Genomic DNA, 56,500 nt, shown 5'->3' on the forward strand with positions numbered 1-56,500 from the left:
GCACAGTAATTTTTTTGTCCTTTGACTAGAGCGATTTCGTCAATTCCTAGTCTTTTTAATTTCGATAGGTCTGTCTCTGTAATTTCTTCAGCTATGTCCTCTATCATTCTTTGAATCTCTTCTTCCGTTACGTCATTTCTTCGGCTAACATTTAAAATATCTCCTTCTTTTAATTGTTCGAGTATATTCTCGGCTAGTCTTTTCGTATAGGTTCGTTTCTTGGCGACAAAATCTAACTCTTCGCTAAAGGGTTTCTGACAATTATCGCACTTAAATTGACGACGATTAACTTGTAGGTACACTGGTTGACCTGAGATTGGTAAATCTTTGACTAAATGTCGATGATTTTGGTGGAGTTTATCGCTCTCTAACCCACAACGAGGACAGATTGCTTTTTGACTTTTCGATTCGATTCGGCAAACTATACCGATATTTTCTAGGTGTAGATAGCCTTGAATAGACGTTCCTTTTAGGTTCAAAAATTTGTCAAGTATCATAAGTAAAATAATCTCGTTTTTGGCTATTATATCAAATCTTAACTCGATTGTCTATCTTTTGGTATTAACCTATTTGTGCCTTAAGTCTTTTCCTGTATGAATTTCAGCTACTTTTGAGCGTAGTTGCTCTCATCGAATTTTATTTTAAGTTAATTATTTGCATAACAATTCCCGAAGAGCCTGAAAGTTTTTTGGAAGAACATGAATGGCAATCTTTGTGTGCCACTATTCATAAAAAGAGTCCGCCACCTGAAAAGCCGCCCTCCTTTCGAGAAGCGGTCAGAATGATTGCTTCTCTTGGGGGGTTTTTAGGTAGAAAAGGTGACGGTGAACCAGGTGTTAAAACTATTTGGTTGGGACTGCGAAGGTTACATGATATCAGCCAGACTTGGAAACTATCTCATCAAATTAGTCCCCCCATAGAACCCCCTTGAGCCATCTTGCACACTTTTCTCTTTTTGTCAAATTTTATGTTAAGAAAGATGTGACTAATGGATAGCCTTATCAAGGGGGGACTAAGGGGGGATCAAAGGGGGATCGAACCTAAAATGGCTCTTCTAGGTTCTGTGTGATAAGTTTAATTGACATAGGATCGATCGATCTTTGTGTCCTTTGTGTCTTTGTGGTTCGTTCCACCCCCTCGCTAGGAGAAATGTATCTTAGAATACATTTTACCCACCAAAGCTGGGAGAGCCCTAAAATCCATTTTTAATTTAATCATAACCAGCTAAGTACCTAAGCAAAATTAATTACACACATCTAACCACCTCTTGCCTTTTGCCTTTTGCCTTTTGCCTTTTGCCTTTCTTCACTAGGAAATTTATTTTGCACGACTACTTACTTATGCTAGGCGCAAAAACATCTCTCAATCTATCCTTACTTAAAACTCTGGGTTTAGTCGCCGTTATCGGTGGACTAATCATGGCTATGGTGGAAATGCAACAGGAAAAGGTGAAAACCTTGACCAAAGAAAAATTATTAGAGAGAAATTATAGTCAAGAATCTCGCCTAGAAAATGCTCAGGTTGAGTTATTGAAAAATATGCCAGCTTTTGGCTTTGATAATATGTTAGCCAATTGGGCAATGTTACAGTTTATTCAATATTATGGCGATGGGGATGCTCGTAGGGAAACTGGCTACGGTTTAAGTCCCGATTTTATGGAGATTGTCACCAAAAATGACCCAAAATTTGTCCGCGCCTATTTGATGATGTCCGTGGCTTCTTCTGTCAATGCTGGCAAACCGGAAAGAACCGTTGAGATTATGAATAAAGGTTTATCAAAAATCACTCCTGATGTCACCGATGCCTATTTTCTTTGGTTATATAAAGGAGTGGATGAACTATTATTTTTAGGTGATATTACTGCGGCAAAAAAATCTAATCAAATGGCCGCCGATTGGGCGAAAATTGCTGGTAATGAATTTATCGAAAAATCCGCTAGGGGAACAGTAAAATTTTTAGAAACTAATCCCGATAGTCGCGCCCCTAGAGTCGGTGCTTGGATGTTAGTCTGGATAAGTAGCCAAGACGAAGAAACCCGCAGGTTAGCTAAGGAAAATATCGAAAAATTGGGCGGTAAATTGGTTGTGGTTAATAATAATCAAGTGATGGCAATTCCTCCGAAAGATTAGGAGTTAGCATATTTTTCATCCTGCCAAAACTTATTATTTAATAAGCCATCAATATCCTCAGCAAAGGGACAAACATCGGGAAAATTAGAGTCTGGATAATCCTCTTTCATCGCTTCTAAAGCTTCTCGATAACATTCTTCTAAAATCTCTATCATAAACCTTTTCAAACTAGGAGAATACTTAAATTCCTTCTTCAACTCCTTGCGAAAATTTCTAATTTCAATTTCCCACCCTCGATAACAATCGGGAAGAACCACATAACAACGTTTTAATAAATGTTCTAATAAACGAGTTAAAAAATTATCGACCGCTTTGCGTTGACTTTTCCCCAAAGATTCCACCTCCTCAATCAAATTCTCCAAATCAACCTGAGATAAATCCCCAGATTTTAATTGCTTAACCGTCTTCTCTATCCACAAAGCAAAATCTTGATCATACAGATTTTTTACCTTGGCTAAAGTCATAATTTTTCCCCTGTTAAACTTAAATTCATTTCTTGAAAATCACACTAAATCTGGTTATTAAAGACTGATTATTTATTGCGCTTAACGGATTTAGCATCAGAGTTTAACTTTCTCAAAACCTATGGTTTAATAAACTATCAATATCCTTAGAAAAAGGAGAAATATCGGGAAAAATAGCATCATATTTAATTCGCATATTCTCCACCGCTTCCTGATAACAATAATCACAAATATCGGTTAAAAAACTGCATAAACTAGGGGAATCTTTAAGGATATATTTTAACTTCGATTGACAGCGTTTAATTGTTACTTCCCAACCTCGATAACAGTCAGACAAAGGAAGATAACGCCGTTTTAAACCGTGTTCAAATAATGTAATTAAACGGTTTTTAAGTTCCCTTTTATCTCGTCTTCCCAAAGACTCCACCTCCTCAATCAAATTCTCCAAATCAACCTGAGATAAATCCCCAGATTTTAATTGCTTAACCGTTTTCTCTATCCACAAAGCAAAATCTTGATCATAGAGATTTTTTACCTTGGCTAAAGTCATAATTTTGACCTCCTCTGTTGACTAATTGCCTTCATTTTAGCGAAACTTGGCCAATTCAGACTAAATCCGGTTATTAAAGACTGATTAACTATTGTCCCTATCGCAACAGTGCCTCTCCTCAACCGATTTAGTATTATAGCCCCGAAAACCCAACAACTAACAAGCCACAAACTGCACCGATCGAGGGATAATATAACCTTGATATCTATGCCATCATCTTATGAAAATTTTAATTATGGGTGGAACCCGATTTATCGGCGTTTCCCTGACTAAAGTGTTAGTAGAACAGGGTCATGAGGTAGTATTATTCAATCGTGGCAATAAACCCGCCCCGGTTGCTGGAGTACGACAGATTCATGGCGATCGCACTGACCCAGGGCAACTGAAAGAAAAGCTTAAAAATGAGAGTTTTGAGGCAATTTTCGACAATAATGGCAGAGAATTAAGTGATACTCAGCCCCTCGTCGAGATATTTAGAGACAGAATTGGGCATTTTGTCTATGTTAGCTCGGCGGGGGTTTATCTAAAATCCGACCAAATGCCCCATAAAGAAGGGGATACACTAGATCCCAAAAGTCGCCACAAGGGAAAACACGAGACAGAAAACTATTTAAGCGAGATGGGTTTACCCTGGACTTCCATCCGTCCAGTCTATATCTACGGACCGCGCAACTATAATGACCTAGAAGCTTGGTTTTTTGACCGTTTGGTTCGTAATCGTCCTATTCCTATACCTGGTCATGGGGAACATTTTACCCAATTTGGTCACGTTGCCGATCTGGCCCAAGCCATGGCCGCAGTATTGGGTAATTCTCAGGCTATCGGTCAAGTGTATAATATTTCCGGCGATCGCTATGTAACTTTTAACGGTTTAGCAAAAGCTTGCGCGGCAGCCATGGGGAAAAATGCCGAGGAAATCGAGATTGTTAACTATAACCCCAAAAAATTTGACTTCGGCAAAAAGAAACCTTTCCCCCTGCGGGTTCAACATTTCTACGCTGATATTAATAAGGCTACCCGGGAGTTAAACTGGCAGCCTGAATATGATCTCGTCAGTGGTTTAACAGACTCCTTCCAGAATGATTATCTCGCTTCCGGTCGCGATCGGCAAGAAATAGACTTGGCGATCGATGACCAGATCTTGGCCAACCAATAAGGGACTTGCGTGGGAATAATATCCCAGCCAGAAAATCGCTCTGTAGAAGAATCAGACCAGCCAGATGGCATATTATCAGCAATTCTCATTTTAAGGTTTCATGACATTAAAACCCTTGCACCTAGAGGGGTTAATAATTCTTAACGAATCTCTAGATCGCTGAAACAACGCAAAATCCTTTCAAAATGAGAATTGCTGTTCGAGATGTTAGGGACTTGCGCTAATGTCTTGGAATTCATGACCGACGCAATAGTTGCAGACAGTTTATTTGTGGAATTGGTGCAGTAGATCGCGAAATTCCTGAAAACTAATCTGATTATCGCGACCAGTATCGGCCTGCTGTAACATAGCTTCGATTTCCTTGTCTGTCACCCCCGGTTCGATCGCCTGAAGACAAGCTTTTAACTCCTCAAGGCTAATTTGTCCCGAACCATCACTATCAAATAGACGGAATCTTTCCAATAAAATCCTCTCCTGTTGCTCACGATCGCTGTCACTACTAAAAGATAGACGATCGAAAACCTGAAAAGCGCGGGCGATATTTTGCCATAATTGATCGGCCGGAGGACGATGGAGAATCGTTTCCTCCTCCTGACCAGTAACTCTGTACTGGCGACGCAAAGACTCGACAGTTTCCTTTCCTGCGACTGGCAATTCCGTCAATAAATGCTCGATCACTTCCCTAGAACTCTTACCGGTTAACACTTCCAGCAATTCCGAACCCACCTGGCGATCGGGGTCTTTTTTCCATGTCACCAACAAACTTTCTAACAAAGCATCGCGATAACTCTGCAAACGTAACCAATCCTCGCGACTATACTGCTTTTCTGGATCGAGAAGTTCGGCCGATTCCACACCCAACTCTGTTAAAATCGCCTGATGTTCTGCCTCAGTAATCGTCAACTCTAAGCGCATTTGTTGCAGGATTTCGAGGCTGTGGCCGAAGTCACTATATCCCTCCTCCAAAGCCTCTTTTAACACGGCTTTATAGGCTTTTAAACACTTCTGGTGCGTGAAATCCGGCAGTATCTTGGCCAACACATACACCTCATCTGCGTCCAAAGTTTCCAGCGATCGCCGATCGAGATATTTAGCCGTATCGAGATTCAGTTTACGCAACTGTTTACGCAATTTTCCTGCGAGTCCTTCCCGTTGGTAACGACTCGGATCCCTTATCCAAGTGCGATATAACCATAAACTACTCAAAACAGCCGCTAAAATACTAGCGAAATAATGCCAAAATTTTGGCAAAAGATTAATAAAAGGACGACCACCGAAAATAAAGAAGAAATTGAAAATCAGAAAAGTTCCGAAAGTAAAGACTCGATGACGGATAATTTCGGTCGGTAAGGGCGACTTTTTACGGATTCTATAGACTTTATAGGCATTTTCAACTTTTTTACCGAGAAAATAACCCAAAAAAGTGCAGATTGCCAAAGTTAAGGGAACAGCTACCAGCTTCGGAATCGGAATCTGATTACCCGCAAGATAAAAACCCGGTTTAAAGAGGGATTCTAGCTGATTTTCGTCGTGCGCCCAAGCTCCAGAGAAATAATAGTCCCAATTGCCAGCATAGAGATAATAATAGATAAAATAGCCAAAAACTAAGCCAAAATAACCGTAATAAAGCCATTGGCGATCGCTGTTATTAATCCCATCCCAATAGGATCTTTCCGCATCGATATCGATACAGGGACTTTGACAGGCAACACAGGCACTTTGTTCGCTACCATCTTCTCGGACAATACGACACATAGATTGAGTAATCCCACTGCGACTGTCTTCGTGAGCGGTACTATTCAGCAAACCCCTCGGTTCACCATAAATCCTTTCAACTGGACTCATGGGACAGAAATAGTTACACCAAGATTTGCCCCCATACCAGTAACCCACAAAGATCGCCGCTAGAATAGTAAAGATTAAAAAGCTACCCAAGACTAAGCGATCGGAATTATAAAAAAGAATCCGTCCGCATAAACCCAAAAATAACAGACTTAATTGTAGATAGAGATAATTCCGAGCTAACCAAGAGTTTTTCGGCACTTTATAGATTTCAGAGCGGACTTTTCCCGATTTATCGGTCTGTTTTTTCTGACGCTGTTTACCCAAAGCACGCGGTATTTGAGAAAGAAAGGATAAAGGACAGATACGCCGCCAGAGTTCGTGACCGAATACTAATAAGATAAAAACACCACTAGGAACCACTATTCCCCAAAAAATCGGCGCACCTAACTGATAGGAGGATTGGGGTAGGCAAACCCCCTGGACTTTAATGCACAGATCGGGATCCACTCTCAGGGGACTAGAAAGATTGTTAGGATCGGTTAATTTTGCCGAAATCGGGTCAAAAAATAGAGAAAATATCAGAATTAACCAAGCGATGGTCAGAACCCATCGCAAATAGTGCATCGAGCGTTCGGGAATTTGTGCAAACATATATATACATCTGAGTCAAGTCGTTTTGCTAAATTAATATCCAAGTTTCCAATCGATCATTCGGGAATTTGTGCAAAAATAAATCCACATTCCGCACCCTAAGTGTGACAACGTCTTAAAAGAGGAAGGAGCGTGAGTCAAAATACTTATCTAGAGGAGTGAGTTGGCGGCAAGCTGCCGCCAACTCAGCCAAAAATTTCAGGCTCTTCTAGGTTCTGTGTGATCAGTTTAACTTACATAGGATCTATCAATCTTTGTGTCCTTTGTGGTTCCTTCCACAATTCCTATTTCATCGATAATTCCGGCTACTAATCCCAGATGGTCTAGATTTTTGACTTCAATTTCTGTTGATTGATTCATGGTCGAACAGTTCACTCGCCTAAGTTTTCCAACAATTCCTATTTTTTCATAATTAGGGGTCTCCATACTCCCCCTAGCAGCCACCGAGAAAACCTTCACCAGCTAACTATTTTTACTCAAGTCTCTGGAGGGGGACAGCTTATGGGACAGTTGAGGGTGCGGAATGTGGGCTACAAACAGGAAGATTTTATGCTCACAATAGTGATAATCCAAGCTGCCATATTTCCCATCTCCTAAAACTGCTGAAGCTAGAGTTCAACCCCAGGGAGCAGAAATAAATTTAATCGCATTATTTGACCTAAAAAAAGAGGGTTCGCAGGCAGGCACGGATTCCCATTCTATATATAAGTATCTGTCAAGGGCGGGGATTTGTCAAGGGTTTTTTGAGGAAATCTGCCGGCATTTCAGGGGAAAAAATCGGAATCGAGGATTTGTTCGGGACTATAGGGACAGCTTTCGGCAAAGATAGCGGCCAGTAATTGGCTTTTTTGTCGGACTCGCTTCACTGCTTTGGGGTAAATAACGGCGATTCTGGTTAAAAAATAGTTATAAAGGGTTTTCGACTCCAATAAAAGTTCTAATTCCACCCGAAAGTTACCGATTTCGTCCTGCCATCCCCGCGCACATCTTTCTCGTTCCTCCGGCCAGTATTGGTAGAGAAGCAGATGAATGAGTAATTTTAGGAGATAACTATCTACTTTATGTCTCTGTTCGTTCCCCAATGCTTCGATTTCTTCTCCGAGATGTTCCCAATCTAATACATCTGTCTGTCTTTGTCGCAGTTGTTTGGCCGTTTCTTCTAACCAAGCAGGATAGTCTTGTTCGTATAAGTCTTTAGTTGTCATAACCTATCCTCTTTAGCGCTGGTCAGGTATTAGATTTTTATTTTCTTGACGCTTATCTAACCTGAAAAAAGAGGGTCTGTAGGAAGGCACGGATTCTCATTATATACATAAGTATCTGTCAAGTGCGGGGATTTGTCAAGGGTTTTTTTGAGAAAATCTGCCAGAATTTGGCCGGTAGGATAAGAGATTGTTTCACCTTTGCCTGTGGGCTACAATAAGCAGATGAGCAAGAGGATAGGATTACAGGAGTTTTAACAATGCGGTTACTACGGGTTCAAGTTCCTGACTTTCGAGTGTTAAAGAATATTGATCTTAGTTTCGGGAAAGACTTTTTTCCCAGATATTCCCTATCGGTAGTTTGGTAGGTTGGATTGAGGCACGAAACCCAACGCCAGTTGCGTAAACACCAATCCAATAAATGTTATCCTAACTTGATGCAATACCGTAGGCTCTTCTCGACTTTGTGTGATAAGTTTAACTTATACATTAGCGATCAATCTTTGTGTCCTCTGTGTCTGGAGTGGTTCATTCCACTCCCTCGCCCGCAAGACTGTATCTTAGAATACATTTTACCCACCAAACCGGGGAGAGCCTACCGTAGAGCAAAAACACCTAGAGCCACTTATTTTTTTACAGTTGTGACATACAATCGTCACAGAATTTTGTGTGAACCTGAAAATGTGGATTGACTACGAAATGATTTTAAATATGTTATGCGACAACATCATTTTAAGATTGATGCTATTGTCATTTTACCAGTTCCCATTCATGCTCTTTGGACATTGCCTGAAACGGATGCAGATTTTTCAACTGGTTGGCGATTAATTAAAAGTTATTTTAGCCGTCAATGTCATTTTCAATATCACGGTAAAATTTCAACATCTCGACAACATACATAAAGGAGAAAAGGCTATTTGGCAACGTCCCTTTTGGGAGCATCAAGTTCGAGATGGTCGCCAAGGGCGCGCCTACGGCGATCGAGATTTTGTTAATCATCTCGAATACATCCATTATAATCCTGTGCATCATGGATTAGTAAACGCTCCGAAAGATTGGCAATATTCCAGTTTTCACCGTTAGGTTGAAGAAGGAATTTATGATCAGATGTGGGGAGCTTCAGAAAAGCTGATCTTTGATAGTGATATTGGTATGGAATAAAATGTAGAAGTGAAACCCAAAAAATTAAGGTAAGAAATAAAGGCAATGTTGGGTTTCGTCACTAATATCGATATGGAATAAAATGTAGGTTGGTTTGAACGAAGTGAAACCCAAAAAATTAAGGTAAGAAATAAAGGCAATGTTGGGTTTCGTCACCTCAACCCAACCTACAGATCAGCGATCACACTACAGGATCAGCGATCACCTTTATCGAGAAGAAATAGCTACCTGCACATTCGGAGAAAAATTCTCGATTTTTTGAGAAGCATTAAGAATTTCAATCCCGATTACATTACCTGCTTGATCATAGTCAAGAATAACCCCCGGACTGATTGCCTCACTTTCTTCTACGGGTGTGTCATGCCAGGTAATTGTTAAAACGTCAACTTCAGCATCATATTTAGCTTTCATTTGATAGCTGCCTATATTTTCTAAGTTTACTGGTAACATATAGTGTAACAATTTTTTGAGGCTCAACTAAGTCATTAATGTAAATTCTCAGAAGATAAGTTTTATTGTTAATGGTGACAAACGTACCTTGATAAACTTTGAGTCCATCTTCTTCTAAAATTTGCTCAGGATTATTGAGGATGTCCTGCAATATTTTTAAAGAGATTTGGCGTTGAATAATTTTTTCTTCGGCATGGTGACTTAAAATAAAGTTCACGAGGATTTCGGGTTCTTCGGTTTGTCTTATGCAATGGACGGGGTTATAAGGAATGAAACCTTTATAGAGACAGACATTGCCGCAATTTTTGTCAATTGTTGGCGATCTGGAGCGAACTAATCAATTAAATCTCTTGCCAGATAAGGATTGAGTCGATTTATGCCCCCCTATCGAACGATACCAAGTCCCGAAGAGCCATATTTTATATGGCGAAGAAAAAGAGCATGAACCCTGAGAAATTTCTCGATACAAGTTATGCGATCGCTTTATCTTCATCTACGGACGATTATCATCTATATTGTCAAAGAAACGATAAAAATTGGGGAATTGTTGACTGTATTTCTTTTATTGTAATGGAAGAGCGTAGAATAACGGAAGCATTAACAACGGATATTCATTTTCAGCAAGCTGGTTTTCGAGCTTTGTTGAGAGATTAATCTCAGGGCAGGCGATCGCCATTCCCCCATCACCCAAAAGTGATCGCCATTCCCACATCACCCAAAAACGATCGCCTCTCCTCATCACCCAACAGCGATAGCCATTCCCAAAAAATTGCTCCTCCCAAAAGCGATCGCCCCTTCACCCTTACTCTAAAAAGCGATCACCTCTCCCTGTTTTATAAAAAAGCGATACTAAAACCGAACAAATTCGGTGACAATCAGTAGTGAAAAAATTCAACCAATCGATCAGCCACTACCATTGCTACCCGTTCGTCAAGACTGCCAATTGTGGCAACAATTCGGGTTTTGTCAATCGCCCTAATTTGGTCTAAAGCAATACTGCCGCGCACATTTTCTTGATCAATGGGGATTCTTGTTGGGTAATTTTTGACAGTACTGGTGATTGGTGCAATAACGACTGTTCTTAATCGAGCATTAATTTCACTAGGAGAAACAACAACACAAGGTCGAGTTTTTTGCAGTTCAGACCCCCTAGTTGGATCGAGTGCCACCAACAGGATGCTAAATCTTTCTACCATTGATTTTGCCGCTCAAACTCGTTTTCCACCCCTAACCAATCCTGTAACTCGGCTTCAATAGGAGCATCATCAAATAACTCAGCCCAGCCTTCCCTCACCTTCTTTTTAGCACTCAGAATAATTCTTTTTCCATCAACTATCGCCTCAACTTCGTCCAGAAGTTCACACTGTTCCATGATTGCTTGAGGAATTGTAATTGCTTGAGAATTACCGATTTGTACGATTTTTAGCAACATTTTGACGACCAGATAAACATACGATAATTATATCAACTTATACTGATTAGAGAGCGATCGCCCCTCCTCCTCAAAATCGCCCCTCCTCCTCAAAATCGCCCCTCCTCCTCCCCAAAAATGATCGCCTCTCCTCATCATCAAAAAATGATCGCACTACAAGATCAGCTACAAGCTCGGCGATCGCATTAATAAAAATCCAAAAAATCAGATAATTACGGTGAATAACAATCAATTTAGTGCGTTACTACAAGAGCGATCGCACTTATTGACCTCGCCCTGGCTTACAGTCGGCAAAACTTAATGCCTCTGTGTCTAGAAAACTGGCGATCGCCATCTCAAGGATTGCTTCAACGGGATAATCAATTTCAGTAGCGCGAGCAATCAGGGCATCCTGAATCCAGTCTGGTAAGCACTTTAAAATATTTTCCGCATCCGCAGACGAGATTTGCTCCGAAAGTTTCACTTGCATGGGTTAGGACTCCAGTATGAATTTGAACATTATACGGTGGCTCAGTTGCCCTTAAAATGATCGCCTCTAGTTCTAATAGTAGCGCAGGGTTTTTTGAGTAAGGTATTGTCTGCACCGCAATTCGTACCAGCTATTCTCATTTTGAAACGATTTTGCGTTGTTTCAGCGATCTAGAGATTCGTTAAGAATTATTAACCCCTCTAGGTGCAAGGGTTTTAATGTCATGAAACCTTAAAATGAGAATTGCTATATTTTGAGAAGAGGCCGTTCTCTCAGCAAAAAAATAGATTAAAATGAGTGTGTCAGCCTGATTAACAAGATGAGTTATGCCAACACCGACTATCATCGAAACGGATTTGCGCGAAGTTCTAGCAGAAATGAATCAGAAGCTAGATACAATTTCTAAAGATGTGAATCAAGTACAGATTCGATTGGCTACTGTAGAAACCAAAGTTGATAATGTAGAGAAACGATTGGATTCAATGGATAAGCGATTCGATAAAATGGAATTACAGATAGAAAAGGTAGAAAGCAATCAGGGCAATCAGGTTTGGGCTTTGATTGGGATTTTGTTTACGGCGGTAGTGGCAACGTCTATCCGTTTTGTTTTAACAGCTTTACCCTAGATTTCAAAAGAAAACCTGATCGCGTTTTTAAGATTTAATCAACAAGAAAACAGCGATCACCGTTATCTCAAGTCATCTTCGGTCAGATCAGCATCTTTCAAAATACTCTTAAGAGTACCAATTGGTAAATCTTTATTGCCATGAACAGGAACGGATAAAATAACTTTCATTCCCTGTTTTGTATAAATATGATGACTACTACTAATGCGTTTTAACTGCTAACCATAACGTTCGATAATTTTACAAAGGGCTTGGCCAGAAATAGATTTCATAATGATAATTCGACTAGCTCTTTTTCTGCTTCAATTTCTGTTTCTTGACTTGCAACTTCAAGCCATCCTTGAACTGCATCTTGCAACATTTCTAATAATTGTTCGTAGCTTTCTCCCCAGGTATGACAGCCTGGCAATGCCGGTACGGAACCGCACCAAATACCATCTTCTTGCCAGATTAGAGCTTTAATTTTCATGTTATTTTCAAAATATTTGCCTGATTTTACTATGATAATAGAAAAATACGATATGTGATCGCCCCTCCTCCTCATCAAAAAGCGATCGCCCTTTGCCTTCCTATCCCAAGCGGCAGCTTTAAAGTTTAACCAACAAGATGACAGCGAATAACAATCAATTTGGTGTGTTACATTTATAATATAGATATTTCAAGTAAAAATCATTTCACCAACAGATCATGCTTAATTCTATTAACGCATTATTTGACGGAAAGGTCTTTCATCCAGAGCAACCCGTTACATTGAAGGCTAATACTCGTGTCCGCATTATTGTTGATAACTTATCGGATGAAAATAATGAACTCACTTCTTTTTTAGAGACAGCAGAATCATTACAACTAGACGGACCCTCTGATTGGTCAGAAAATCTAGATAAATATTTATATGGTGAAGAAAAAGAGCATGAACCCTGAGAAATTTCTCGATACAAGTTATGCGATCGCTTTATCTTCATCTACGGACGATTATCATCATAAAGCACTTGCCATTGCCCAACAATTAAAAGCTTCAAAAACACCTTTAGTTACAACCAGAGCCATTATTTTAGAGATTGGCAATGCTTTATCTAAACAAAAATATCGCTCTAAGTCAATTAAATTATTGTCCTCATTAGAAAAGGACAGAACAGTGACAGTTATTCCCTTATCGGAAATTCTTTATCAAAAAGCTTTTCAACTATATTGTCAAAGAAACGATAAAAATTGGGGAATTGTTGACTGTATTTCTTTTATTGTAATGGAAGAGCGTAGAATAACGGAAGCATTAACAACGGATATTCATTTTCAGCAAGCTGGTTTTCGAGCTTTGTTGAGAGATTAATCTCAGGGCAGGCGATCGCCCCTTCTCATCCCAAAAAAACGATCGCCTCTCCTCCTCATCAAAAAGCGATCGCACTCATCATCACAAAAAATGATCGCCCTTTACGTTCCTATCCCAAGCAATGGCAATTTTAAAGTTTAATCCACAAGATGACAGCGCTCGCACTTTCAAACGCCAAATAGACCGCCCCTTACCCTTGAATAAAAAAGATAAACAGTGATCGCACTCAAAAGCCAAAATAATCGCATTTTTAAAGTTTAATCAACAAGATGACAGCGATCACATTAATAAACATCTCAAAAATCAGATAATTACGGTACATAACGTTAAATTACCTGCCAGGACATACAAATACACTTACATACCCAGGAGTATCTTGTAATGTAGTTTGCAAAGTAAAAATATCTTGGCCCAGTGTTGAATCACCTAATTTTTTTAAATCGTCTGCTATGTCTCTTTCCCTTTTAATATCATTTCTCCGAATGACATAACCATTAACTCTATACCCAGATTTAGCATTAATTGAATCGGGTAATTCTCTAACCCTAATTTTACCCTCTGCGCCTTCTAATAGTATTTGTTTTGCTATTTTATTGGCTTGCAATTCCGTTATCTTATCTAAAGAAGATGAGCACCAAAAAACATCAATATCCCATTTTCCCCATTTATCTGACCGCTGTTTGCTCCCAGAAACTGTCGGTTTTGTACCTTCGGTATAGCTACTGTTTTTTTCTGCATTTAATGTTTTTTCGACATCTTGACGAACTTGTGGTTCACCCCTTTTTTCTAGTACTTTTAACAGAGAACTTCTTAATGGGTCGTCTACCATTACTACTATAAAGGTTTTTGCAACTTCTTGTTTTTGTGCATTTTTTTCTTCAACGGACTTAAGAACAAGATCATAGATTTTAAAGTTAAAATTTTGCGTACTTTCTCTTTCTTCTCTCTGTTCTTTTGATTCTGATATCTTACTTTCTATTTCCCTAAACCTTGCTTCTGTATCCTTAAACTTAGCTTCTGTCTTAGCATTTTGGTCAGATACATTGTAAGTTAATATTCCTACTATTATCGCTGTAAATGCCGATAACAATGGCACAACAATATCCTTAATAGCTTCTCTTGTATTCATGGGATTTACAATCTGCCTAATAATTTAATTAAAATTTTAGTCTCTTTGGGTGTAATTTCTCGCAATAAGCGGCAGCTTTATCGAAAATGTTAGGGTAGGAGAATGAGGGAGTATACACCTAAAAATGCGATCACTGATATTGTAGAGACATGATAACTAAGTTTTTGGCTAATTGTCAAGTTACCGCGCCCACTTTCTCTGACAAAGTTTGATCGCCGAACTTTATCACCTCAATCCAAGCAACAGATCGGCGATCTAGCCAGATTCTCAATAGGATTACTTTAACTCAATTTCCCCTGGTCGCCAAGTCTTATCAAACCAAGGATCGAGCGGGCCATAAAGTCGAAGAATCGTGTTCCAACCCGTTTCAGGAATCGTCTGCACCCAATTATTTTCCTTATGATTAAAAGCAAAAAAGCGCGTTAAGTAACTATCTTTTAAGTCAAGAGGGCAATTAGCGATCGCGCCTCCTGATCAAAAAGCGATCACACCATGAGAAGAAAACCTGATCGCACTAAAGTCCAAAATAATCGCAAATCAGATAATTATTGTTAAAAAAACAATTTGGTACGTTACATTTCATTAGCGTACCCTACAGGATCACCGACCATACTAACTGGTTGCTTGTCGAGAGCAATTTCAAATAAAAATTCAGGGGCAAAGTCTGCTCCGTTTGGCCATTCTATTGTCCGACTATTTACATATACTTTTTGAAATAAACTTTTATCTTTTAAGGGTTCAAAGATTTCCCCATACAATTCTTGTTCTAAATCTACAATCCCTTCTATTCCATTATTAAAGGTTAGCTTTAATTGATACTTATCCAGATATTCCACACAGATAACATGAAGAAATAGCTCCTTTTTAGGGAAGGGGATCGATTCTGTTAAGAGGTTTTCTTTGACGCGCATTTTCCCAGTTCTCCAATAGTTCAGATTGGTGTAGATCAAGCCACTCCCATATTAGATTTAGTCCTCTTTTGGGCATTTGACCACAAACTTCACCTGTGTGAATCATTATAACTGCTTCATAATCTTGATACTCGGCATGGATATGAGGCGGATTGTGATCGTTATAGTTCATGGTGATTTTTATTCCATAGAAGCTTGATAGAGTGGGCATGAGTAAGAATAGTAATAAAGGTTGCTTTCTAAAAGTTTTCCCCCTATTGTAAGCGATCGCCCTTGGCGTTCCTATCCCAAGCAATGACAATTTTAAAGTTTAATCAACAAAATAACAGCGATTACATTGAGCCTAGTCATAATGAAATTTACAACTAATAATAATAATTTTTGTCTCTGTTGGTTCCCCAATCCAATACATCTGTCTGTCTTTGTCGCAGTTGTTTGGCCGTTTCTTCTATCCAAGCAAGATAGTCCTGTTCGTATAAGTCTTTAGCGCTGGTCAGGTATTAGGTTTTTATTTTCTTGACGCTTATCTAACCTAAAAAAAGAGGGTTCGCAGGCAGGCACGGATTCCCATTCTATATATAAGTGTATGTCAAGGGCGGGGATTTGTCAAGGGTTTTGACAGTAGAAAGGGAGACACCTTTTAACAATACACTTGTTCTAACATAGCAGCAGTAAGAGATTTTTGGCCGTGATAATAGAGACGACGATTGAGACAACCGATCGATTTAACATAGGTAGATAGGGTTCCCAGATCATGGGAAATAATTAAAATAGTCATCCACTCATTCAATTCTTGCAACAGGGAAAAAATACTAGCACGCATTTGGGGATCGACACTGGCAGTGGGTTCATCTAAAATCAAGAGACGGGGTTCTACCGCTAAAGCGCGAGCGATATAAACCCGTTGGCGCTGTCCCCCCGAAAGTTCAGCAATCGACCTTTTTTTCAACGCTAACATTCCCACACTATCTAAAGCTTTATCTACCCTTACCTCATCTTTTTTACTATAGCCTTGCCAGAGTTTTTTGCTGCTCAATCTCCCCATTTTCACCACCTCACCCACAGTAATGGGAAATGAGCGATCGCATTCGACAAACTGCGGCACATAACCGACTAATTCCCGACCTTTTTGGACACTTTGACCCAAAATACTGACTTCTCCCCGCCAAGGTTTAATTAATCCCAGTAAAACCTTAAGGAGGGTAGTTTTTCCTCCTCCATTCGGGCCGATAATTCCCAGGAAATCTAATTCTTCAATGGTTAAATTAATATCTTCGAGGATCGGTTCCTGTTCGTAGCCGGCCCAGAGATTATTAATGGTAATGATCGTTGACATATACAAGCAATTACTGATTTAAAACTGTGGCCATTTTTTGGGAAACTTGTCGCAGGTTTTCACTCCAATTTTCAGCAAAGGCACTAATAGGGATTACCTGTCCCCCAATTTCCCTCGCAATAGTTTCGGCACTTTTCTGACTAAATTCTGGTTGAGTAAAAATAACTTTAATATTCTCTTTTTTTGCCTGTTTGATTAGTTGACCTAACTGGGCAGCACTGGGTTCATTACCGTCGATTTCGATCGCAATCATCTCTAAACCGTAATCTTGGGCAAAATAGCCCCATTCGGGATGAAATACCATAAATTTTTTGTTTTTAATCCCTGCCAAGTTTTGCCGAATTTCTTGATCTAATGCGTCTAATTCCTGACTGAATTTCTGAAAGTTAGCCCGATAGATAGCTTCCTGACCCGGATCGAGTTGTGCTAGGGTTTGATAAATAGTCTTTGCTTGTGCTTTGACTCGTTTTGGTGATAACCAAATATGGGGATCTAGGGTGTTTTTTCCAGCTTGATGTTTTTTTTCCTTAGCGTGATCGTGATCATGATCATGATCGTGATTATGTTCTGCTGTCAAAGGGATTTTATCTACCCCTTGACTGGTATCGACGATTAACATCTGTTGGTTAACACTCTTTAAGCGATCTTTCCAGGCATCTTCTAAGGATACACCAATTTTAAAATAGGCTTGCGATCGGGCTGTGGTTTTTAATTGTTCGGGTTTTGGTTCATAGGTGTGGGGATCTGTCCCGGGTTGAATCATGGCATTAACACTGACTCTATCACCGCCGATACGTTTGACAAAATATTCCTGCGGTACGATACTCACTGTCACCTGTAAGGGTGTCTTTGCTTCCTCTTCCTTGACCGAGGGACCACTACAAGCTGTTAAGCTGGCTATAGTCAGGGTTAAAGCGATCGCTGTTAACTGGAATTTTTTACCCATCGGATTAACTGAGTCTGATTATGATTCTGATCTTATCACAGTCGGTGAGAATCGTTATCATTCTGAAAATATTTCGGTATAGATGTACTGGTTTTTTGTCCTTCGATCTTTCGCTCCCAATTAAAAATTTTCTCTTGCTAACTAACGCTTGACATGATATTATATAGATAATGGAAAATCCGTGCGCCTGCGACCCCCCTCTGGTCAAGTCAAATAAAGCCCAAAAAAATTAACCTCAAAAAGTAGTGGGTAAACTGGAAACTGATACTCGTTAAGACTGCACCGGAGTGCCGGAGTTGGGAGAGGAAGCCTGAGCATTTGTACTAGAACTCCCAATAGGCAGTATAAATTCAGGAGAGCTTAACTAGAGCTTGCTGAATAAATCTAAAAACCGTGTTGGGTAAGACTTTTAGACTTTTTGGGAAATCAAAAAGTACCGGACATGGGAGTGATCGGGGGGAAAATTCAGGGACTTTTTCCCTGAAAATTAGGTAATTGACCCCCTCAAAATCGGTAAAACCCTACACCCCACACCCTACCCCCACGAAAAACTTTTTGCCGCAAACCCTAACCAAAAACCGAGTGCCGATCACTAAAAAATGACTTTTGCCTCCGTTATCCGCAACATTGAAAAATCGCCATTAACTGCCGAACTTATCCAAAAACTGGAGAAAAACGGCAATTTAACCCTAACTGGCCTTGCCCGCTTACCGAAAGGATTAATCAGCACAGCTTTCGCCCGTTGTCAAGGAAAAAATCTTTTAATTATTTGTGCCAATCTGGAGGAAGCGGCACGTTGGGCGGCACAATTAGAAGCGATGACGTGGAAAGGTGTTTTCTTTTATCCCACCTCGGAAGCTTGCCCCTACGAGAGATTTAATCGGGAATCCGAGATGATTTGGGGACAGATGCAGGTATTATCGGCCCTTCGACGTAGCTCAGGACAAGCTCTAATCAGTCATCAAGAGGCCGGAATTGCGATCGTTACCACCGAAAAGGCCCTGCAGCCCCATTTACCCCCTAGAGAGGTTTTCGAGCAGTATAGCGATAATTTTGCGGTAGGAAGGGTTATAGAAGCCAAAAACCTCGATCTAACCCTAGCTAGATTAGGATATGAACGGGTTTCACTGGTAGAAACCGAAGGGCAATGGAGTCGTCGCGGCGATATCGTTGATATTTTCCCAGTTTCGGCCGAATTACCGGTCAGGTTAGAATTTTTCGGCGATGAATTGGAAAAATTGCGAGAATTTGACCCTGCCACCCAAAGATCGCTCGATTCTATCCCCAATCTGCTTCTTACTCCCACTAGCTTCACAGCGATGATTGCCCCTTCTCTTCCCCCCACAGTGGCCGATTATTTGGAGGCTGAAGAGCGAGAAAAATTGGCTAATGGCATTTATCCAGAGGGAATTGAGCGATTTTTAGGCTTGGCCTTCCGTCAACCTGCCTCTTTATTGGATTATCTCCCTGACAATACTCTTATTGCCTTTGATGAACTGGAAAGCTGTCAAGCTAGAAGCGATCGCTGGATAGAATATATTGGGGAACGCTGGCAAGAGATAGAACCAGCTTTACCGCAAATTCACCGTTCTTTTGGCGAATCTCTGCAAATATCGGTTAAATTTCCCCATCTCTACCTCTCAGAAATAGACGATCACCTCTCCGAAAATAGCCTTAATCTCTCCAGTCGTCCGATTCCCACCAATCCGGGGCAATTCGCCAAACTAGCGGAAATTTTACGGGGAAAAAGAGAGATTTATAGCGGTATTAAAGTAAATAAGTACGCTACATGGTTAATATCTGCCCAACCCTCCCGTACAGTCTCGTTATTACAGGAACACGACTGCCCGGCCCAATTTATCCCCAATCCCCTCGATTTTGGGGCGATCGAGCGCTTAATCATTCAAAACACCGCTACAGCCCTAAAATACTCAGGATTAGCTGAATTAGAAGGTTTTATCCTCCCCACCTATCGCATAGTCGTCGTTACTGATCGAGAGTTCTTCGGACAACATCTTTTAAATACTGCTGGTTACGTCCGCAAACGTCGGCAAGCAGCCTCGGTACAGGTGGATGTGAATAAACTCCGTCCTCTCGATTTTGTAGTACATAAACACCATGGCATCGGACAGTTTATCAAACTAGAAAAGCAGGAAAGCACAATTAGCGGAGTAGTGCAAGGTCGAGATTATCTAGTTATTAAGTATGCTGATGGATTATTGCGGGTTCCTGCCGATTCTGTTGATAATCTCTCCCGTTATCGTCATACAGGTAATCAAGAGCCTGAATTACATAAAATCTCTGGCAAAGCGTGGGAAGCGACGAAAGCTCGCGTCAGGAAGTCGGTTAAGAAGTTAGCGGTTGATTTAATCAATATTTACGCCCAACGCGCCCAAAAATCGGGTTTTGCCTATCCGATGGATAATCCCTGGCAGCGGGAGTTAGAGGATTCTTTTCCCTACCAACCCACTGCTGATCAACTGAAAGCGATACAGGATGTGAAACGGGATTTAGAAAGCGATCGCCCGATGGATCGCTTAGTCTGTGGGGATGTGGGTTTTGGTAAGACAGAAGTGGCGATTCGTGCTATTTTTAAAGCTGTCACCACGGGTCATAAACAGGTGGCTTTATTAGCACCAACAACGATTTTAACCCAACAACATTATCACACCCTGAAAGAACGTTTTGCTCCCTATCCTATTAATGTGGGTTTATTAAATCGTTTTCGCACCAATTCCGAGAAAAAAGATATCGTCCAGCGCTTGAAAACGGGGGAATTGGATATAGTGGTGGGGACGCAGTTGTTATTAAGTAAAGCGGTGGAGTTTAAAGATTTAGGATTATTGGTGATCGATGAAGAACAGCGTTTTGGTGTCAATCAAAAGGAAAAAATTAAGGCTTTTAAAAGTAATATTGATGTGTTAACCTTGACGGCAACACCGATTCCCCGGACTCTTTATATGTCCCTTTCTGGGGTGCGAGAAATGAGTTTAATTACCACACCTCCCCCCTCTCGTCGTCCCATCCAAACCCACCTTTCTAGTTATAATTCTGATGTGATTAGAACGGCAATTCGCAATGAATTGGATCGGGGGGGACAGATTTTTTATGTAGTACCCAGAATCGAGGGAATTGAAGAAAAAGCGGCAGCAATTCAAGGGATGATTCCGGGTGCTAGAATTTCCATTGGTCACGGTCGTATGGATGAGTCCGAATTAGAGACCACCATGTTAGCATTTAATAATGGGGAAGCGGATATCTTAGTCTGTACGACTATTGTGGAGTCGGGGTTAGATATTCCCAGAGTTAACACAATTATCATTGAAGATGCCCAAAAATTCGGTTTAGCGCAACTCTATCAACTGCGGGGACGGGTGGGGCGATCGGGAGTACAAGCGCACGCTTGGTTACTTTATCCAGCTAAGGGAGAACTAACAGAAACTGCTCGGGAAAGATTAAAGGCAATTCAAGAATTTACCCAGTTAGGATCGGGGTATCAATTAGCGACTAGAGATCTGGAAATTCGCGGCGCTGGTAACTTATTGGGTGCGGAACAATCGGGACAAATGGAAGCGATTGGTTTTGATCTATATATGGAAATGTTACAGGAAGCTTTGCGGGAAATTCAAGGTCAAGAAATTCCTCAAGTGGAGGATACCCAAATCGATCTGAAATTGACGGCATTTATTCCTAACGATTATATATCCGATCCAGAGCAGAAAATGGATGTCTATCGGGCGATCGCTACTGCTAATTCTCAGAAAACTTTAGGACAAATTGCTGCGGATTTAGTGGATAGATACGGGGCAATTCCTTCCCCAGTGGCACAATTATTTAAGGTAATCGAGTTAAAACATCTGGCTAAATCCCTCGGTTTTTCGCGCATTAAACCCGATGGAAAACAGCATATTATCCTAGAAACTCCTATGGAGGAACCAGCGTGGAAATTATTACAAGAACACCTACCCCAACATATACAATCACGCTTTGTTTATAGTCCCAAACAGGTGACGGTTAGGGGTTTAGGAACGGTAAAACCACCACAGCAGTTAGATAGTTTATTGGAGTGGTTAGCTAAGTGTAAAGATGGTTTACCGAGGGGGAATTAGACTAAATCCTGTTTAAAAAGTATAGGAGAGTGGGTGATGGGGAAAAGATAATCAATAAGAGTAATCTCCTGACTCCTATACTCTAACTGCTATAAAAAGCACCTCATATCTAGGAGGTGCTTTGGGGACGGAGAGAGAGGGATTCGAACCCTCGTTAAAGTTACCCCTAAACAGCATTTCCAGTGCTGCGCCTTCAACCGCTCGGCCATCTCTCCAATTTAGGTCACGATCATCCATCCTACAGCAAATGCTGCCGATCTGTCAAATTATTTTTCTTTTTCCGACGATGACCGATCAGGTTAGGGACTTGCGCTTTGATAATGTACCTTTTGGGCGAACGCAGTTCGCCCCTACATTGTGGACAAAATCCGTTACTGTAGGGGCGCAAAGCTTGCGCCCTCCGAGCGATTGGGATATTATTCCCACGCAAGTCCCTAAGCATACCCTAGATATTGATTTAAGATTGCGGCTGTAGCTAGACCGGTTTTTTGCCAACTAAACTCATTAGCTCGTTTTTTGCCTAGATAACTTAATTTTGACTGTAATTGTCGATCTTGAGCGATAATTTTCAGGGCATCGGCTATGCACTCGACTCGATAGGGATCGATTAAAATTGCCGCTGTTGCCGTGACTTCGGGCAAAGATGACAAATTTGAGGTAATGACGGGTGTACCGCAGGCCATAGCCTCTAAAACGGGCAATCCGAAGCCTTCCCAGAGACTAGGGAAGACTAAAGCAGTGGCTTGACTGATAACTTTGGGTAGGTGATCGTAGGGGATATAGTCGAGGAATTTAATGCGATCGCTGACTGCTAATTCCCGCGCTTGTTGTTGTAAATTCGGGGTATAACGGCGATCGAAGCTGCCGGCAATCCAAAGATGATAATCTGTTAAATCTGGGGGCAGTTGGGCAAAAGCGGCGATTAAACGCGGTAAATTTTTATAGGGATTGGGACGACCGAGATAGAGAAAATAGGGATGTTCTGGCTTATTATCTTCCATAGGACGAAAGTGATGATGATCGTAGGCTAGGGGAATTGAAGTAATTTTATCGGCGGGAATTTGATAATATTCAGTGATATCTTTGGCCGTTGCCTGAGAGTTACAGATAATATGTTTTGCCTGTTGTAATACCTGCGGCACATAATAACGGAAATAGTGAGTTAAGGGGGAAGTAAAACTGGGAAACCGTAGGGGAATTAAATCGTGGACCATGACGACAAAGCGACAGGGAGAATTTATCGGCGCTTCTGGAAGGGGAGAAAAGAGTAAATTCGCCTTTAATTGTCGGTAAATTGACGGTAACTGCCACTGAGTCCAGAGTAAGCGTTTTAAATGACCTTTCGCTCCTCGATCAGGGCCGAGACCTTTGGGGATAGAATAACAGTTAAAGTCGGGATAACTATTAGCTGTTAGTAGAGTTGGTTCTAAATTTTTCAGGTAGGGTAAGAGGTTAAGAATGTAGGTACTGATTCCCGTGGGTTGGGGAAAAAGTACCGAGAGATTAATTAATAGGTTATGCTGTGTATTCACTAATTACCCTGTTGATATTTGCTGAGGATTTCTGAGATATATTGGTAGCCTTCCAGTCCAATAGATTTAATCAGGGAGGAACGTTCCTGACTGAAAGTCTGTTCAAAAGCTGCGATATTTTTGCCGCGAATAACCGTTAATAGACTAGCAGCTTGTCGCCATTCCACTGCACCGATTTCGTGTAGCCAGTACATTCCTAGAGAACCCATATAAATTGCCTGTTGAAAATTCTTGTCTTGATAGTAAGCTTCCCCTAAATAAGTTAGTAATAAACCTTGCAGATATACATCTCCGTAGTATTTGGCCGATTCCAATCCTTGTAGGAGAATATTAATCGCATCTTGGGTTCTTTCGAGGACAAGATATGCTAAACCTAAACTGCTACAACAAAGGGATTTACTCTGCCAATCTTGGAGACTTTCCGCTAACTTTAATCCCTGTTTTAAATACTCGATCGAAGTTTGATAAATTTCGGGATCATATCTCTCTAACTGTTGTGCTTCCTGTACCTGACTATAACCCAAATTAGCTAAAGCGTTAGCCTGTCCTAAACTATTACCCTGTTGACGACTTAAAATTAAGGCTCTCTGACTTAAATTAATCGCTTCTGTATAGTTTTTTTGGATAGCATTGAGACGGGATAAATGGTTTAAATTAGCTATTTCACAAGCATAATCCTGTTGTTGACGAGCAATTTCTAAAGCTTGTTGATGACATTCTCTGGCCTGTGGATAGTCGCCGCGAATGCGATTAGAATAGGCAATTAAAGTTAAAATTCTCGCCTTTTCTCCCGTACCTTCCACATAACGCAGAGGAATTGATAAATAATCTAAGGCCTCCTTGAGATAACTGCCAGAAAAGGAGGCGAAAATTCCTCCGTATAAAGGAAAATAATCCCGTTGAGCAAAGGTTCTCAGAATTTGTAAAGCCATCTGAAAACAGCCGCGACTATAGAGAGAATTTTTACTAACTTGCTCGAAACTATTGGTTAACAGCGACCAAATTAAAGCAAAGGTGAGAAAGGTAGAAATGGATAATTTTGCTCCCAGTTTTTCGCTATAGATACGCTGATCAAAAAAGTTAATTAGTCCCCTTTGGATATATTGAAAAACAATGGCAGTTTCTACCCAATCGGTTAAAGTTAAATCCTGGGTGAGAGAATCAAAAGCTTGTTGATTAGCTAAACTTTCTAAGACTCGTTTTAACCAAGAGGGATTAACTTTACTTGCCCAAATTTGCCAGGGAGTCACTCGCTCATTATCATTAGTAAAACCAAGATGGCGATTTTGTTCGTAGAGCCAACTGGTGAGATCATTCGATAAATTTGACCAAGTACTTAACCCCAGATTAATCCCCGTGGCAATTTGCCATAAATCCGCTTCTCCTCGCTGGTGAGAAACTGTCTGTAAATGCTTGGCTAACTGTTGTAATTGTTCTAGGGTTAAAGCATTACTTTGATTGGGATCAATTAAATTCACTAAAGTTAGTAAACGATCCTCTCGATCGATTTTCTCCAGATTATCGATCGCCGCTGCAGTGAGAGAATTTTGCTGATTGGTTTTTTGATATTTTTCCCATTCACTTTCGATCGTTTCCAGGGCCCGCAAAACCCTAGTCGCTTTAATTTTTGTTTCTAACTGTGAGCGAGTAATGATAATTTTTTCAGTTAAACAACGCTCAAAAATTTCTCCTGTGCCATTTTTTACTCCCTCGGACAAAAGGTTATAAACCTGTGATTTAGCTCTAATTTTTCCTTCTAAAGTTAGATTGACAATGCGCTCAATTAGTGCATTATAAGTTTCGTTGAAGTTATCTCTATTTTCTGTCATAAGTGTTTTTTCAGTTATCAGTAAACAGTAATCAGTGAAAAGACAGTAGTAAGCTTCTAAGCTGTACTGAATTTAAACTGCATAGTGGAAATTTCAGTACAAATGCTCAAACTTCCTCTCCCTGCTCCGGCACTCCAGTACAGTCTTAACGAGTAATTTATATAGTCAGCAGCTTATCAGTTATCAGATGTGAGTTTTCAGTTCACCCACTACTTTTTGGGGTTAATTTTTTTGGGCTTTATTTGACTTGAAAAGAGGGGGTCGCAGGCTGGCACGGATTCCCATTATATAAGAAATTATCTGTCAAGTCGTGGGGTTTTGTCAAGCTTTTTGGAAAAAAAATTAACCGATAGTCTTAACGAGTAATTTAGATAGTCAACAGCTGATTTAATGCTGCACACTTAAAACTTAAATCTGATAACTGCTCACTGATAACTGATTCAAGACTGAGTACTGTTGACCAAAGTAATTACTGTCACTTCGGGGGGACAAAAAAGACGACCAGGGAAATAGGTTCCTAAGCCTCGATTCACATATAATTGATTGTCCCCGACTCGATGAAATCCCTCGGACCATTGCCAGTATCGGACTACTTTGCTAAACTCCCGATAAAGGGGAACCCATGGACGATAGGGTTCGGGTAGTGATCGCCTAAGTTCCTCTAAAATTATCGGTAGGGAACCGATACCCGGTATAGTCACTTGACCTCCGTGGGTATGACCGGATAACTGCAAATCCACGCGCCAATCCTTTAAAATCATGGCTGTATCGGGATTATGGGAAAGGACGAGTCTGGGTATATCGGGGGAAATTTGCTCGAGGATTTGCGGTAAAAATTCCCCAGACCAATAATCGGCCAATCCGACGATGGGAAAATTTTCGCCGTAGGGTGTGACGATTTCATTCCAGAGTACCCGAATTCCCACGCTAGTTAAGGCTGATCTGACCGTTTCCCTTGCTTGCGGAAGATAACTGTCATGATTTCCTAAACAAGCATAAATACCCCCTTGACTTTTGAGAGCTTTTATGCTATCTGCTAGGGCAAAAATTGGCTGGGGACTATCGGTAATAAAGTCCCCCGTCAGGAAGATGAGATCGGGTTTTTCCTGATTAGTAATGGCGATCGCTTCTTGCAGGACAGCTTCAGGCAAATGCTCTTCATCGCAGTGCAGATCTGACCACTGCACCAACTTGATCCCTTGCAGATGTGCCGGTAGGCCAGCAATTGCGATCGTTAATCTTTCTACCTGTAAGGATTCTAACCAAAAGGGTCGCATCGGTGAGCCGTTGTCGGTGAGCAGTTACCAGTCTATCAATTCCCGATGGGGTTGTTGGGGGATGCTTCCGCAAACATCCCTCTCTTGAGGATTAGCCTTGAAATTTATCGATAATTCTTTCCATAGCGGCCTCGACATTGGCACGACTATTAAAAGCCGATAGCCGGAAATAACCCTCTCCGGCAGCCCCAAAGCCAGATCCGGGAGTCCCCACCACATTACAGGTATGTAGCAGTTTATCGAAGAAATCCCAACTTGATAGACCCTGGGGCGTTTTTACCCAAACGTAGGGCGCATTTACGCCACCATGGACTTCTAAACCGGCAGCAGTTAATTTTTCTCGGATAATTGTTGCATTTTGTAAATAAAACTTGACAAGTTCTTGTACTTGTGCTTGTCCTTCCGAGGAATAAACCGCCTCAGCCCCCCGTTGGACAATGTAGGAAACGCCGTTAAATTTGGTCGATTGCCGACGATTCCACAGTTTCCAGAGTTGCACATCGCTGCCGTCGGCCGCTTTGGCCATCAGACTTTGGGGAACCACGGTTAAAGCGCAACGGGTCCCGGTAAAACCGGCATTTTTAGAAAAAGAGCGAAATTCGATCGCACATTGCCGCGCTCCCTCGATTTCGTAGATGGAATGGGGTAAACTGGCATCGGTGATAAAGGCCTCGTAGGCTGCATCAAAAAAGATAATCGATCCGTTGGCCCTAGCATAATTAACCCAAGCTGTCAAGTGTTCTTTGGTAGCTGTGGCCCCGGTGGGATTGTTGGGAAAACAGAGATAGATTAAATCGACTTTTTCCGTCGGAATCTGGGCAGTAAAGTTATTTTCGGCGGTAATTGGCAGATAAATCAAGCCCTCGTATTCGCCGCGTTCGTTGACCTCTCCCGTGTGTCCGGCCATAACGTTAGTATCGACGTAAACGGGATATACTGGGTCGGTCACGGCGATCGAGTTATTATCCCCAAAAATATCGAGAATATTGCCCGTATCGCACTTAGAACCGTCGGAAATAAAGATTTCATCGGCACTTATCTCACAACCGCGAGCCTGAAAATCATGGACGGCGATTTTCTCCCTTAACCAAGCATAACCCTGTTCAGGCCCGTAACCCTTAAAGCTAGAGCGATCGCCCATTTCCTCCACTGCTTTGATCATGGCCTCGCGACAAGCTAGGGGCAAAGGTTCGGTGACATCCCCAATCCCCAGACGGATAATATTAGCATCGGGATTGGCTGCCGCAAAAGCTTGGACTCGTCGGGCAATTTCCGGGAAAAGATAACCCGCTTTTAGTTTTAAGTAATTACTGTTAATGGTTGCCATAATTATTATTCTCGTTTCAGTCGCAACCTTTAATTCTATAATAGTCGGTCATCGGCCGTTAGTTTCGATCGCCCTCCTTGATGGACTAGGATTGGGTGTGGCCTGTTGTCTTTCGATATACAATCAGAGAAAAACCTCTTAATAACTGACATTAGTATGGGTGAATCAAAACGTCGTCAATCGGCCCTGGGTGATAAGTATGGACAGGAAGAAAATATCCTGCCTTGGCTACCAATTACCAAAAGTCAAGCAGCCCAAGCTTACAAGTTAACCACTAGGGGTGCCTGGATTGGTATAGGAGTTTTAGCCGGGGTTTGGGTGGTTATTCGCTTTGTCGGGCCAGCTTTCGGTTGGTGGAATGTCCAATAACTGGTTAGGGACTTGCGCTTTGATGGTGGTAGCTTTTTCTTTTTTTAGCCAATACAGCGCTTCTGTTCCCCCCTGAAAGGTTACGGTTAATTAGGGTTTGCTGAATAAATCTAAAAACCTTGTTGGATAACGCTTTTAGACTTTTTTTCCCTCAAAAAGTGCCGACCTTTGGAGTGATTGGGGGGAAAATTCAGGTACTTTTTTTCTGAAAATTAGGTAATTGACCACGGCTCGACTGAGCTTCGCCGAACGCCCTGAAAATAGGTAAAACCCCACACCCCACACCCCACACCCTACCCCCACGAAAAACTTTTTCAGCAAGCCCTAATTAATTGGGCTGAAAGATTACCTGTGATGATAACATGGGCTTTACTTGTCCCAGCCATTGCCAAGATTTGCCCTCGCATATATTCTGGTTTAATGGGGCTAATTTTCTCTATTTCTAGATAGTCTTTGGGAGTAAAATAAGCGTGACTTTTACTGGCTGTCATGGGGTTTATCTTGCTTGTTGACCGATCAAATAAAAATAAAGCGTAATTATAACGTCAAAAAAACATATTAGCATCAGTTCAGTATCAGCCAAAAACTCAATTATACTACAGTCAAAAAACCTAATTATTTCGTGTAAGTTATAGTAAAATATACTTGTGCATAAATAAAGTTATCTGTCTCTTGTCAGTTGAGGAAATTTCTACAAAATTATGTCGTTTTAGCCAAGAAGAAATCAAAGTTTTTTCCCAGTTTAATAAAAGAGAGATAAATATACTAGCCATCTAAAGTATCCTCATCTTTATCGCTTAGTTCAGTTTCTTGAAAACCATCAACATTTTCTTCTAACGTATCACCAAAATTCAAAAAACTCAAAAGAGGAGCAGAACTAATTTTCTGAGAAAGATAATCATATAAAGATTCTTCATCAATATCAAGAATCTCTGCTCTGTAATCCAATCTTGATTCTAAACTTCTAGCCAGTTCTTGTGGCCAGAATTGCATACTCATTTGTATAATTTCACTTCCAGCCCTCTTAGCAGCTTCCACTGTCTTTTTTGACTTAGCAGGCAGTCGATCAATAATAATAAAAGTCCGAGATGTAGTTTCTCCATATAGCTCAACATTAGCAAAGCGAGATAGTTTATCTTTTGTGATCTCTGAATTTCCTCTACCAATGAAACCTATATCGAAGCGAGCTAGTTTACCAGCCCGTAATCTTAAAGTTCCATCACATTCACGAAGATTGGAATTGTCAGATAGCCAAAATACTCTTTCAATAATTGGACTTGATGGATTCTCAATATACTGAAAACCAAGAATATGTAAAACCGAGCCGAGTACGAGTCTCTCAAAAAGCTTCCCATATGTGGATTTATCAGAACCTCTGATAGTGAGAGTTGCACAGCCAATAGCAGTTGTTAGCCTTATTATATCTCGCCATTCTAGATTCCTGTAAACCTTCCCACTTTCATCCTCAATCAGTCCTAAAAACATAGGAATTGATCCAAAATCCTCTTCACATTTTTGCGATGCTTCTTCCAATGCAGCTTCAAAATCTTGAATATATTTTTCTTGTGCCGCTGGATTATCTCGCAATACATTTTGAACACCTTTGCCTGTCAAACCAATTAACCAATTAGCAGGCCAGATCAATTCTTTATCAGAACGACGGGAAGATTTAAGTTGAGATAATGCCATATCAGACAGTTGGTCAGTAAAATTCTCCACCCCTTGCCAACCTTTTACGAATAAGGCAACCATTGCACCAGAGGCGATCGCCACTCGTCTACTTGTTAACTGCTCAGTTTGAGTGCGTATGTTCTCCCCACATAGAATATCTAGGGTTAGCTGTCTTACAGTTTCCACACCCAATTTTTCAATAAAATCCCTACCGCTACCACTTAGGATTAATTTGCCCTTTTCAGGAAATAGATCATCTATTGTTGTCATCGATAGCCTCCCATTGAATCTCAATTTGTTCTGGTGGTAGTTTAGACGGCTTGCAGTTTAGCCATAGAATAGATGAAAACTTAATATTTTTCCATCTAGGAATTGTTTGTTGTATCAGTTCAATATAATTAAAATTACTCTCGAATAAAACAAAACGTCTATCTAAAGAAGCGGCCGCTAGTCCCACGGTTCCTGAACCAGCAAAGGGATCTAAAACCACATCACCTTTAAAAGAGTAATAATTAATCACTTTTTCTGCCAATTCTACGGGAAAAGCGGCGGGATGTTTTGAGTTAGTGACTGGGTTAATCTTCCAAACATTAGTGCGTTCATAACCATCGGCAATTTTTGAGGCTTTTACTACTTCTTGATCGGGATGATTGCGAATATGCCAATCGATTAGTAAATCTGTGTGTTTACGATAGACTAAAACGTATTCAGTCACCGGCACGGTTTTGTATTGGAGAGGGTTTCGATCGGCGGCAAATCTGCGCCCTCTACCAGTTGCCCACCCTGCTCCCTCTGGTTTTAGCCAAATAATATCATCAATAAAATCGTAACCTTCTTCAATAAAAATTCGATGCAAATCAAAGGGAACAGCAATACGTTTAGAAGCTTGATTACGCGAAGCACGACGCAATAGCACGGGAGAAATATTAATGACAAAAAAACGTCCTTCACTCAAAACTCGATGACATTTTCTGATCACCTGTCGCAGCTTCAATAGATAGCTTTCGTATTCTTCAAATTCCGAATATTCTGGACGAGCATTAAAATAGGGTGGTGAGGTAAAGATTAAATCAACACTTTCTGCGGGCATTTCCTCCAAAAGTTCGCTACAATCACCAAATCCGATGGTATTTCTCAGAGAGGAAAGCTTATATTCTTTTTTAGTTTTCTTGGGGGTTTCTAATTTAGATTCATCCTGTTTTAACAGACGAGCGATAATAATTTCAGTCCGGGTTGTCCTATCGGCTAAAATTTCGGTGGTGTAGGCATCGATCACCACTTCCCCAACGGTTTTTTTCTGGTCATTACATAGAGGAACTCGCCAAATATGATATCTGTCATCCACTTCTGGTAAACCTAATTTAATCGCATTAACTAAATTTATTTCCCGCAACCAATTAAGGACAATTTCTTTAGCTTCTGCCACCGTGCGAAGCAGATAACCGCGCTTGTCCGATACCAGTTCTTTTTCCATGTCATTACTCTAGTTCTCTCTAGAATTCTAGCTGATCATTATCCAAAAAACTAGGAGAGTCTCAAGATAGAAATTGGCCACCCTTTAAAAATTCCACATTTCTAAGACTTTTCCCGTAATTGTTTGATTTAACCAGAAAGTATTATGACTGAGGGAGTGAAGATTATTTGCCGTTACTTTCCAGCTTGCTTGGGGATGAAAAAGAATTGCTTCCGCGGGATTACCCGGGTTGAGAGATGCCGGTTTTTGTTGTAAACAATGACAGGGATTGAGACTAAGCGCTTGCCATAATTGTAAAGCTGATAATTGTCCGGTTATTACTAATTTTTCCCAGAGTAGCGGTAAAGCTAATTCTAACCCGATCGCGCCGGGGGGTGCTTCTGCAAAAGAGACGGTTTTTTCTTCGTAGGTATAGGGACGATGATCGATCGCGATTGCATCGATAATTCCCTCCTTAATTGCCGCAATTAACGCCTTGCGATCGCTTTCGTTGCCCAAGGGGGGAGCGAGGTGTAAACTGGGATGATAGCTGGCGATCGATCCTGTATTTAAGAGGAGATGCAACCACGTCACACTAGCGGTTATCGGCAATCCCCGCATTTTTGCCTCGCGAATTAATTCCACTCCTCGACGGGTAGAAATTCGCATGATGTGAACAGGTGTATTAATTTCGCCGACGATTTCTAAAATTGTGGCTAAAGCAGTGGTTTCAGAAATAGCAGGATCTCCGGGTAAACCGAAGCGAATTGAGGTTTCTCCCTCGCGCATGACTCCATTACCCTTTAATTGCTGATTTACGGGGGAAAGGGCGATATTTTGACCGAAGGGTTTTAGGTATTCCAATAAGTGCCGCAACAGTCCCAAATCTTCCAGTCCGCGATTATCGGTAAAACCCACCGCTACAGGCATTAAATCGGCTAATTCGGTCATTTTTTGTCCTTGTCTTCCTAGGGTGAGACTTGCCCAAAAATGCAGACGAGTCGATTTTGAGTCAAAAAACTCTTGACTTTTTTCCTGTAATGTGCTAATGAGTGCGGGGTGATCGAGAGGGGGGAGAGTATTGGGGAGAATTGCCACCCGGGTGCAGCCTCCGGCCGTGGCCGCTTTGAGCAAAGATGCGAGGGTTTCTCGGTCTTCGTGGCCAGGTTCCCCGGAATGACTGTAGAGATCGACTAATCCAGGAGCAAAAATACAGTTTTGACCAGAAATATAGTTACTATTTTCTCTTGGGGGAAGCTGGGATTCGATCGCTTTAATTACCCCCTCCTCAATCCAGACATCGGCAATGCGATCGGTTTGTGTCAGGGGGTCAAGGACTCTAACCTGTTCTATAATTGTCGAGGATTGGCTATTCACGCAGACTAATTAAAACGTCATTTTTTCCTTTGGCAGTATATCACGTTAAGTAAAAAGTAAAAAGTAAAAAAGCTGAGTTCTCGGTTAGGTTGGGGGACGATAAGTTAGAATATTGATCGACTACGGTTTTAATCTTTATTTTAATTGGCTGGCCTACCCTAGGGAGAATTGATAGCCGAATCATGCAACTAGAACTTTTCGATTCTAATAATTTAGAAGAAATTAATCAGGGAACCCCGCGATTAGTTTCTTTTCGAGATTTAGTGCCAGAAATCACCAGCACCAGTTATCTAACCCACAGCATCTATTATTATCCTGCCAAATTTATTCCCCAAGTGGTGAGATTTTGCCTTGATAATTACAGTAAAAAGGATGATTGGATTATCGATCCTTTTGCGGGTTCAGGTACGGTGGGTTTAGAGGCTAAACTTTGTCAAAGAAATGCAGTTTTAACTGACCTGAATTATCTTTTAAACCATATTATCCCGATTAAGATCACAGAACACCAAGAACCATTGAGTTACTCAGAGTTAGATAAAAAAATCTTAGAAGTTTTTGCCAGCAAGGATAAATTTATCCCTCAGTGGTCAAATTTAAACTATTGGTATCCAGAGGAGATTTTAGTAGTTTTACAGAAACTTTGGGCAGGTCAAAAAAGTCTAGAACCTGATTTGTATTCCCAGATCATTCAAGCGGTTTTAGTGAAAGTTAGTAAACAGTTTTCCTATGCAGAACATACGAAACCAAAATTATTTCAATCGAAATACAAAAAATCAGATATACAAGAACTATTACAAAGAGATTGGCAAGAGGAATTAAAACGAACGATTAAAGATATGAGTTTTGAAACTTTAACCAGCGTCAATCAATATATTACCGTAACTTGGCATAATTGTAATCAAGTGCTTTTTTATGGAGGAGTAGATAGTGCCACTTTTAAGATCGAGCAAAATCTAGAGTTAGATTGTTTAATTAGTTCACCCCCCTATCTGCAAGCACAGGAATATATCAGAACAGCAAAACTAGATTTATATTGGTTAGGATATACAGAAAAAGAAGTACAAAAAATCTCTAAGCTAGAAATTCCCTACCGACAGGCTACCAGATTAATCGAAACCGAAACCTTAAATCAAGTGAGATCGAGTTTAGAGAAAGAGAATTTACATAAAATACTCGATTCCTATTTTTGTCACACCATCAACGCTTTAGAAAATGCCACCAGAAAATTAAAACAAGCTGGGAAAGCTTGCATTTTTGTCGGTAATCCGAAAGTGGATGGAGTGGAAGTAGAAACTTGGCGAATATTAGGGGAATATTTTCAGGAAAATGGCTTTATTTTTAATACCGTCTTTGAGGATAGAATTAAAACCAGACAATTATTCAAATCTCGCAAGAATAAAAATCCTGATGGCATGAAATCCGAATATTTACTAATCTTAGAGAAAAGGTAGGTCTAGTTTATAGCGTTTCCCATTCACAAAAGGTACATTCTCGATCTTGAAAAGCTTAATCAGCAAAACTTTAAGTGTGCCGTACAGGTACGAGAACCCCTATATTATGTGTAAAAAACTATGTATCTAAGCACAATTAATTACACATCTAAGCCACTACTCCGTCAGACTTCTGTGGTGGTGAGCAAACAGAGAACTGAAAACTCAAATCCGATCCCTAATAGCTTTATCCCGTCTCCCGTCTCCTGTCTCGACTAGGAAATTAATTTTGCACGACTACTTATGTAAACAACAGGCTTCGATCGTTGAGATAGCGATCGCCCTTGAGGTTCGGCGATTGCAGCTTGGGTAAACATTTAGGGACTTGCGCTTTGATAATAGAGTTCTTGCATAATTAATTCTTGAGAGTTCAAAAATGACAAAAATAGACATAAAACTGCATAAAATGCCTAAATGAAGCATTTAATCGATTAATGCACATTCTTAATTCTCCCGACGACCGGCTCCTAACCCCACCAACAAACTTTTTGCCGCAAACCCTAGCTTAACACCATAGTTCGGGAACCCGTACCGATCGAGCAGTTGTCAGGGGGCCTCGTATTTCGGTAAATTAGCACTCGGAAGGTAAGAGTGCTAATCTGGAAAAGACACTTACCCAAATACAAAAGAAACGGAGGATATTCCATGGCTGCAGTCAGCATCAACGTAACAACTGTTAAACCCCTAGGCGATCGAGTTTTCGTCAAAGTTAGTCCCAGCGAAGAAAAAACCGCCGGTGGTATTTTCCTTCCCGACGCCGCTAAAGAAAAACCCCAAATCGGGGAAGTCGTGGCCGTCGGCCCCGGCAAACGCAACGATGACGGTAGCCGTACCCCTGTAGAAGTAGGTGTGGGTGACAAAGTTCTCTACTCCAAATATGCCGGAACCGATATCAAACTTGGTGGCGAAGAATTCGTTCTCCTCTCCGAAAAAGACATTCTTGCCGCCGTTTCCTAATCATTTACCCTTGAAAACCCCTATTTTGCACGAATAACGAGAAATTATGGCTAAATCTATTATCTACAACGAAGATGCCCGTCGCGCCTTAGAAAAAGGCATGGATCTTCTGGCCGAAGCGGTAGCCGTCACCCTTGGCCCCAAAGGTCGTAACGTCGTCCTCGAAAAGAAATTTGGCGCACCCCAAATCGTCAATGATGGCATCACCATCGCTAAAGAAATCGAACTGGAAGACCATATCGAGAACACCGGTGTGGCTTTAATTCGCCAAGCCGCCTCAAAAACCAACGATGTAGCCGGTGATGGTACTACTACCGCCACCGTTCTCGCTCATGCTATCGTTAAAGAAGGTTTACGCAACGTCGCCGCCGGTGCTAACCCGATTTCTCTGAAAAAAGGGATCGATAAAGCTGCCGATTTCCTCGTCAGTCAAATCGCCAAACACGCGAAACCCGTAGAAGATTCTAAGGCGATCGCACAAGTGGGCGCTATCTCTGCCGGTAACGATGATGAAGTCGGTCAAATGATCGCCTCGGCCATGGATAAAGTCGGCAAAGAAGGCGTAATTTCCCTAGAAGAAGGGAAATCGATGACCACCGAACTAGAAATCACCGAAGGGATGCGTTTTGACAAAGGTTATATCTCTCCCTACTTTGTCACCGACACCGAACGCATGGAATGCGTTTTTGAGGATCCCGCTATTCTGATTACCGACAAAAAAATCGGTTTAGTACAGGATTTGGTTCCCATTCTCGAACAAGTGGCCCGTCAAGGTAAACCCCTAGTAATTATCGCCGAAGACATCGAAAAAGAAGCTTTGGCAACCCTAGTGGTTAACCGTCTGCGCGGTGTTCTTAACGTCACTGCGGTGAAAGCTCCCGGATTTGGCGATCGCAGAAAAGCGATGTTAGAAGATATCGCCGTCTTAACTGGTGGTCAAGTAATCAGCGAAGATGCGGGTTTAAAACTGGAAACCACTAAAATTGACAGCTTAGGTACGGCCCGTCGTATCACCATGAACAAAGATACCACCACCATCGTGGCCGAAGGAAACGACGTGGCAGTGAAAACCCGTTGTGAGCAAATTCGCCGTCAAATCGAGGAAACCGATTCTTCCTACGATAAAGAAAAACTGCAAGAACGTCTGGCTAAATTAGCCGGGGGTGTGGCAGTGATTAAAGTCGGTGCCGCTACGGAAACGGAAATGAAAGACCGCAAATTGCGCTTAGAAGACGCAATTAACGCCACTAAAGCAGCCGTAGAAGAAGGTATCGTCCCCGGGGGTGGTACTACTTTAGCTCACTTGGCTCCCCAATTGGAAACCTGGGCTAAAGAAACCCTACACCATGAAGAATTAACCGGTGCTTTAATCGTTTCTCGCGCCATTGCTGCCCCCTTAAAACGGATCGCTGAAAATGCCGGCCAAAACGGTGCAGTTATTGCCGAACGGGTGAAAGAAAAGCCCTTTAATGTCGGTTATAATGCCGCTACCGGTGAGTTCTCCGATATGTTTGAGGCGGGTATCGTTGACCCTGCGAAAGTGACTCGTTCTGCCCTACAAAATGCCGCTTCGATCGCTGGTATGGTTTTAACTACCGAGTGTATTGTGGTGGATAAACCGGAAAAAGAAAAATCCGCTCCTCCCGCCGGCGGTGGTGACTTCGACTATTAATAATTAGGGTTTGCTGAAAAAGTACGGGCGAAGCATTCGGGCAATAACCTATCGGTGAAACCGTAGATTTTTTATCCGAATGCTTCGCCCCTACAGGACGCGGGCCGATGAAGACGCAAGGTTTTGAAGCACGATTCTCTCAAAATCTTGCACCTGTTTCGCGAGAAAAGCCACAAAACCCTTACCTTGCCTACATTTCACCTTTATTCAGCAAGCCCTAATTAGTCTGTTTTTTCTTGACTCGAGCGCTTAAATGCGATCGAGTTTTTTTTAATGAAAAAACATCACTTCGGGTTAAGGAAAGTACAATTTTATCCCCGGCGCTTTTTCCTTGCGGTAAAATATTGATAGCTCGATCGGGTATCCCGATTTACAGCCCGCCATGCGGAACAAATCTGGATTGTTAAGTAGGTAGGCGTTAAAAGTTGTCAGACACCCCCCTTATCAAGGGGGGCAGGGGGGATCCCCCCCGCCTATCGGCACCCCCCTTATCAAGGGGGGCAGGGGGGATCGAACCTAAAATCCATTTTTAATTTAATTATAACCAGCTACTTAACTTATACCACGATGTCGAAAAAAGCGAAAGGATTCGGTCAGTCGCCAACTCCCACGAGAAAATTTAAGGATTTTCTCCTTGCTTTTGGGGATTTTTATCGAAAAAATTCCAAAGATGAAACGAAGCTACAGCAATTTTTAAAAGCAAATATTAATAAATTAGATGATTTACTTTTAGACGCTTTACCTTTAGTCTTCACAAGCTTAATCGCCGATAAATCAATAGACGAGCGAGAAATAATAGCCAGCCTTTTCGAGAATTTTGCTGTCACCATTGACAAGTTTCCGTTAGGCGATCGAGCAACAAATTTAGAATTAAGTATTACCGCTCATAATCTCAGCCTAAAAATTTACACCCGCGAGAATTCCCCCGTAGATTGGGCGGGAACCCTCAATAACCTCGCTCTCGCTTACAGCGATCGAATTCGGGGTGATCGGGCTGATAATCTGGAGAAAGCGATCGAACTGTACGGGCAAGCTTTAGAAATCTATACCCGCAAGAATTTCCCCGTAGATTGGGCGATGACCCTCAATAACCTCGCCAGCGCTTACAGCGATCGAATTCGGGGTGATCGGGCTGATAATCTGGAGAAAGCGATCGAACTGTACGGGCAAGCTTTAGAAATCTATACCCGCAAGAATTTCCCCGTAGATTGGGCGGGAACCCTCAATAACCTCGCCAGCGCTTACAGTGATCGAATACTGGGCGATCGGTCTGAAAATCTAGAGAAAGCGATCGAACTGTACGGGCAAGCGTTAGAAGTCTATACCCGCGAGAATTTCCCCGAAAATTGGGCGATGAGTCAGCATAATTTGGCCAATGCCTATTGCGAGCGAGTTTTAGGAGAGCGGAAGGACAATTTAGAACGGGCGATCGATCTCTACAATCAAGCCGCTCAAATCTCTACTCGTGCCGCGTTTCCCGTGCCATGGGCGGGGAATCAAGGGGATTTGGCAGAAGCTTTGATGCAACGGGATAACCCCGGCGATCTCGATACTGCGATCGCTCTACTTCAAGAAGCTCTAGAAGTCTCCCCCGCAGGTTGTCAAGATTTTATTGACTTTCAGTATCGATTAGGAATAGCTCTTTCTCAAAGGTACGATCGCGACAAAAATTTCGACGATCTCCGACAGGCTTTAGTAGCTTATAAAACCGCCCTAGATCTGATTAGTCCCGAACATTACGATCGAAAAGATATCTGGAAAGCGCTGCCCACTACCCAAACCATTCTCGGTAGTCGTCTGGTGCGGGATGGCGAATGGCAGCAAGGGTTACAACTGTTGTTAAATAGCGTCAATCAACTTAGTACCAGTGACGATCGCCTAGCCCATGCGAACGCGCTCTACCACACCGGCCGCGCCTACGAAGTTCTGTCCGATCGAGAGAAAGCCCGTCTCTACTATCGCGATGCCCTGCGTTGGTACGAATATTTACAGGATTTACCCGGAATCGCTAAAAGTCGCACTGGATTGGGGAATGTTTTCGTATCCCAAGGACATCTAGAGAAAGGAATGGAGGAACTCGATCGAGCGAAAGCAATCTACCAACAACTACCACAGACCGATCCCGATAAAGTGGAGGAGATAGACATTATCTATCAAGCTTCTCGACGGGCGATCGAACGACAAACCAGCGAGGTATATTTATGACAAGTGCCGATGATCTTTTTAAGCAATCCTTTGACAATATCCAACGGTTAGGACTGAAGGAAATCCCCTTTACCGAAAGCCCGATCGATTTAAACAGCGATACCCTCGATCGTGTTTTTACCGGGCGACAAAAAGAATTGGGACGGGTGTTTAATCTGTTCCAAAGTCGCGAGCGTCGTCGGATTCTGGTTTCCGGTCGTTTAGGAATCGGCAAAAGTGCTTTTTTACTGGAAGTATTGTCGGTTATGCGCCGCAATCGTCCGCAAATGTTGACTACCTATATATCTCTACCCGCAGGTTTAGATATCGCCACTACAGCACTGATCGCCCTCGCTAGAGCGATGCCAAATGACGATTGGGCGCAGCGTCAACTCCATCAGATGGGAATTCCCACCGCCAAAGTGTTAAAAGAACGCGGGGCGGAAGTGGGGGCTAATGCAATCCTTACGGGTAAACTTACCGAGAAAGATTTACCGATTACGAAATTTCAATATCCGACTGTGAGCTTCGATACATTGTTAGAGCGGGCGCAAAAAATATATCCGCAGGGGATTCTGATCGCGATCGATGATCTAGATAAACAAAATCCTAGTGTGGTACGGCAAATGATGCACGACGCGCAGGGAATGTTAAAAGGTCGGGCTTGGTTTATGCTGACGGCCCACCCCATCGGGATGACGGGAGATTTATTAACCAGTGAACGCGGTTTATTTGACTTGCATTTGCCACTAGAAGAACTAGATGCCGATACCACATACCAGATGTTAATTAACTATCTCAAAAGTGCCAGAATTAACAACGATTGTACAGATCCGAAAGATGACAGGTGTGTACTTCCCTTTTTACCAGATGCGGCAAGACGTTTTTGTGAGGTTTCTCTCGGCAAACCCCGTTTGTTCAACCGCTTGGGGAATATTGTACTCTCCACTGCGGCCGATCTTCAGGTTAAAACGATCACGATGGAAGTTCTCGAAAAAGGATTAAAAGCAGCCGAACAGGATTTCCGACAACAAGCGGCCTTAAACGCCAAAGAGGAAAGAATTCGTCTGCTTTTGCAACGCAAAGGTAATATCTCCGACGATTCGATCACCATCGATGAGCTTGAAAGTTTAGGTTTTCGGGCATTTAGTGATATTTTGCCCTTTCTAGAAAGATTGGAAGAAGCTGATCTAGCTCAAAGGTTAAATCAAGAGGATGTGACGGTTTTCGAGCCGATCCTTCTCCCTCCGGCGGATTGAAGGGAAAACGAAAATACACCGGCAAAAATCGATCGCCGTTCCCAGAAAAATCCTTTAAGGATTTGGGATCGATCGCACCAGCAGAGTCAGAATACTGGTTAATACTGCCACTACCACGGGAATAATCAACGATTTTGCTCCCTTAAGGTCCGATACATCCTGAATTAAAGCGTCCTGTGTTCCCTCTACTTTTTCTAATCGCCTATCAATAATCTTGAGTTCGGTTTTCACCTCGGCCATATCTACTTTTAGATCGGTGAAATCTTTCTGTAAAGAGTCTAATTTTTCCGTGATATTTGTCAGGATAATTTCTAGGGAATTGGTGACGGGGGATTGACTCATCTGAATTTCGGGGAATATTCGATCGCCTAGTGGTATTGTAGGCTGATAATCGTTATTGGTAATTCTGCGATCTTTCGGGAGTGACGGAATTACAACGATCGCATTGATCAAATATCTTCTTCAGAAAGTCCCGCTTGTTTCAAAAAATGCTTGAGTAATCCGATTTTTAAATCCTGGTTTCCGTGAATCGGCACAGAGATACGGGTGGGATTATCTGGCTGACAGTAAATGTGATGGCTACCTTGAATTCTCAATAATTCCCATCCGTGACGCTCTAAAATTTTGGCGAACTTTTTCCCAGAAATCGATTTCATATCGCTATTTCTAGAATACGAGTTTTCGGATCGGTCGGCAAGGATTCCACATCTATGGATAGACAACCTTCGATCGCCTCGTGTAAATTCTCTAGTAGTTCCTCGAAAGTTTCTGCTTGGGTGGCACAGCCGGGGAGCGCCGGGACTTCCCCCCAGAAGCCACCTTCCTCCGCCTCGTGAACGATAACTTTCATTTTCATTGCTTATCTCCTAGATCGATCAATGGGAGGGATGGATAGATAATTATTACCACTCCTAAAATCTAACATTTCTACGGGGTTGTGTAAATAATCAGTCTTCAATAACTGGATTTAGTCTAAATATTGTAGGCTGTTTTTGTAGGTGATGCAATCCTTACCAACTGACGACATTCTGTTTTAATGGCTTGTTGTAGTTCTTGTGCCTCTGAATCGCTTAAAATGTCTGAAAACTTGGCCAGAGGATGATTGTTGCCTGTTGCCTGAACTCGATGTAAAAAATCTAACACGGTTTCTATTAGATCATCAGGTGCTTGTTCGAGTTCTTGAATTAATTGTTGACGATGGTTCATAGACAGTCTTAACGAGTAATACAGTAAATGTGATGGCTACCTTGAATTTTCAATGAGGTTCTCCAATTTTGGCAAACCTTTTCCCAGAAATTGATTTTAATTGACTCATCTGAATTTTGGGGAACATTCGATCGCCTAGTACTATTGTAGGCTGATAATCGTTGCCGTTTCCTCTCTCTTATAACAAAGAAAAACCCACTGCCCCCAGCGTTGGTGGATATTTCGACTAATAATCAATAGATCAAAGCAAAAGTAACTGAATTTCCTGAGAAAGTGGCTAATACTAAATCGGGCTATTAAAAACTGATTATTTATTCTCCCTATTGCTTTTTGCCTCTTGCCTTTTGCCTAAAACCCATAACTTTTGTACCTCACTAGACTGAAAAACGCTATAGTATAAGCTCTTGTGCAAAAACAAAAGAGTTGAGTGTTTCCGCTCAACTCCTTGGTTATCTATGCTTGATTCTTTGACACTCCCATCGGTAAAACCGAGGGATTCTTGGGCTGAATCTTGCCTCTACTAGCAATGCTAATTTTGGTCTTACATTTTCATGTCTAGTCCGACTACACCTATAAGGCAAGCACTCTTGTGGACTACTCCCCAAGCTTAAATTCGGGTATGCCCTACCCTATTTGATTATTTTATCTCCCACATATCCCATATTTTTTGTTAGAGGGCAGTGAGGTATTGGGTCAACCTTTTTGAGTTGGTGACACTAGCCTTTTTACAACGGTCAGTTCGCGTGCCACGACTACACATCTGACTTTCCGCTTGCTTTCACTTTAGCACAAATTATCTTAAAACAGCAGAGTTTTAGTTGTGCTTCGCTGTTTCTATACTGGTCGGGGTTTCATCCCGTCGGTAAAACCGAGGGTCTTCACCCCGACATTTAAGATAAAGTGTTATTGTGACTGCCAAAAACTTGCGCTTTTAGTGCATCAATTTCGGCTAATAACTCGCGACGATTTTCATCTTTGAGCAGATAGCGCCAGACAAACCAACCAGTGTAAACGATCCCAACTAATTGTAGGATAGGAGCAAGGAGGGGAATATCATCGATCGCATCTAAAACCGCTAGGGTAACTTTCACGGTGACAAAACTCGCTAAAATTGCCCCCAGAACGATTAAAGGTTTTTTGTATCCAGAGAAGAAACTACCGATATAATCGGGGACATTAGCCAGATATGACATTACCGAATCCCACACTGGTTCTACATATTCAGACCAAATCTGTTCGGTGCTGCTGCTGGGTTTGCTCAGAGACCCGGGTAAATCTGTTCTAATCGGATTTTGTGTTTCGGTGGGTTGCATTGATTCCATATTAACTGATCCTCATCATAAAGGTTAGACAGTGCGCGAATACGACCAACGGGGGTCAATTTTAACAGACTGAATAGACTAACTCGCTGTTGCCCATATTATCGGATAATTGCGATAGTAGGCGGAAAGTTTCTCAACAACTATTAAGAATCAAGGATTTAGCTTCTCAATTTTATCGTCAGTCTGACCGCAATTCTCTATTCTAACAGCAGGTAGCGATCGGAGTTGAGGAATCGGGGGGATGTCAGTTATCAGTGAACAGTAATCAGTTATCAGTGAGGAAATAGGTAGTAAAAAGCCAGTGGGTTACGGCGAATACTCAATTTTTAGTGAGATTATAACTTATTTTTCGCCTAACCCACCCTACAGATGATTACCTATTCCTGGATAAGTTGCATGGGTGCGGTGCGAGGATCGATGATTTTCTGACCTAAACCCGAAAATTTGACCGCTAGACTCATTTTTTTGCCCGTACCGAGGATATGGGTCACTTCTCCTTCTCCAAAAGTAGAGTGTAACACTCGATCGCCTACCTGCCATTTTCTTTGATCAGAGACAGTTTTTTCCATAGGAACCACTTTTGGGGTCTTTTTCGGTTTCAGGTTGCTTGTGAGCAATTCTGGGGGCAATTCCTGCAAAAATTGGGAAGCTACCTTCATCTCTTTATTCCCCCAGACGTATCTTTCTTTTGCGTAGGTTAAAAATAATTGTTCCTTGGCCCGAGTCACCCCCACATAACACAAACGGCGTTCTTCCTCAAGGGCAATGGGATCGTTTAAACTACGATTATGGGGAAAAATGCCCTGTTCTAAACCGACTAAAAAGACGACAGGAAACTCTAAACCTTTGGCCGAATGAAGGGTCATTAACGAGACTTTTTCTTGACCTTCCTGAAGATTATCTAAATCCGAGGCTAAACTAGCACTAGCGAGAAATTCCTGGAGATTGGTTTCTTCGTTTTCCTCTTGGAATTGTACCACAGCGCTATACAATTCTTGAATATTCTCGATCCGGGTATCAGCTTCCTCGGTTCCCTGCTGTTTTAATTCATCAATATATCCCGAATCTTCCATGATTTTATCTAGGATTTCACTAGCGGATAAATCGGTGATTTTTTCTTGCAGGTTTTGGATAATTTTAGCTAATTTATTGATGCTTTTAGTCGCACGACCGGCGAGAGTATTAACGGAAGTTTCATCGCTGATAATTTCCCATAAAGGTACTCCTAATTCTTGGGCAGCTTTGAGCAAATTATCGATTGTGGTTTTACCGATACCGCGTCGGGGAGTGTTAATAATTCTCAGTAAACTAACGGTATCAGCAGGATTGGCAATCACTCGTAAATAAGCGATCGCATCTTTAATCTCCTGTCGATCATAAAATTTAAATCCCCCGACAATATTATAGGGAATATTATTGCGAATTAACCCATCTTCAAAGGGACGAGATTGGGCATTAATTCGGTAGAGAATGGCAAAACTACCCCAATTTAATTCGGGATTTTCTTGGGTAAATTCTCGAATTTTATCGATAACAAAAGCCGCTTCTTCCTGTTCATCCCTGGCTTTAAAAACATAGATAATCTCGCCCCCTTCTCTAGTGGGAACAAGGACTTTATCGATTCTTTGACTATTCTTTTCAATTAATTTATTAGCCGCTTGTAGAATATTCTCCCGTGAACGATAGTTTTCCTGTAATTTCACCATCGTGCGAGTATCATCATCGGGTAAACCATCGCCAAAGTCCGCTTGAAAATTGAGCAGAATAGTAAAATCCGCCATCCGAAAACTATAGATAGATTGGTCGGCATCACCCACCACAAAAATCGATCGATCCGTCCAATTCCACTCACTTTTTTTCGTTTCACCATTGGTGGACAAAAGCCTAATTAACTCGTACTGAATCCGGTTAGTATCCTGGTATTCATCGACTAAAATATGCTTAAATTGCGTGTGCCAATAACCGAGAATAGATTCATTTTGCTGAAAAAGACGGACTGGAACCAGTATCAAATCATCAAAATCTAGGGCGTTATTTTGTGCCAATTGCATCTGATAAGCCTGATAAACTTCAGAAATGACCTTTCCCCGAAAATGAGGGTTTTCTCTGGCGTAATCTGTGGGTGTTAAACCTAAATTTTTGGCATTACTAATCGCATAACGTAGATTGCGAGCGTCAAATTTTTTATCGTCTAAATTCATTTGTTTAGTGACGATATTTTTTACCAAACTTTGGGCATCAGATTCGTCCATAATTGAGAAATTCCTTTGCCAACTATGACCATATTCATCCTGATATTTATTAATGTCATAGCGCAAAATTCGACCGCAAAGACTGTGAAAAGTTCCAATCCAGAGTTTTTTAGTATAATTCCGATAAACTTGAGAAAAGAGTTTTTTCTGTTCGTATTCTTCCAAAAGTTCTAATCTTTGACCGTATTTTTCCTGTGCTTTTTGTTGAGCAAAAGTTTTTTCAATTCTCGTTTTCATTTCCCGGGCCGCCTTATTGGTAAAAGTGACCGCGAGAATATTTTCCGGATCGACCCCATGATGACGGATCAAATGGGCGATACGATAGGTTAAAGCGCTAGTTTTTCCCGATCCTGCTCCAGCAACCACCAACAAGGGGCCGCAAAAATGCTCCACAGCAATGCGCTGAGAAGGATTGAGTTGTTCTAAATAATCGGCTGTGACTGTCATAATCTTGGCATATAGCTCTGCGACCTCTATTACTCAGGCTACATCATCGAGACAGGTATCGCTCATTAGTCAACCCCTTCGAGAGATAAAAATTTTTTGGGCCAGTTTGTTTCAAGTCGTTCAAGATTCTAAGTTGTCCTCTACAATGGAATTAGCGGAGACGAAAGTTTCCGTTCACTCCTCACACCACACTCCGTCCGGACAATGTTCGGGCGGTTTCTTATTGAAAATACTTGATCTCTACAAATTCCCTGTTACACTGTATTATCAAAGATTTCTTGGAATCTTTTTGCGTTCAAATGTACTACCATGTGAGGGACATCACTTGTCTAAACGTTATTTGTTCACCTCCGAATCGGTTACAGAGGGACATCCCGATAAAATTTGTGACCAGATTTCTGATACCATTCTCGATGCTCTGTTATCCCAAGATGACCACAGCCGTGTAGCGGCTGAAGTGGTTGTCAATACAGGGTTAGTCTTGATTACTGGTGAAATCACCTCGAAAGCACAGGTTCATTTCGTCGATTTAGTTCGCAAGAAAATCGCTGAAATTGGCTATATCAACGCCGATAACGGATTTTCCTCGAATAGTTGCACCGTTTTAGTCGCTCTAGACGAACAATCTCCCGATATTTCCCAGGGGGTCACGGCTGCTCAGGAAAATCGCGAACTTCTCAGCAATGATGAACTCGATAAAATTGGTGCGGGAGACCAGGGTATTGTCTTCGGTTTCGCTTGCAATGAAACCCCCGAATTTATGCCCTTACCGATTAGTTTAGCCCACCGCATCGCTCGCCGTCTAGCGGCAGTCAGAAAAACCGGTGAACTGTCCTATCTGCGTCCCGACGGTAAAACGCAAGTATCGGTCATTTATGAAAATGGTCGTCCCGTGGGTATCGATACTATCCTTGTTTCTACCCAACACGATGCTACTATCGGCGATATCACCGATAATGATCTCGTCCAACAAAAGATTAAAAGTGATCTCTGGAAAGCGGTAGTAGAGCCAGTTTTCAGCGATTTAGAGATTAAACCCGATGCCAACACCCGTTATCTGGTTAATCCCACCGGAAAATTCGTCATTGGTGGACCCCAAGGCGACGCGGGATTAACGGGACGGAAAATTATCGTCGATACCTACGGTGGCTATTCTCGTCACGGTGGCGGTGCTTTCTCCGGTAAGGATCCTACCAAAGTCGATCGCTCTGCGGCCTATGCTTGCCGTTATGTGGCCAAAAATATCGTCGCTGCTGGTTTGGCCGATAAGTGCGAGATTCAAGTGGGTTATGCGATTGGGGTAGCTCGTCCGGTGAGTCTCTTCGTGGAAACCTTTGGCACTGGCAAAGTCGCTGATGATGTGATTCTGGACTTAATCAATAAATACTTTGAACTCCGTCCGGCCGGTATTATCCAAACCTTTAACCTGCGCGGTTTACCCAGTGAAAGAGGCGAGCGTTTTTACCAAGATGTGGCCGCTTATGGTCATTTTGGTCGCAATGATCTCGATTTACCCTGGGAAAAGACCGATAAAGCCGCTATCCTCAAAGAAGCTTTGACTTCTGTGGTAGTATAGGGTTAGAAATTAACTGCAATTTTTGATTGAGGAGTAGAGTTTAAGGCTCTATTCCTTTTTTATACTAAATTCGTTGAGTATAGGCTACTTATGAGAAGAGGCAAAAGCGGGAATAAATAATCAGATTTTCTAACCTGAAGATTAATCTTCAGTTTGCTAGGCTAAAATCTGAAAGAATAACCAATTTTTAGCTTTAATTGACTTTGATCATGGCTATTAGTGGCAATATCTCCCTCGATACCGAAATCGATCACACCTTGACGATTAATTTGCTGACGAATTCCCATTCCAGTGCGAATTAAAACTCCACCATTACTATTATCGCTGGTAATTACGCCCAATTCTGCTAGAAAAGTTTGATCGAAGCGTTTCGGATAACCAATCGGTCGCGAATAACCGAGAATTGCAGCGGGTAAAAAAGATCGATCGCCATTATCGGGGTCAGTTTTTATGTTTAAATCGAGATTAAGATGCAAGCGATCGAATTGACCGAGAGTTTTACTGGCAATTCCCCGCAGACGAAAATCTAATCCACTAGCATTATTTCCCGTCGGTAATCCCACATCGGTACGAATAGCAAAAGCAGGAACATTATCGTATTCGCGATTGAAATTATAGAAAAAACCTACGGATAAATTCCCCACATCAAAATCCGTGTCATCACTATTAACTCGTCCTCCCACTTGTGGATCAATACCGATAATAATATGACCATTACGAATAATACCATTGAGGTATTCAAGATCAAATTCACCACCGACATTGCTGTTTTCAGGAAAGACTAACCCAGTACCAAATTCTATCGATTGTTCCCCAAAACCCATACTTTCAGCATCATCAAAAGAAAGGGGACGACCAGAATCCAGATTATTATGATCGTTGGCAAAAACTGGATTAGTAAAACTGGCAACTAAACCCACGGCAATCAATAAAAATCTTCTCATTTTGTCGGTTCCTCTTGAGCATTGCTGTGGTCAGGTTTTTTCTCCGTATTAGGAGGGTTTTCTGGGGAGTGATTTTCGTGGTTATGGTGTTGGTGATCTCCTCCCTCATCTACTTGAGAATCATCAGGTTTTTTCTCAGAATTATCAGGATTTTCGTGATTATGACCTTCGTGAGAAATATCTGCTGGCATTAATCCCATACCCGGAATTCCTGACTCAAAACGATGATCATGTAGTCCTTCACCACCATAATTTTTTCCTGCTTCCATTTCCCGATGATTAGCAGCCATTACTAACCAAATAGCGCGGGTAATTTGTTCGTCTTTTTGTTGGGGAGTTAGCCAATCTGATGCCAGAATATCATTAACCATATCGTGTAACATATGCAGGTTATCGAAGGTGTTAGATATTGCGGGAAAACGTCGGGCAAACTTGGGACTAAGTTCGGCAAACATGGGCATAAAAGCTCGATCAGTGCGATACAATTCCTGACTATGGTATTGTTTACCCACCTGTTTATAAGCCTGTTTTTGTTCCTCTAAAGTTTTCTCATAAAGCAAGTCATACATGGTTCCTTGTAGCCAATGGTAGCCCCAAAATAAGCCATTAACTTTCGGATATTTCTGGCGAAAAGCTTTAGAATAGGGTTGGGAATCCAGATAACCCATATTCATCGGTAATCCAGTAATAGCATAGGGAACTTTTGTCAAGTAAAATTGATATAATTTTTCAATTTCTGCTTCTTTTTCCTCGTTGGTTAATTTGCTGCTGGCTAAAACATCAACGGTTTGAGCATGGAAAATATGCGCCCACTCGAAAACCTGTTCTAAAACACCGTATTTTCTGCCAAAAGTTGGGGAAATATTACCCTCGTCGGGCATAAATTTAGGCGGATTTTTTAAAACCCAATTAATTTTTTGGTATGTCTTAGTTTCTAAATCTTTCGCTTTTCCCGTTACGATATCTTCGTAAGCAAAGGCATGACCAACAGCGATCGCATTTAAGTCTAAAGCTAAATCTCTGACATTATAAATTGCATTATTATAAACCCCTCTTTGGGGATAAATATGATTACGTTGCTTGTTATACATCCAAGCTGGTATATTGTCAGAAATTGCTTGTAAATTCTGAGTTTGAGGTGAATCAAGATGTAAATGTTGAGCAATGACAGGAGTAGAAATCAGTGCTACAGTTACCAATAAAATTAACTTTTTCATGATAGTTAAACCTTGAGATTAGGGCAAATAAATTGATCGTCTTTTGCTGGTGTATCCGTCCATCCTTGCAGGGTTTCGGTTAATTGTTGACGCAATAAAAGCAATTGTTCCACTTGTTTATCGATCTCAGCAATATGTTTAATTAATTTTTCCTGAATATCTCCACAGGGTAACTCGCCCTGATCATGAATTACTAAACATTCGCGGATCTCTTGCAGACTTAAACCCAAGGATTGCAATCTCTTGACAAATAGCAAGCGATGGACAGTATCGGGAGTAAATAGGCGAAATTGTCCCTCTGTCCTCTCAGGGGACTGAATTAGTCCTAATTCCTCGTAATAACGGATTGTTTTAACCGAAACACCACTTTCTAGGGAAAGTTGACCGATTTTGAGCATTATTTTTGCTCCTTAATCCTATCGTTTCTCCATGATAAAATCTCCCCTTGACTGGAGAATCAAGGGGGGGGAGAAGAAATATTTTTTTAACTGACTTTACACTCAACTCCAAAACCGACCAAGAGAACTTTTTCCAAGGGTTCCCCCTCCTGGGGACGTTGATAGTTAATAATTTTGCGAATTCGCAGGTCTGGATTGATTAAAGTAATTGAATCCACGGAAACACTGCGAGTATAATTGGTGGTCATTAATAACTCTCTGGTGGTGGAATCAAAGCGAAAAGCGGAGATAATTGGTCTTGCTTCTTCGTAGGCGCGATCGCGAAGATAATCCCCTTCTAAATAACCGTTATTTTCTGTTTTAACCACAAATAAAAGATTAAGATTTTGTCGCACTTCTTCCCCTTTTTCCGAGATGGTATAGAAACCTAAATTAAACCCCGGGATAGTTTCTAAATCCGCAATATCAGCATAGTTATTATCTCTCAGAACTTTCTGTTTAATCTCCCTGGTGAGGGGTTGGATGAGAAATTCAGTGCGGGAACGTTCCACTTCTTGAGCAGCTAGATAATGATAGGTTCTTTCCGTTTGCCAACTACCGACACAATAGGCAAAAAATTGCTGAAAAACTTCGGTATTCATAGATTTAATTCTCCTCTTGTCAGTATCTTAATTTTAAGTTATTTTATCACTAAGTTGTTCCCTATTTTCAAAACCATAACAATCTCGAACCAGATAAAGTGGCCTACCCTTTACTTCCTCATAAACCCTGCCAATATATTCGCCAATAATACCAAGGGTGAGTAATTGAATTCCTCCTAAAAATAAGACAGCAACCATCAGAGAAGCGTATCCGGGTACATCGATTCCGAAGATAATAGTTCTGAGGATTAAAAAACTAGCATAAACAAGACTAACAAGTGCAATGATCAATCCTACATAAGTCCAGACTTTCAGAGGTAAAAAACTAAAAGAAGTAATACCATCAATGGCAAAATTCCATAATTTCCAGTAATTCCATTTAGTTTGTCCTTGATACCGGGGTTCTCGATCAAATAAAATTGATGTCTGTTTATATCCCACCCAAGCAAATATTCCTTTCATAAATCTTTGACGTTCGGGCATCTTTTTAATTGATTCTACCACTCGGCGATCAATTAAACGGAAATCTCCAGTATTAGGAGGAATAGAAACCCGACTTAATTTATTTATGACTTGATAGAAACCTTCTGCGCTGAAACGTTTAAACCAACTTTCGCCAATTCTAACCAGACGGGAAGCATAAACCACATCATAACCCTCGTGCCATTTTTCGATCATTTCGGCAATTAATTCTGGCGGATCTTGTAAATCAGCATCAATAGGAATAACTGCCATTCCTTGACTATAATCAATTCCTGCTGACATGGCGGTATCTTTACCAAAATTACGCGATAAATTAACCACTTTAATTTGTGGGTAAAGTTGATGATATTCCACGAGATTTTTGAGAGTATTGTCACGACTACCATCATTAACGCAAATGACCTCATAACTGGTATTTAGTGCCTCTAAAACCGCTAAAAGTCGCCGAAAGAGAGCGTCGATATTTTCTTGTTCGTTATACAGAGGGGCAACAACAGATATTCTCACTGGTATTTGATTTGATAGCATATTAATTGACAAAAAACTAGAGAAATTACCTAACAAATGTCAGCAGTCAAAACTTGTTCGTACTTACCTGCTGCTTGCTGCCAAGTATAGTTATATTCGATTAATTTGCGAGCATTTCTAGATAATTTTTCTCGCAACTCTGCCGATTTAAAAAGACTGCTAATCGCCGTACAATATTGCTCAATACTATTAGCCATTAAGGCTGCTAAAGGAACATTATTTACTGCCACTGTTAATCTTTCTAAACCTCGATCCCTGGCTACCACTGGCACCCCAGAAGCCATGAACTCTAGGGTTTTGAAATTCATTCCAAAACCTGTTCTTAGGGGAATAACCACCACAGTTGCCTGATAAAGATAGGTGGTCATTAATGGTACTTGTCTCGTTACAATTACTCCTTTTAACTTAGTTAATTCTTGCACTTCTAGGGATGGATTACCACCGACTAGAGTTAAAGTAGTATCGGGGTAAGTAATTTGTCCTTGGGGACGAATATAAATTTCATTAACACTATGTTCACTGGTAATTACTGAGAATTTTTGACTCTTAACTGCCCTATCTATCCAGTTTTGCATCTCTTGTTACAGCAATTGAGCTAATCTTTGGAGTTTAGCAATTATTCCAGTTTTGGCATATCGAGGACGGGTAAAAACTACCAATTCACTAACAAATTTACCTAACTTATCTACCTCCTCATCCCTAACATCAGCATTAGACTGAACGATGACAGTAATATCATGATTTTTGCCTAGATACTTGAGTAAATTAAAAGTTCTGCCCTGAGTTCCTCCTTTGCGAGATGGATAGGGAAAGGTGGAACTAATCATTAAGATATTCATAGCTATTTCTCTAAACGATTTTCCACCATCATGCGGACAATATCGGTCATTTTGTATCGTGCTTGCCAACCTAATTTTTCCTTAGCTTTGAGGGGATTACCGCGACTAATGGCTAAATCTGTTGGTCTTAATAAACTTCGATCGGAAATTACATGATCTTGCCAATTTAAACCAACAGTAGCAAAAGCTGTGGCGACAAAATCCTCCAGTTTTGAACTTTCTCCCGTGGCAATGACGTAATCATCGGGTTGCTCCTGTTGCAGCATTAAATACATCGCTTCAACGTACTCTGGCGCCCAACCCCAATCCCTTTGAATATCCATATTTCCTAAGTGTAAAGTCTCGGTACTTCCCCAAGCAATTCTAGCCACGGCAGCGATAATTTTTTGGGTAACAAAGCGCTCGGGACGCAGGGGAGATTCATGATTAAAAAGTATGCCTGAACAGGCAAAAATTCCGTAGGCTTCTCGATAATTAGCCACTTCCCAAAAAGCCGCCGATTTGGCCACAGCGTAGGGACTGCGAGGACGAAAAGGGGTATTTTCGTCGGCAGAATTATCGCCGATATCCCCGAAACATTCACTCGATCCGGCATTATATAATTTAATTTTTGCTCTGGTAAATCGAATTGCTTCTAAGAGATTTAAGGTTCCAGTGGCAATACTTTCTAAGGTTTCCACTGGCTGCTCAAAAGATAAACCCACAGAACTTTGTCCAGCCAAATTATAGACCTCATCCGGCTGAATTTTAATTAACACCTGTAGGACACTGCGAAAGTCATTCAGTGACATTGATTCTAGTTTTACCTGTTCCTTGATTCCCAAACGTTTCAGGTTACTAAAAGAGGACATCTGAGCATCCCGGGAGGTGCCAGAAACCGTATAGCCTGCTTTTAACAGTAATTCGGCTAGGTAGGCTCCATCCTGCCCCGATATACCACAAATTAACGCTTTTTTACTCATTTATTTACAATAATTTACTTTTGCGGGTTTAACATCGCCTTGGCGGCCTCGCTTAAATAACCGATTTGTCCGTAGGCATAGAGAAGATTATCAAAGCTTTTAGCGGGATCATTGATAAATTTGACAGATTTAACCAATCCTCTCACCAAACGCTCACCTCCTCGCCCAAATTGAGCCAATCCCGTCCTTCCTGCCACTTCTTCCCGGTAGTGTTCGCTGATGCCTTGCCACCAACTGCGACTCATAAACCATTGACGATTGATTCTTTCTGGGGCCACATTGTGTTCCACCAATGCTGCAGGAAAATAGCCCACTTGCCATCCCTGGGCCAGTGCCAGTTCTGTAGTGTATAATTCTTCGTTAGAGAGAAGTTTTTTGCCAATTCTTCCCAAATTAGGGTCAAAACCGCCAATCTTCCCCAAGAAATCTCGCCGAATTGAGTAATTAACCCCTCGCGGAGTTAAATTCGCTTGGCTGATATATACCACATTGTCGCCCAAATCGAAAGCCCCTAAACCCCCTGCTAACTGATCGGATAACCAATTGGGTTGACTATAGCCTTGCGGCCAAATAAGAGTGACTTTTCCCCCTGCTACTGCCAGTTTTTCGTTATTTTCGTAGGCATTTAACAGAATTTGCAACCATTGAGGACTAGCGATCGCATCGTCATCCAAATAAGCTAAAATCGGCGCTCTAGTTTCCTTCGCTCCGCGATTTCTGGCGGTAGATAGCCCTAAAATAGGTTCGTAAACATATTTTAGCCGCCCATCTCTCAGACGCGACTCGGCCACTTGACGGGTTTTATCGGTAGATGCGTTATCAACCACTAAAATCTCACAATCTGGGCAGGTTTGCGCCAAAAGACTATCGATCGCTCCTTCTAGGTAGTGATCGCGGTTGTGGGTACAGATAATCCCTGCTATTTTAGGAGCCATGGCTATCAAGGTTACTCATTCAATACCCTAAAACTTAACATTCCTTTGCAAAAATGTAAAAATGCTTGAGGAGACTCCGAGACTCCGAGACTCCGAGATTGCTTTTTACTTATAGAGTTTCTCGTCAATTTGTGACCAACGCTACCAGTTTTTTAATTTAACTATCTATGGATACTATTCACGTTACAGGAATTCGTGCCTACGGTTACACAGGATATCTGGCTGAAGAACAGGTTTTAGGTCAATGGTTTGAGGTAGATTTATCCCTCGAAGTTGATATCAGCATTGCTGGCAAAAGTGACGCAATTGAAGATACCCTAGATTATCGACAGGCGATCGAAATTGTCAAACACCAGATTGAAACCGGCAAATTTGCCCTAGTGGAAAAATTGGCCACAGTCATCGCTGAGGATATTCTACAACTCGATCGAGTGCGACAGGTAAGAGTACAATTATCGAAACCCGCCGCCCCAATTCCCCATTTCACCGGTAAAATCACCATCGATATTACTAGATCCCTTTGAGTTTACGCGTATTATCGACTAAACTTTCAGCAAAAGCGTCAAAACGTTGGGAAAGCTTCTCGTCAAGGATTTTTCCTTCTTCGTTGAAGACTTTCCACGCTTGTCCTAAGCTAATTTGTTCGGGAATTACCCAAGCATGAACCCAACGGAGAATGATTCTTAAATCATTGAGGGCGTTACTATTGGATTGGCCGCCTAAAACACTGATTAACCCGGCAACCTTTCCCGATAACTCCTCAAAACTCATTAAATCTAAGGCATTCTTCATCACACCACTGACACTGCCATGATATTCCGGTGTCGCCAAAATTAATCCCGCTGCCGATTTAACCGTTTGCTGCATTTTGGCCACATCGGGATAGTCAGAATAGTCATCTCCCCCGTTACAGAAGGGTAAAGAGAGTTTTCTCAGGTCAATTATCTCCGTTTCTATTCCTAACGCCCCTACTCGACTGATAGCAACTTCTAACGCCATCGCACTATAGGATCCCGGGCGTAAACTGCCATTAATACCAACGATTTTGATCATAGAATTTATACGAACTCATAACGACTACATATAAGCTAACAAAAAAAAGAGACAATTGGGGCAAGCTTAGTTAAAAAAATATGTCGATGGGGCGGAGAGAGCGATCGATCTAAGTTTTAATGAGAATAGAAAGAAAGATTTATTCCATTTCCCCTCATTGCCATGCCAGAATTTCTCGATTTTCTCAAACATAAATATGCCTATGTGGCTATTGGTGAATTTAAACCGGGGTGTTTTTCCGAAGCCCAAAAACTCTACGAAAAAGCCGTTTCCACCTATTCTACGGGATTCCAGGGGGCTTTTCTGTTGCAAAAACCCGGAACCGATGAAGGAATTGCCGTAATCATCTGGGATAAAATCGATGATATGGAGGCAAATAAAAGCGAAGACCATGAATTATTGCTGAAATCCATGGCTCCTCTATTTGCGAAACCGCCTGTCACCGATTTTTACGAAGTATGTAGCGAGATAGAAGGTTCCCCCATTTAGGAATAATGTTTCTTTTCGGTGGCGATTAATTTGGCGGCTAAAACCCCGCCTAGAAAGCCAAATAAATGTCCTTGCCAAGAAATCCCCGGACGGGAAGGCAAAACGCCCCAAATTGTGCCACCGTAGAGTAAAAAGACTAGAATTGACAAGAGTATAGAAGGAATATTTCTTTGGAAATAGCCCCGCAGTAATAAAAAACCTAAATAGCCAAAAATCAAGATACTTGCCCCGATATGGATGGATCCGGGAGCAGCAAATAACCAGACTCCTAACCCCCCTACCAGCATAGTTAACCCAGTCACAATAAAAAAGTCACTGGTTTCCTGTAACATCACCAACCAACCGAGAATCAGAAAAGGAACCGTATTAGCAATAAGATGGGGAAAGTCCCCGTGTAGGAAAGGTGCGAAAAGAATACCCCGCAATCCGATGACTTGATGGGGAATAATCCCGAAATAGTCTAAACTGCCCCGAAAAACAAATTGATCTAAAATCTCTAACAGCCAAAAAATCGCCACAAAGGTAGCGAGGATTATTGCTTGGGTTTTTATTTCTTGCCGTGATCCTTGACTCATAAGATTGATGGATGAGCTATTTTTTCCCATTATAGCCCCCAGATCAGTTATCAGTTATCAGTTATCAGTTATCAGTTATCAGTGATTCAGTTACCAGTGATTCAGTTATCAGTTATCAGTTATCAGTTATCAGTGATTCAGTTACCAGTTATCAGGTGTGAGTTTACTGTTTACTGTTTACTGTTTGCTGTGGGACAAAGAGGGGCTAATTGACAGGAAAAACAAGCGGGATTTCTTGCTTTACAAACCGCCCGGCCGTGGTAAATAATACTAATAGAAAAAGTTTCCCAATCCGGTTGAGGTAGTAAAGCCATTAAATCCCGTTCAATTTTCACCGGATCGTTATTAGTAGTTAAACCCAAACGATTACTTAAGCGCTTAACGTGGGTATCTACTGTCACCC

Annotated in this window: 57 protein-coding genes, 1 tRNA gene and 7 pseudogenes (1 of these 65 cut by a window edge); 19 read left to right on the forward strand and 46 right to left on the reverse strand. The window is 41.5% G+C overall.

The genetic code is table 11. The features are described 5' to 3' along the window. Positions 1–497 (reverse strand): transposase family protein (locus H6G40_RS08090; protein WP_190537509.1); only part of this gene is annotated, 497 nt, incomplete at its 3' end. Between the two features lie 173 nt (positions 498–670). Here H6G40_RS08090 and H6G40_RS08095 point away from each other — a divergent pair. Together H6G40_RS08095 and H6G40_RS08100 are read left to right on the forward strand one after the other, a co-directional pair. Continuing rightward, positions 671–931, forward strand: a pseudogene (locus H6G40_RS08095) (IS4 family transposase); the annotation flags it as partial. Positions 932–1,340: 409 nt separating this feature from the next. After that, positions 1,341–2,129 carry a hypothetical protein gene (locus tag H6G40_RS08100; RefSeq protein ID WP_002736633.1) on the forward strand — a complete coding sequence of 263 codons (789 nt, stop codon included), beginning with the start codon at positions 1,341–1,343 and terminating at the stop codon, positions 2,127–2,129. Here the strand turns inward: H6G40_RS08100 and H6G40_RS08105 are convergent. Next, positions 2,126–2,593 (reverse strand): DUF29 domain-containing protein, encoded by a 468-nt coding sequence (locus H6G40_RS08105; protein ID WP_002736517.1) that lies wholly within the window; start codon positions 2,591–2,593, stop codon positions 2,126–2,128. The genes H6G40_RS08100 and H6G40_RS08105 overlap by 4 nt on opposite strands. 112 nt (positions 2,594–2,705) lie before the next feature. After that, positions 2,706–3,143, reverse strand: a complete 438-nt coding sequence (locus tag H6G40_RS08110; RefSeq protein ID WP_190537511.1) for a DUF29 domain-containing protein — start codon at positions 3,141–3,143, stop codon at positions 2,706–2,708. Between the two features lie 220 nt (positions 3,144–3,363). Here H6G40_RS08110 and H6G40_RS08115 point away from each other — a divergent pair, with 220 nt between their 5' ends. After that, the gene (locus H6G40_RS08115; RefSeq protein WP_190537513.1) at positions 3,364–4,299 is read left to right on the forward strand and encodes an NAD-dependent epimerase/dehydratase family protein; all 936 of its coding nucleotides are present in this window, start codon (positions 3,364–3,366) and stop codon (positions 4,297–4,299) included. Between the two features lie 264 nt (positions 4,300–4,563). Here H6G40_RS08115 and H6G40_RS08120 read toward each other — a convergent pair whose 3' ends face one another. The 3 genes and pseudogenes from H6G40_RS08120 to H6G40_RS08130 form a co-directional block, all read right to left on the reverse strand. After that, entirely contained in the window at positions 4,564–6,735 is a 2,172-nt protein-coding gene (locus H6G40_RS08120) for an EF-hand domain-containing protein (protein WP_069474032.1), read from the reverse strand. Between the two features lie 246 nt (positions 6,736–6,981). Continuing rightward, positions 6,982–7,095, reverse strand: a pseudogene (locus tag H6G40_RS08125) (DUF4277 domain-containing protein); the annotation flags it as partial. A 404-nt stretch (positions 7,096–7,499) separates the two neighbouring features. Continuing rightward, positions 7,500–7,940, reverse strand: coding sequence for a DUF29 domain-containing protein (locus tag H6G40_RS08130; RefSeq protein WP_002736319.1), 441 nt, complete (start codon positions 7,938–7,940; stop codon positions 7,500–7,502). Positions 7,941–8,506: 566 nt separating this feature from the next. Here H6G40_RS08130 and H6G40_RS24260 point away from each other — a divergent pair. Continuing rightward, a pseudogene (locus H6G40_RS24260) lies at positions 8,507–9,098 on the forward strand (REP-associated tyrosine transposase). A gap of 207 nt (positions 9,099–9,305) precedes the next feature. Here the strand turns inward: H6G40_RS24260 and H6G40_RS08140 are convergent. Both H6G40_RS08140 and H6G40_RS08145 read right to left on the reverse strand, forming a co-directional pair. Next, on the reverse strand, positions 9,306–9,548 hold the full coding sequence (locus tag H6G40_RS08140) for a DUF2283 domain-containing protein (protein WP_002755780.1): 243 nt from the start codon (positions 9,546–9,548) through the stop codon (positions 9,306–9,308). Then, positions 9,499–9,765 carry a DUF4258 domain-containing protein gene (locus tag H6G40_RS08145; protein WP_002736548.1) on the reverse strand — a complete coding sequence of 89 codons (267 nt, stop codon included), beginning with the start codon at positions 9,763–9,765 and terminating at the stop codon, positions 9,499–9,501. The genes H6G40_RS08140 and H6G40_RS08145 overlap by 50 nt, the downstream gene beginning before the upstream one ends. A gap of 224 nt (positions 9,766–9,989) precedes the next feature. On the opposite strand from H6G40_RS08145, the gene H6G40_RS08150 reads away from it, so the two are divergent. After that, positions 9,990–10,202 (forward strand): type II toxin-antitoxin system VapC family toxin, encoded by a 213-nt coding sequence (locus tag H6G40_RS08150; protein ID WP_002736586.1) that lies wholly within the window; start codon positions 9,990–9,992, stop codon positions 10,200–10,202. A 39-nt stretch (positions 10,203–10,241) separates the two neighbouring features. Further along, positions 10,242–10,430 carry a hypothetical protein gene (locus tag H6G40_RS08155; RefSeq protein WP_130756655.1) on the forward strand — a complete coding sequence of 63 codons (189 nt, stop codon included), beginning with the start codon at positions 10,242–10,244 and terminating at the stop codon, positions 10,428–10,430. Here the strand turns inward: H6G40_RS08155 and H6G40_RS08160 are convergent. The 3 genes from H6G40_RS08160 to H6G40_RS08170 form a co-directional block, all read right to left on the reverse strand. Then, complete coding sequence (locus H6G40_RS08160; protein WP_002735990.1) at positions 10,424–10,744, reverse strand: type II toxin-antitoxin system PemK/MazF family toxin; 321 nt, start codon at positions 10,742–10,744, stop codon at positions 10,424–10,426. The two genes, H6G40_RS08155 and H6G40_RS08160, sit on opposite strands and share 7 nt — an antisense overlap. Then, a complete protein-coding gene (locus H6G40_RS08165) occupies positions 10,738–10,980 on the reverse strand; it encodes an AbrB/MazE/SpoVT family DNA-binding domain-containing protein (RefSeq protein WP_002736094.1) in 243 nt (80 codons plus the stop codon). Before H6G40_RS08165 ends, H6G40_RS08160 begins: the two co-directional genes overlap by 7 nt. A 262-nt stretch (positions 10,981–11,242) precedes the next feature. Then, on the reverse strand, positions 11,243–11,449 hold the full coding sequence (locus H6G40_RS08170; protein ID WP_002736760.1) for a hypothetical protein: 207 nt from the start codon (positions 11,447–11,449) through the stop codon (positions 11,243–11,245). A gap of 326 nt (positions 11,450–11,775) precedes the next feature. Between H6G40_RS08170 and H6G40_RS08175 the strand changes: the two genes are divergently transcribed. After that, positions 11,776–12,075, forward strand: a complete 300-nt coding sequence (locus tag H6G40_RS08175; protein ID WP_002755782.1) for a hemolysin XhlA family protein — start codon at positions 11,776–11,778, stop codon at positions 12,073–12,075. Between the two features lie 62 nt (positions 12,076–12,137). Here the strand turns inward: H6G40_RS08175 and H6G40_RS08180 are convergent. Together H6G40_RS08180 and H6G40_RS08185 are read right to left on the reverse strand one after the other, a co-directional pair. Beyond that, positions 12,138–12,347: pseudogene (locus tag H6G40_RS08180) on the reverse strand (type II toxin-antitoxin system HicA family toxin). After that, complete coding sequence (locus tag H6G40_RS08185) at positions 12,344–12,544, reverse strand: type II toxin-antitoxin system HicB family antitoxin (RefSeq protein ID WP_002735173.1); 201 nt, start codon at positions 12,542–12,544, stop codon at positions 12,344–12,346. Before H6G40_RS08185 ends, H6G40_RS08180 begins: the two are co-directional and overlap by 4 nt. A 218-nt stretch (positions 12,545–12,762) precedes the next feature. Here H6G40_RS08185 and H6G40_RS08190 point away from each other — a divergent pair, with 218 nt between their 5' ends. Both H6G40_RS08190 and H6G40_RS08195 read left to right on the forward strand, forming a co-directional pair. Next, complete coding sequence (locus tag H6G40_RS08190; protein ID WP_002755783.1) at positions 12,763–12,996, forward strand: hypothetical protein; 234 nt, start codon at positions 12,763–12,765, stop codon at positions 12,994–12,996. Next, complete coding sequence (locus tag H6G40_RS08195; RefSeq protein ID WP_002735193.1) at positions 12,986–13,402, forward strand: type II toxin-antitoxin system VapC family toxin; 417 nt, start codon at positions 12,986–12,988, stop codon at positions 13,400–13,402. Before H6G40_RS08190 ends, H6G40_RS08195 begins: the two co-directional genes overlap by 11 nt. 331 nt (positions 13,403–13,733) lie before the next feature. Here H6G40_RS08195 and H6G40_RS08200 read toward each other — a convergent pair whose 3' ends face one another. The 7 genes and pseudogenes from H6G40_RS08200 to H6G40_RS08225 form a co-directional block, all read right to left on the reverse strand. Beyond that, a complete protein-coding gene (locus tag H6G40_RS08200; RefSeq protein WP_002735130.1) occupies positions 13,734–14,531 on the reverse strand; it encodes a hypothetical protein in 798 nt (265 codons plus the stop codon). Positions 14,532–14,807: 276 nt separating this feature from the next. Further along, a pseudogene (locus H6G40_RS24265) lies at positions 14,808–14,930 on the reverse strand (DUF1214 domain-containing protein); the annotation flags it as partial. A 173-nt stretch (positions 14,931–15,103) separates the two neighbouring features. Then, positions 15,104–15,442 (reverse strand): DUF2442 domain-containing protein, encoded by a 339-nt coding sequence (locus H6G40_RS08205; protein WP_002737024.1) that lies wholly within the window; start codon positions 15,440–15,442, stop codon positions 15,104–15,106. After that, positions 15,396–15,653 carry a DUF4160 domain-containing protein gene (locus H6G40_RS08210; protein WP_002792623.1) on the reverse strand — a complete coding sequence of 86 codons (258 nt, stop codon included), beginning with the start codon at positions 15,651–15,653 and terminating at the stop codon, positions 15,396–15,398. Before H6G40_RS08210 ends, H6G40_RS08205 begins: the two co-directional genes overlap by 47 nt. A 187-nt stretch (positions 15,654–15,840) precedes the next feature. Further along, positions 15,841–15,939: pseudogene (locus tag H6G40_RS23650) on the reverse strand (DUF29 family protein); the annotation flags it as partial. Positions 15,940–16,082: 143 nt separating this feature from the next. Continuing rightward, a complete protein-coding gene (locus H6G40_RS08220; protein ID WP_069474031.1) occupies positions 16,083–16,778 on the reverse strand; it encodes a metal ABC transporter ATP-binding protein in 696 nt (231 codons plus the stop codon). A gap of 10 nt (positions 16,779–16,788) precedes the next feature. Then, positions 16,789–17,724, reverse strand: a complete 936-nt coding sequence (locus H6G40_RS08225; RefSeq protein ID WP_069474030.1) for a metal ABC transporter solute-binding protein, Zn/Mn family — start codon at positions 17,722–17,724, stop codon at positions 16,789–16,791. Between the two features lie 599 nt (positions 17,725–18,323). Here H6G40_RS08225 and mfd point away from each other — a divergent pair. Continuing rightward, positions 18,324–21,833, forward strand: coding sequence for a transcription-repair coupling factor (gene mfd, locus H6G40_RS08230; protein ID WP_190537514.1), 3,510 nt, complete (start codon positions 18,324–18,326; stop codon positions 21,831–21,833). Positions 21,834–21,961: 128 nt separating this feature from the next. On the opposite strand, the gene H6G40_RS08235 is transcribed toward mfd, so the two are convergent. The 5 genes from H6G40_RS08235 to H6G40_RS08255 all read right to left on the reverse strand — a co-directional run bounded on the left by H6G40_RS08235 (position 21,962) and on the right by H6G40_RS08255 (position 27,798). Continuing rightward, positions 21,962–22,048, reverse strand: a tRNA-Ser gene (locus tag H6G40_RS08235). A 219-nt stretch (positions 22,049–22,267) separates the two neighbouring features. Continuing rightward, the gene (locus tag H6G40_RS08240; RefSeq protein WP_002736723.1) at positions 22,268–23,365 is read right to left on the reverse strand and encodes a glycosyltransferase family 4 protein; all 1,098 of its coding nucleotides are present in this window, start codon (positions 23,363–23,365) and stop codon (positions 22,268–22,270) included. Continuing rightward, positions 23,365–25,194 carry a tetratricopeptide repeat protein gene (locus tag H6G40_RS08245; RefSeq protein ID WP_190537516.1) on the reverse strand — a complete coding sequence of 610 codons (1,830 nt, stop codon included), beginning with the start codon at positions 25,192–25,194 and terminating at the stop codon, positions 23,365–23,367. Before H6G40_RS08245 ends, H6G40_RS08240 begins: the two co-directional genes overlap by 1 nt. A 440-nt stretch (positions 25,195–25,634) precedes the next feature. Next, the gene (locus H6G40_RS08250; protein ID WP_130758263.1) at positions 25,635–26,471 is read right to left on the reverse strand and encodes a metallophosphoesterase; all 837 of its coding nucleotides are present in this window, start codon (positions 26,469–26,471) and stop codon (positions 25,635–25,637) included. A gap of 91 nt (positions 26,472–26,562) precedes the next feature. Continuing rightward, on the reverse strand, positions 26,563–27,798 hold the full coding sequence (locus H6G40_RS08255; protein ID WP_002735932.1) for an LL-diaminopimelate aminotransferase: 1,236 nt from the start codon (positions 27,796–27,798) through the stop codon (positions 26,563–26,565). A gap of 156 nt (positions 27,799–27,954) precedes the next feature. Between H6G40_RS08255 and H6G40_RS08260 the strand changes: the two genes are divergently transcribed. Beyond that, complete coding sequence (locus H6G40_RS08260; protein ID WP_002737353.1) at positions 27,955–28,167, forward strand: DUF2839 domain-containing protein; 213 nt, start codon at positions 27,955–27,957, stop codon at positions 28,165–28,167. Between the two features lie 314 nt (positions 28,168–28,481). On the opposite strand, the gene H6G40_RS08265 is transcribed toward H6G40_RS08260, so the two are convergent. The 4 genes from H6G40_RS08265 to H6G40_RS08280 all read right to left on the reverse strand — a co-directional run bounded on the left by H6G40_RS08265 (position 28,482) and on the right by H6G40_RS08280 (position 32,668). Then, the gene (locus H6G40_RS08265) at positions 28,482–28,658 is read right to left on the reverse strand and encodes a PDDEXK family nuclease (RefSeq protein ID WP_002735115.1); all 177 of its coding nucleotides are present in this window, start codon (positions 28,656–28,658) and stop codon (positions 28,482–28,484) included. Between the two features lie 274 nt (positions 28,659–28,932). Further along, complete coding sequence (locus H6G40_RS08270; protein ID WP_069474026.1) at positions 28,933–30,108, reverse strand: CfrBI family restriction endonuclease; 1,176 nt, start codon at positions 30,106–30,108, stop codon at positions 28,933–28,935. Then, positions 30,092–31,312: a DNA-methyltransferase gene (locus H6G40_RS08275; RefSeq protein WP_242028729.1), complete on the reverse strand. Its 1,221-nt coding sequence runs from the start codon at positions 31,310–31,312 to the stop codon at positions 30,092–30,094. The genes H6G40_RS08270 and H6G40_RS08275 overlap by 17 nt, the downstream gene beginning before the upstream one ends. 84 nt (positions 31,313–31,396) lie before the next feature. Further along, positions 31,397–32,668, reverse strand: coding sequence for a dihydroorotase (locus H6G40_RS08280; RefSeq protein WP_002737944.1), 1,272 nt, complete (start codon positions 32,666–32,668; stop codon positions 31,397–31,399). A 182-nt stretch (positions 32,669–32,850) separates the two neighbouring features. Between H6G40_RS08280 and H6G40_RS08285 the strand changes: the two genes are divergently transcribed. The 5 genes from H6G40_RS08285 to H6G40_RS08305 all read left to right on the forward strand — a co-directional run bounded on the left by H6G40_RS08285 (position 32,851) and on the right by H6G40_RS08305 (position 40,230). After that, a complete protein-coding gene (locus H6G40_RS08285; RefSeq protein WP_069474024.1) occupies positions 32,851–34,119 on the forward strand; it encodes a DNA methyltransferase in 1,269 nt (422 codons plus the stop codon). A 684-nt stretch (positions 34,120–34,803) separates the two neighbouring features. Further along, a complete protein-coding gene (gene groES / locus H6G40_RS08290) occupies positions 34,804–35,115 on the forward strand; it encodes a co-chaperone GroES (RefSeq protein WP_002737272.1) in 312 nt (103 codons plus the stop codon). A 46-nt stretch (positions 35,116–35,161) separates the two neighbouring features. Further along, complete coding sequence (gene groL / locus H6G40_RS08295) at positions 35,162–36,787, forward strand: chaperonin GroEL (RefSeq protein WP_002804201.1); 1,626 nt, start codon at positions 35,162–35,164, stop codon at positions 36,785–36,787. Positions 36,788–37,354: 567 nt separating this feature from the next. Next, a complete protein-coding gene (locus H6G40_RS08300) occupies positions 37,355–38,992 on the forward strand; it encodes a tetratricopeptide repeat protein (RefSeq protein WP_069474023.1) in 1,638 nt (545 codons plus the stop codon). Beyond that, positions 38,989–40,230, forward strand: coding sequence for a P-loop NTPase family protein (locus tag H6G40_RS08305; protein WP_069474022.1), 1,242 nt, complete (start codon positions 38,989–38,991; stop codon positions 40,228–40,230). Before H6G40_RS08300 ends, H6G40_RS08305 begins: the two co-directional genes overlap by 4 nt. Before the next feature lie 54 nt (positions 40,231–40,284). Here the strand turns inward: H6G40_RS08305 and H6G40_RS08310 are convergent, their stop codons facing one another. The 6 genes from H6G40_RS08310 to pcrA form a co-directional block, all read right to left on the reverse strand. Next, a complete protein-coding gene (locus H6G40_RS08310) occupies positions 40,285–40,572 on the reverse strand; it encodes a hypothetical protein (RefSeq protein WP_002736002.1) in 288 nt (95 codons plus the stop codon). Between the two features lie 107 nt (positions 40,573–40,679). Beyond that, complete coding sequence (locus tag H6G40_RS08315) at positions 40,680–40,886, reverse strand: type II toxin-antitoxin system HicA family toxin (protein ID WP_002737289.1); 207 nt, start codon at positions 40,884–40,886, stop codon at positions 40,680–40,682. Further along, entirely contained in the window at positions 40,883–41,086 is a 204-nt protein-coding gene (locus H6G40_RS08320; RefSeq protein WP_002737783.1) for a type II toxin-antitoxin system HicB family antitoxin, read from the reverse strand. Before H6G40_RS08320 ends, H6G40_RS08315 begins: the two co-directional genes overlap by 4 nt. Positions 41,087–41,202: 116 nt before the next feature. Beyond that, on the reverse strand, positions 41,203–41,436 hold the full coding sequence (locus H6G40_RS08325; protein WP_002755760.1) for a hypothetical protein: 234 nt from the start codon (positions 41,434–41,436) through the stop codon (positions 41,203–41,205). An 890-nt stretch (positions 41,437–42,326) separates the two neighbouring features. After that, complete coding sequence (locus H6G40_RS08330) at positions 42,327–42,758, reverse strand: CAAD domain-containing protein (RefSeq protein WP_002755759.1); 432 nt, start codon at positions 42,756–42,758, stop codon at positions 42,327–42,329. 377 nt (positions 42,759–43,135) lie between these two features. Next, complete coding sequence (gene pcrA, locus H6G40_RS08335) at positions 43,136–45,457, reverse strand: DNA helicase PcrA (RefSeq protein ID WP_123231149.1); 2,322 nt, start codon at positions 45,455–45,457, stop codon at positions 43,136–43,138. A 325-nt stretch (positions 45,458–45,782) separates the two neighbouring features. Here pcrA and metK point away from each other — a divergent pair, with 325 nt between their 5' ends. Beyond that, a complete protein-coding gene (gene metK, locus H6G40_RS08340) occupies positions 45,783–47,033 on the forward strand; it encodes a methionine adenosyltransferase (protein WP_002736829.1) in 1,251 nt (416 codons plus the stop codon). A 161-nt stretch (positions 47,034–47,194) separates the two neighbouring features. Here metK and H6G40_RS08345 read toward each other — a convergent pair whose 3' ends face one another. The 8 genes and pseudogenes from H6G40_RS08345 to H6G40_RS08380 all read right to left on the reverse strand — a co-directional run bounded on the left by H6G40_RS08345 (position 47,195) and on the right by H6G40_RS08380 (position 53,980). After that, the gene (locus tag H6G40_RS08345; RefSeq protein ID WP_002738026.1) at positions 47,195–47,977 is read right to left on the reverse strand and encodes a hypothetical protein; all 783 of its coding nucleotides are present in this window, start codon (positions 47,975–47,977) and stop codon (positions 47,195–47,197) included. Further along, positions 47,974–49,194: a hypothetical protein gene (locus H6G40_RS08350; protein WP_004160032.1), complete on the reverse strand. Its 1,221-nt coding sequence runs from the start codon at positions 49,192–49,194 to the stop codon at positions 47,974–47,976. The genes H6G40_RS08345 and H6G40_RS08350 overlap by 4 nt, the downstream gene beginning before the upstream one ends. 5 nt (positions 49,195–49,199) lie before the next feature. Next, positions 49,200–49,592: a heavy metal-responsive transcriptional regulator gene (locus H6G40_RS08355; RefSeq protein ID WP_002737834.1), complete on the reverse strand. Its 393-nt coding sequence runs from the start codon at positions 49,590–49,592 to the stop codon at positions 49,200–49,202. 86 nt (positions 49,593–49,678) lie between these two features. Further along, complete coding sequence (locus H6G40_RS08360; RefSeq protein ID WP_069474021.1) at positions 49,679–50,233, reverse strand: phycobiliprotein lyase; 555 nt, start codon at positions 50,231–50,233, stop codon at positions 49,679–49,681. A 33-nt stretch (positions 50,234–50,266) separates the two neighbouring features. Next, complete coding sequence (locus H6G40_RS08365; RefSeq protein ID WP_069474020.1) at positions 50,267–51,244, reverse strand: glycosyltransferase family 2 protein; 978 nt, start codon at positions 51,242–51,244, stop codon at positions 50,267–50,269. A gap of 29 nt (positions 51,245–51,273) precedes the next feature. Further along, positions 51,274–52,083, reverse strand: a pseudogene (locus tag H6G40_RS08370) (glycosyltransferase). A gap of 2 nt (positions 52,084–52,085) precedes the next feature. Further along, on the reverse strand, positions 52,086–53,045 hold the full coding sequence (locus H6G40_RS08375) for a GDP-mannose 4,6-dehydratase (RefSeq protein WP_069474019.1): 960 nt from the start codon (positions 53,043–53,045) through the stop codon (positions 52,086–52,088). Between the two features lie 14 nt (positions 53,046–53,059). Next, positions 53,060–53,980: a glycosyltransferase family 2 protein gene (locus H6G40_RS08380; RefSeq protein ID WP_069474018.1), complete on the reverse strand. Its 921-nt coding sequence runs from the start codon at positions 53,978–53,980 to the stop codon at positions 53,060–53,062. A 167-nt stretch (positions 53,981–54,147) separates the two neighbouring features. On the opposite strand from H6G40_RS08380, the gene folB reads away from it, so the two are divergent. Continuing rightward, positions 54,148–54,504: a dihydroneopterin aldolase gene (gene folB / locus H6G40_RS08385; RefSeq protein WP_002735328.1), complete on the forward strand. Its 357-nt coding sequence runs from the start codon at positions 54,148–54,150 to the stop codon at positions 54,502–54,504. On the opposite strand, the gene H6G40_RS08390 is transcribed toward folB, so the two are convergent. Beyond that, a complete protein-coding gene (locus H6G40_RS08390; protein ID WP_002735738.1) occupies positions 54,491–55,033 on the reverse strand; it encodes an NADPH-dependent FMN reductase in 543 nt (180 codons plus the stop codon). The genes folB and H6G40_RS08390 overlap by 14 nt on opposite strands. A gap of 162 nt (positions 55,034–55,195) precedes the next feature. Here H6G40_RS08390 and H6G40_RS08395 point away from each other — a divergent pair, with 162 nt between their 5' ends. Further along, positions 55,196–55,522, forward strand: coding sequence for a hypothetical protein (locus H6G40_RS08395; protein ID WP_002735315.1), 327 nt, complete (start codon positions 55,196–55,198; stop codon positions 55,520–55,522). Here the strand turns inward: H6G40_RS08395 and H6G40_RS08400 are convergent. Then, positions 55,519–56,127 carry a rhomboid family intramembrane serine protease gene (locus H6G40_RS08400; RefSeq protein ID WP_042790652.1) on the reverse strand — a complete coding sequence of 203 codons (609 nt, stop codon included), beginning with the start codon at positions 56,125–56,127 and terminating at the stop codon, positions 55,519–55,521. The two genes, H6G40_RS08395 and H6G40_RS08400, sit on opposite strands and share 4 nt — an antisense overlap. Positions 56,128–56,267: 140 nt before the next feature. After that, positions 56,268–56,500: the 3' end of an endonuclease III gene (gene nth / locus H6G40_RS08405; RefSeq protein WP_002736342.1), read on the reverse strand. 424 nt of this gene lie beyond the right edge of the window; 233 of the gene's 657 nt are visible here — the last part of the coding sequence; the start codon falls outside the window, past its right edge; the stop codon is at positions 56,268–56,270.

This window comes from Microcystis viridis FACHB-1342 (assembly GCF_014698335.1).
Taxonomy (GTDB): domain Bacteria; phylum Cyanobacteriota; class Cyanobacteriia; order Cyanobacteriales; family Microcystaceae; genus Microcystis; species Microcystis ichthyoblabe_A.

Bases quoted from the DNA above. Each gene is read 5' to 3' on its own strand.
- H6G40_RS08100 (WP_002736633.1), top strand. From the start codon at position 1,341: ATGCTAGGCGCAAAAACATCTCTCAATCTATCCTTACTTAAAACTCTG.
- H6G40_RS08105 (WP_002736517.1), bottom strand. From the start codon at position 2,593: ATGACTTTAGCCAAGGTAAAAAATCTGTATGATCAAGATTTTGCTTTG.
- H6G40_RS08110 (WP_190537511.1), bottom strand. From the start codon at position 3,143: ATGACTTTAGCCAAGGTAAAAAATCTCTATGATCAAGATTTTGCTTTG.
- H6G40_RS08115 (WP_190537513.1), top strand. From the start codon at position 3,364: ATGAAAATTTTAATTATGGGTGGAACCCGATTTATCGGCGTTTCCCTG.
- H6G40_RS08120 (WP_069474032.1), bottom strand. From the start codon at position 6,735: ATGTTTGCACAAATTCCCGAACGCTCGATGCACTATTTGCGATGGGTT.
- H6G40_RS08130 (WP_002736319.1), bottom strand. From the start codon at position 7,940: ATGACAACTAAAGACTTATACGAACAAGACTATCCTGCTTGGTTAGAA.
- H6G40_RS08140 (WP_002755780.1), bottom strand. From the start codon at position 9,548: ATGTTACCAGTAAACTTAGAAAATATAGGCAGCTATCAAATGAAAGCT.
- H6G40_RS08150 (WP_002736586.1), top strand. From the start codon at position 9,990: ATGAACCCTGAGAAATTTCTCGATACAAGTTATGCGATCGCTTTATCT.
- H6G40_RS08160 (WP_002735990.1), bottom strand. From the start codon at position 10,744: ATGGTAGAAAGATTTAGCATCCTGTTGGTGGCACTCGATCCAACTAGG.
- H6G40_RS08165 (WP_002736094.1), bottom strand. From the start codon at position 10,980: ATGTTGCTAAAAATCGTACAAATCGGTAATTCTCAAGCAATTACAATT.
- H6G40_RS08170 (WP_002736760.1), bottom strand. From the start codon at position 11,449: ATGCAAGTGAAACTTTCGGAGCAAATCTCGTCTGCGGATGCGGAAAAT.
- H6G40_RS08175 (WP_002755782.1), top strand. From the start codon at position 11,776: ATGCCAACACCGACTATCATCGAAACGGATTTGCGCGAAGTTCTAGCA.
- H6G40_RS08185 (WP_002735173.1), bottom strand. From the start codon at position 12,544: ATGAAAATTAAAGCTCTAATCTGGCAAGAAGATGGTATTTGGTGCGGT.
- H6G40_RS08190 (WP_002755783.1), top strand. From the start codon at position 12,763: ATGCTTAATTCTATTAACGCATTATTTGACGGAAAGGTCTTTCATCCA.
- H6G40_RS08195 (WP_002735193.1), top strand. From the start codon at position 12,986: ATGAACCCTGAGAAATTTCTCGATACAAGTTATGCGATCGCTTTATCT.
- H6G40_RS08200 (WP_002735130.1), bottom strand. From the start codon at position 14,531: ATGAATACAAGAGAAGCTATTAAGGATATTGTTGTGCCATTGTTATCG.
- H6G40_RS08205 (WP_002737024.1), bottom strand. From the start codon at position 15,442: ATGCGCGTCAAAGAAAACCTCTTAACAGAATCGATCCCCTTCCCTAAA.
- H6G40_RS08210 (WP_002792623.1), bottom strand. From the start codon at position 15,653: ATGCCCACTCTATCAAGCTTCTATGGAATAAAAATCACCATGAACTAT.
- H6G40_RS08220 (WP_069474031.1), bottom strand. From the start codon at position 16,778: ATGTCAACGATCATTACCATTAATAATCTCTGGGCCGGCTACGAACAG.
- H6G40_RS08225 (WP_069474030.1), bottom strand. From the start codon at position 17,724: ATGGGTAAAAAATTCCAGTTAACAGCGATCGCTTTAACCCTGACTATA.
- mfd (WP_190537514.1), top strand. From the start codon at position 18,324: ATGACTTTTGCCTCCGTTATCCGCAACATTGAAAAATCGCCATTAACT.
- H6G40_RS08245 (WP_190537516.1), bottom strand. From the start codon at position 25,194: ATGACAGAAAATAGAGATAACTTCAACGAAACTTATAATGCACTAATT.
- H6G40_RS08250 (WP_130758263.1), bottom strand. From the start codon at position 26,471: ATGCGACCCTTTTGGTTAGAATCCTTACAGGTAGAAAGATTAACGATC.
- H6G40_RS08255 (WP_002735932.1), bottom strand. From the start codon at position 27,798: ATGGCAACCATTAACAGTAATTACTTAAAACTAAAAGCGGGTTATCTT.
- H6G40_RS08260 (WP_002737353.1), top strand. From the start codon at position 27,955: ATGGGTGAATCAAAACGTCGTCAATCGGCCCTGGGTGATAAGTATGGA.
- H6G40_RS08265 (WP_002735115.1), bottom strand. From the start codon at position 28,658: ATGACAGCCAGTAAAAGTCACGCTTATTTTACTCCCAAAGACTATCTA.
- H6G40_RS08270 (WP_069474026.1), bottom strand. From the start codon at position 30,108: ATGACAACAATAGATGATCTATTTCCTGAAAAGGGCAAATTAATCCTA.
- H6G40_RS08275 (WP_242028729.1), bottom strand. From the start codon at position 31,312: ATGGAAAAAGAACTGGTATCGGACAAGCGCGGTTATCTGCTTCGCACG.
- H6G40_RS08285 (WP_069474024.1), top strand. From the start codon at position 32,851: ATGCAACTAGAACTTTTCGATTCTAATAATTTAGAAGAAATTAATCAG.
- groES (WP_002737272.1), top strand. From the start codon at position 34,804: ATGGCTGCAGTCAGCATCAACGTAACAACTGTTAAACCCCTAGGCGAT.
- groL (WP_002804201.1), top strand. From the start codon at position 35,162: ATGGCTAAATCTATTATCTACAACGAAGATGCCCGTCGCGCCTTAGAA.
- H6G40_RS08300 (WP_069474023.1), top strand. From the start codon at position 37,355: ATGTCGAAAAAAGCGAAAGGATTCGGTCAGTCGCCAACTCCCACGAGA.
- H6G40_RS08305 (WP_069474022.1), top strand. From the start codon at position 38,989: ATGACAAGTGCCGATGATCTTTTTAAGCAATCCTTTGACAATATCCAA.
- H6G40_RS08310 (WP_002736002.1), bottom strand. From the start codon at position 40,572: ATGAGTCAATCCCCCGTCACCAATTCCCTAGAAATTATCCTGACAAAT.
- H6G40_RS08315 (WP_002737289.1), bottom strand. From the start codon at position 40,886: ATGAAATCGATTTCTGGGAAAAAGTTCGCCAAAATTTTAGAGCGTCAC.
- H6G40_RS08320 (WP_002737783.1), bottom strand. From the start codon at position 41,086: ATGAAAATGAAAGTTATCGTTCACGAGGCGGAGGAAGGTGGCTTCTGG.
- H6G40_RS08325 (WP_002755760.1), bottom strand. From the start codon at position 41,436: ATGAACCATCGTCAACAATTAATTCAAGAACTCGAACAAGCACCTGAT.
- H6G40_RS08330 (WP_002755759.1), bottom strand. From the start codon at position 42,758: ATGGAATCAATGCAACCCACCGAAACACAAAATCCGATTAGAACAGAT.
- pcrA (WP_123231149.1), bottom strand. From the start codon at position 45,457: ATGACAGTCACAGCCGATTATTTAGAACAACTCAATCCTTCTCAGCGC.
- H6G40_RS08345 (WP_002738026.1), bottom strand. From the start codon at position 47,977: ATGAGAAGATTTTTATTGATTGCCGTGGGTTTAGTTGCCAGTTTTACT.
- H6G40_RS08350 (WP_004160032.1), bottom strand. From the start codon at position 49,194: ATGAAAAAGTTAATTTTATTGGTAACTGTAGCACTGATTTCTACTCCT.
- H6G40_RS08355 (WP_002737834.1), bottom strand. From the start codon at position 49,592: ATGCTCAAAATCGGTCAACTTTCCCTAGAAAGTGGTGTTTCGGTTAAA.
- H6G40_RS08360 (WP_069474021.1), bottom strand. From the start codon at position 50,233: ATGAATACCGAAGTTTTTCAGCAATTTTTTGCCTATTGTGTCGGTAGT.
- H6G40_RS08365 (WP_069474020.1), bottom strand. From the start codon at position 51,244: ATGCTATCAAATCAAATACCAGTGAGAATATCTGTTGTTGCCCCTCTG.
- H6G40_RS08375 (WP_069474019.1), bottom strand. From the start codon at position 53,045: ATGAGTAAAAAAGCGTTAATTTGTGGTATATCGGGGCAGGATGGAGCC.
- H6G40_RS08380 (WP_069474018.1), bottom strand. From the start codon at position 53,980: ATGGCTCCTAAAATAGCAGGGATTATCTGTACCCACAACCGCGATCAC.
- folB (WP_002735328.1), top strand. From the start codon at position 54,148: ATGGATACTATTCACGTTACAGGAATTCGTGCCTACGGTTACACAGGA.
- H6G40_RS08390 (WP_002735738.1), bottom strand. From the start codon at position 55,033: ATGATCAAAATCGTTGGTATTAATGGCAGTTTACGCCCGGGATCCTAT.
- H6G40_RS08395 (WP_002735315.1), top strand. From the start codon at position 55,196: ATGCCAGAATTTCTCGATTTTCTCAAACATAAATATGCCTATGTGGCT.
- H6G40_RS08400 (WP_042790652.1), bottom strand. From the start codon at position 56,127: ATGGGAAAAAATAGCTCATCCATCAATCTTATGAGTCAAGGATCACGG.